Source organism: Candidatus Dormiibacter sp. (assembly GCF_050999135.1).
In the GTDB taxonomy this organism is placed as follows: domain Bacteria; phylum Chloroflexota; class Dormibacteria; order Dormibacterales; family Dormibacteraceae; genus Dormiibacter; species Dormiibacter spiritus.
In genome coordinates this window covers 1-46,023 of record NZ_JBPCPN010000049.1, presented here as the reverse complement: position 1 = coordinate 46,023, position 46,023 = coordinate 1, and the positions used below count along the sequence as shown (strand labels likewise).

The 46,023-nt window shown below is 66.8% G+C and carries 42 protein-coding genes and 1 other annotated feature; of the genes, 32 read left to right on the top strand and 10 right to left on the bottom strand.

Annotated features, from left to right (window positions below):
• The 3 genes from ACR2MZ_RS12165 to ACR2MZ_RS12155 all read left to right on the top strand — a co-directional run.
• Positions 1-242, top strand: a 242-nt coding sequence (locus ACR2MZ_RS12165) for a hypothetical protein (protein ID WP_434005301.1), incomplete at its 5' end; no start/stop codon positions are given.
• Between the two features lie 62 nt (positions 243-304).
• Positions 305-805 (top strand): methyltransferase family protein, encoded by a 501-nt coding sequence (locus ACR2MZ_RS12160; RefSeq protein WP_434005304.1) that lies wholly within the window; start codon positions 305-307, stop codon positions 803-805.
• Between the two features lie 364 nt (positions 806-1,169).
• On the top strand, positions 1,170-2,357 hold the full coding sequence (locus ACR2MZ_RS12155) for an MFS transporter (protein WP_434005300.1): 1,188 nt from the start codon (positions 1,170-1,172) through the stop codon (positions 2,355-2,357).
• A gap of 28 nt (positions 2,358-2,385) precedes the next feature.
• Here the strand turns inward: ACR2MZ_RS12155 and ACR2MZ_RS12150 are convergent, their stop codons facing one another.
• Positions 2,386-3,864 carry an amidase gene (locus ACR2MZ_RS12150; RefSeq protein ID WP_434005299.1) on the bottom strand — a complete coding sequence of 493 codons (1,479 nt, stop codon included), beginning with the start codon at positions 3,862-3,864 and terminating at the stop codon, positions 2,386-2,388.
• A gap of 174 nt (positions 3,865-4,038) precedes the next feature.
• Positions 4,039-4,818, bottom strand: coding sequence for an SDR family NAD(P)-dependent oxidoreductase (locus tag ACR2MZ_RS12145; RefSeq protein WP_434005298.1), 780 nt, complete (start codon positions 4,816-4,818; stop codon positions 4,039-4,041).
• Positions 4,819-4,853: 35 nt separating this feature from the next.
• Here ACR2MZ_RS12145 and ACR2MZ_RS12140 point away from each other — a divergent pair, with 35 nt between their 5' ends.
• The 4 genes from ACR2MZ_RS12140 to ACR2MZ_RS12125 all read left to right on the top strand — a co-directional run bounded on the left by ACR2MZ_RS12140 (position 4,854) and on the right by ACR2MZ_RS12125 (position 9,384).
• Positions 4,854-6,263, top strand: coding sequence for a class I adenylate-forming enzyme family protein (locus tag ACR2MZ_RS12140; protein WP_434005297.1), 1,410 nt, complete (start codon positions 4,854-4,856; stop codon positions 6,261-6,263).
• 56 nt (positions 6,264-6,319) lie between these two features.
• A complete protein-coding gene (locus ACR2MZ_RS12135; RefSeq protein ID WP_434005296.1) occupies positions 6,320-7,114 on the top strand; it encodes an alpha/beta fold hydrolase in 795 nt (264 codons plus the stop codon).
• Complete coding sequence (locus ACR2MZ_RS12130; protein WP_434005295.1) at positions 7,111-8,661, top strand: SDR family oxidoreductase; 1,551 nt, start codon at positions 7,111-7,113, stop codon at positions 8,659-8,661. The genes ACR2MZ_RS12135 and ACR2MZ_RS12130 overlap by 4 nt, the downstream gene beginning before the upstream one ends.
• Positions 8,662-8,961: 300 nt before the next feature.
• Complete coding sequence (locus ACR2MZ_RS12125; protein ID WP_434005294.1) at positions 8,962-9,384, top strand: response regulator; 423 nt, start codon at positions 8,962-8,964, stop codon at positions 9,382-9,384.
• Between the two features lie 66 nt (positions 9,385-9,450).
• On the opposite strand, the gene ACR2MZ_RS12120 is transcribed toward ACR2MZ_RS12125, so the two are convergent.
• Complete coding sequence (locus tag ACR2MZ_RS12120; protein WP_434005293.1) at positions 9,451-12,861, bottom strand: S8 family peptidase; 3,411 nt, start codon at positions 12,859-12,861, stop codon at positions 9,451-9,453.
• Between the two features lie 187 nt (positions 12,862-13,048).
• On the opposite strand from ACR2MZ_RS12120, the gene ACR2MZ_RS12115 reads away from it, so the two are divergent.
• The 8 genes from ACR2MZ_RS12115 (at position 13,049) to cysS (ending at position 21,453) form a co-directional block, all read left to right on the top strand.
• A complete protein-coding gene (locus tag ACR2MZ_RS12115) occupies positions 13,049-14,038 on the top strand; it encodes an LLM class flavin-dependent oxidoreductase (protein ID WP_434005292.1) in 990 nt (329 codons plus the stop codon).
• Positions 14,035-14,841, top strand: coding sequence for an FAD binding domain-containing protein (locus ACR2MZ_RS12110; protein WP_434005291.1), 807 nt, complete (start codon positions 14,035-14,037; stop codon positions 14,839-14,841). Before ACR2MZ_RS12115 ends, ACR2MZ_RS12110 begins: the two co-directional genes overlap by 4 nt.
• Positions 14,838-15,272 carry a (2Fe-2S)-binding protein gene (locus ACR2MZ_RS12105; protein ID WP_434005290.1) on the top strand — a complete coding sequence of 145 codons (435 nt, stop codon included), beginning with the start codon at positions 14,838-14,840 and terminating at the stop codon, positions 15,270-15,272. The genes ACR2MZ_RS12110 and ACR2MZ_RS12105 overlap by 4 nt, the downstream gene beginning before the upstream one ends.
• Positions 15,253-17,307 (top strand): xanthine dehydrogenase family protein molybdopterin-binding subunit, encoded by a 2,055-nt coding sequence (locus ACR2MZ_RS12100; protein WP_434005289.1) that lies wholly within the window; start codon positions 15,253-15,255, stop codon positions 17,305-17,307. The genes ACR2MZ_RS12105 and ACR2MZ_RS12100 overlap by 20 nt, the downstream gene beginning before the upstream one ends.
• A 141-nt stretch (positions 17,308-17,448) precedes the next feature.
• Positions 17,449-18,840, top strand: coding sequence for a DNA repair protein RadA (gene radA / locus ACR2MZ_RS12095; RefSeq protein ID WP_434005288.1), 1,392 nt, complete (start codon positions 17,449-17,451; stop codon positions 18,838-18,840).
• Complete coding sequence (ispD, locus tag ACR2MZ_RS12090) at positions 18,837-19,559, top strand: 2-C-methyl-D-erythritol 4-phosphate cytidylyltransferase (RefSeq protein ID WP_434005287.1); 723 nt, start codon at positions 18,837-18,839, stop codon at positions 19,557-19,559. Before radA ends, ispD begins: the two co-directional genes overlap by 4 nt.
• Positions 19,556-20,032: a 2-C-methyl-D-erythritol 2,4-cyclodiphosphate synthase gene (gene ispF / locus ACR2MZ_RS12085; RefSeq protein WP_434005286.1), complete on the top strand. Its 477-nt coding sequence runs from the start codon at positions 19,556-19,558 to the stop codon at positions 20,030-20,032. Before ispD ends, ispF begins: the two co-directional genes overlap by 4 nt.
• Entirely contained in the window at positions 20,029-21,453 is a 1,425-nt protein-coding gene (cysS, locus tag ACR2MZ_RS12080; protein ID WP_434005285.1) for a cysteine--tRNA ligase, read from the top strand. The genes ispF and cysS overlap by 4 nt, the downstream gene beginning before the upstream one ends.
• 81 nt (positions 21,454-21,534) lie before the next feature.
• Here the strand turns inward: cysS and ACR2MZ_RS12075 are convergent, their stop codons facing one another.
• Positions 21,535-22,794 (bottom strand): MFS transporter, encoded by a 1,260-nt coding sequence (locus tag ACR2MZ_RS12075; RefSeq protein ID WP_434005284.1) that lies wholly within the window; start codon positions 22,792-22,794, stop codon positions 21,535-21,537.
• Between the two features lie 110 nt (positions 22,795-22,904).
• On the opposite strand from ACR2MZ_RS12075, the gene rlmB reads away from it, so the two are divergent.
• From rlmB to ACR2MZ_RS12060, 3 genes are read left to right on the top strand one after another with little or no spacing between them, the layout of a single operon-like run.
• On the top strand, positions 22,905-24,140 hold the full coding sequence (gene rlmB, locus ACR2MZ_RS12070; protein ID WP_434005283.1) for a 23S rRNA (guanosine(2251)-2'-O)-methyltransferase RlmB: 1,236 nt from the start codon (positions 22,905-22,907) through the stop codon (positions 24,138-24,140).
• A 28-nt stretch (positions 24,141-24,168) separates the two neighbouring features.
• Complete coding sequence (gene pyk, locus ACR2MZ_RS12065; protein ID WP_434005282.1) at positions 24,169-25,575, top strand: pyruvate kinase; 1,407 nt, start codon at positions 24,169-24,171, stop codon at positions 25,573-25,575.
• A gap of 52 nt (positions 25,576-25,627) precedes the next feature.
• Positions 25,628-26,407 carry a PIG-L deacetylase family protein gene (locus ACR2MZ_RS12060; protein WP_434005281.1) on the top strand — a complete coding sequence of 260 codons (780 nt, stop codon included), beginning with the start codon at positions 25,628-25,630 and terminating at the stop codon, positions 26,405-26,407.
• A 15-nt stretch (positions 26,408-26,422) separates the two neighbouring features.
• Here ACR2MZ_RS12060 and ACR2MZ_RS12055 read toward each other — a convergent pair whose 3' ends face one another.
• From ACR2MZ_RS12055 to ACR2MZ_RS12040, 4 genes are all read right to left on the bottom strand, one after another.
• Entirely contained in the window at positions 26,423-27,190 is a 768-nt protein-coding gene (locus tag ACR2MZ_RS12055) for a DUF72 domain-containing protein (protein WP_434005303.1), read from the bottom strand.
• Positions 27,076-27,624 carry a glycosyl-4,4'-diaponeurosporenoate acyltransferase CrtO family protein gene (locus ACR2MZ_RS12050; RefSeq protein ID WP_434005280.1) on the bottom strand — a complete coding sequence of 183 codons (549 nt, stop codon included), beginning with the start codon at positions 27,622-27,624 and terminating at the stop codon, positions 27,076-27,078. The genes ACR2MZ_RS12055 and ACR2MZ_RS12050 overlap by 115 nt, the downstream gene beginning before the upstream one ends.
• A gap of 249 nt (positions 27,625-27,873) precedes the next feature.
• Positions 27,874-29,760, bottom strand: coding sequence for a hypothetical protein (locus ACR2MZ_RS12045; protein WP_434005279.1), 1,887 nt, complete (start codon positions 29,758-29,760; stop codon positions 27,874-27,876).
• Positions 29,761-29,831: 71 nt separating this feature from the next.
• Positions 29,832-30,923, bottom strand: a complete 1,092-nt coding sequence (locus tag ACR2MZ_RS12040; RefSeq protein WP_434005278.1) for an isocitrate/isopropylmalate family dehydrogenase — start codon at positions 30,921-30,923, stop codon at positions 29,832-29,834.
• 236 nt (positions 30,924-31,159) lie between these two features.
• On the opposite strand from ACR2MZ_RS12040, the gene rpmG reads away from it, so the two are divergent.
• The 7 genes from rpmG (at position 31,160) to rplL (ending at position 34,441) form a co-directional block, all read left to right on the top strand.
• Complete coding sequence (gene rpmG, locus ACR2MZ_RS12035) at positions 31,160-31,309, top strand: 50S ribosomal protein L33 (protein ID WP_434005277.1); 150 nt, start codon at positions 31,160-31,162, stop codon at positions 31,307-31,309.
• 2 nt (positions 31,310-31,311) lie between these two features.
• Positions 31,312-31,587: a preprotein translocase subunit SecE gene (gene secE, locus ACR2MZ_RS12030; RefSeq protein WP_434005276.1), complete on the top strand. Its 276-nt coding sequence runs from the start codon at positions 31,312-31,314 to the stop codon at positions 31,585-31,587.
• Between the two features lie 17 nt (positions 31,588-31,604).
• A complete protein-coding gene (gene nusG / locus ACR2MZ_RS12025; protein ID WP_434005275.1) occupies positions 31,605-32,156 on the top strand; it encodes a transcription termination/antitermination protein NusG in 552 nt (183 codons plus the stop codon).
• 8 nt (positions 32,157-32,164) lie between these two features.
• Complete coding sequence (rplK, locus tag ACR2MZ_RS12020; RefSeq protein WP_338182651.1) at positions 32,165-32,593, top strand: 50S ribosomal protein L11; 429 nt, start codon at positions 32,165-32,167, stop codon at positions 32,591-32,593.
• On the top strand, positions 32,586-33,311 hold the full coding sequence (rplA, locus tag ACR2MZ_RS12015) for a 50S ribosomal protein L1 (RefSeq protein ID WP_434005274.1): 726 nt from the start codon (positions 32,586-32,588) through the stop codon (positions 33,309-33,311). The genes rplK and rplA overlap by 8 nt, the downstream gene beginning before the upstream one ends.
• A gap of 21 nt (positions 33,312-33,332) precedes the next feature.
• Positions 33,333-33,468 (top strand) — a sequence feature (ribosomal protein L10 leader region).
• On the top strand, positions 33,461-34,009 hold the full coding sequence (rplJ, locus tag ACR2MZ_RS12010; protein ID WP_434005273.1) for a 50S ribosomal protein L10: 549 nt from the start codon (positions 33,461-33,463) through the stop codon (positions 34,007-34,009). Its footprint overlaps the feature before it by 8 nt.
• A gap of 33 nt (positions 34,010-34,042) precedes the next feature.
• Positions 34,043-34,441: a 50S ribosomal protein L7/L12 gene (gene rplL, locus ACR2MZ_RS12005; RefSeq protein ID WP_434005272.1), complete on the top strand. Its 399-nt coding sequence runs from the start codon at positions 34,043-34,045 to the stop codon at positions 34,439-34,441.
• A gap of 67 nt (positions 34,442-34,508) precedes the next feature.
• Here rplL and ACR2MZ_RS12000 read toward each other — a convergent pair whose 3' ends face one another.
• The gene (locus ACR2MZ_RS12000; RefSeq protein ID WP_434005271.1) at positions 34,509-35,321 is read right to left on the bottom strand and encodes a C39 family peptidase; all 813 of its coding nucleotides are present in this window, start codon (positions 35,319-35,321) and stop codon (positions 34,509-34,511) included.
• A gap of 26 nt (positions 35,322-35,347) precedes the next feature.
• Between ACR2MZ_RS12000 and ACR2MZ_RS11995 the strand changes: the two genes are divergently transcribed.
• The 7 genes from ACR2MZ_RS11995 to glgB all read left to right on the top strand — a co-directional run bounded on the left by ACR2MZ_RS11995 (position 35,348) and on the right by glgB (position 45,607).
• Positions 35,348-36,775 (top strand): flippase, encoded by a 1,428-nt coding sequence (locus tag ACR2MZ_RS11995; RefSeq protein ID WP_434005270.1) that lies wholly within the window; start codon positions 35,348-35,350, stop codon positions 36,773-36,775.
• 8 nt (positions 36,776-36,783) lie between these two features.
• Positions 36,784-37,257 (top strand): alpha/beta family hydrolase, encoded by a 474-nt coding sequence (locus ACR2MZ_RS11990; protein ID WP_434005269.1) that lies wholly within the window; start codon positions 36,784-36,786, stop codon positions 37,255-37,257.
• Positions 37,258-37,360: 103 nt separating this feature from the next.
• The gene (locus ACR2MZ_RS11985; RefSeq protein WP_434005268.1) at positions 37,361-37,771 is read left to right on the top strand and encodes a LiaF transmembrane domain-containing protein; all 411 of its coding nucleotides are present in this window, start codon (positions 37,361-37,363) and stop codon (positions 37,769-37,771) included.
• Positions 37,737-38,597, top strand: a complete 861-nt coding sequence (locus ACR2MZ_RS11980) for an inositol monophosphatase family protein (protein WP_434005267.1) — start codon at positions 37,737-37,739, stop codon at positions 38,595-38,597. The genes ACR2MZ_RS11985 and ACR2MZ_RS11980 overlap by 35 nt, the downstream gene beginning before the upstream one ends.
• Before the next feature lie 81 nt (positions 38,598-38,678).
• On the top strand, positions 38,679-40,631 hold the full coding sequence (locus ACR2MZ_RS11975) for an alpha-1,4-glucan--maltose-1-phosphate maltosyltransferase (RefSeq protein ID WP_434005302.1): 1,953 nt from the start codon (positions 38,679-38,681) through the stop codon (positions 40,629-40,631).
• 36 nt (positions 40,632-40,667) lie between these two features.
• The gene (treS, locus tag ACR2MZ_RS11970; RefSeq protein WP_434005266.1) at positions 40,668-43,715 is read left to right on the top strand and encodes a maltose alpha-D-glucosyltransferase; all 3,048 of its coding nucleotides are present in this window, start codon (positions 40,668-40,670) and stop codon (positions 43,713-43,715) included.
• Positions 43,712-45,607, top strand: a complete 1,896-nt coding sequence (gene glgB / locus ACR2MZ_RS11965; protein WP_434005265.1) for a 1,4-alpha-glucan branching protein GlgB — start codon at positions 43,712-43,714, stop codon at positions 45,605-45,607. Before treS ends, glgB begins: the two co-directional genes overlap by 4 nt.
• 311 nt (positions 45,608-45,918) lie before the next feature.
• On the opposite strand, the gene ACR2MZ_RS11960 is transcribed toward glgB, so the two are convergent.
• The coding region (locus ACR2MZ_RS11960) for an integrase core domain-containing protein (protein ID WP_434003199.1) at positions 45,919-46,023 on the bottom strand (105 nt) is incomplete at its 5' end.

The following is a 46,023-nucleotide window of genomic DNA, read 5'->3' as shown; positions in this document are numbered from 1 at the left end:
TGCAGATCACAGTCACGTCGGGGGCGAAGGACAAGCTGGCGACGGAGGGCTTCGACAAGATCTACGGGGCGCGTCCTTTGCGTCGTGTGATCACGAGCCGGATCGAGGATCAGCTTTCGGAGGAGCTGCTGGCGGGTCGCTTCCAGCGCGGCGACGCGGTGGAGGTGGACGTCGATCCGGAGGGTGGCTTCACCTTCAACGTCACCCCCGGCAAGCGGGAGCCCGCCGCCTCCCCGTCGTAGGGCAATGACGCCCTCCGGGTTGGCTGATCAGTCGTTTTCCTAGGATCTTGCCGGTGAACAGGATGAAGGCGGCGGTCGGAAGCCTGGTGTTCTTCGCCGTGGCCCCCTGCGTCGTCGGCGGCCTGGTGCCCTACTGGCTCACCGGCTGGCAGGTGCAGACGCCTCTGCCGTTCTGGGCGCCCGTGCGCATTCTGGGTGCGATCCTCGTGGCGATGGGGCTGATCGTCATAGTCAGCGCATTTGCCCGCTTTGTCACAGAGGAGATAGGCACTCCCGCGCCTGTGGCACCGCCCCGGCAGTTGGTGATTGGTGGGCTCTACCGCCATGTCCGCAACCCGATGTACGTGGCGCTTCTCATAGCCGTGATCGGGCAAGCGCTCCTTCTCGGGCAGCCGGCGCTGCTGGTCTATGCCGCGGTGGTTTTCGCAACCGTGTTCAGCTTTGTGCGCTTGTATGAGGAGCCGGTATTGGTGGGGCAGTTCGGTGCTGATTACGATACTTATCGCCAGGCTGTCCCCGGCTGGCTTCCTCGCCGGAGACCGTGGAAGAAGGGCAGCCGCTGATCCAGTACTGAGGTGGCCTTGCAGGTTCCCGGCCGCGGTCGATCGCGCAGTTAGAACGGGACGGCGACGAACCCGATCAACGCGACAACGCAACGGAGATAGAACGGCCCAGGAAAACTGGAGGCTCCATTCCTTGAGCGGATGACGCAATGCCAAGTCACACCAGGTACCCACGAGCGCCGTGAGCGGGCGGTGCGGTTGGTCCGGGAGCATCGGCGAGAGTCTGTCTCGGCCTGGGCGGCGATCACCTCGATCGCGACCAATAGCAAGGCTGGGACGGCATTGGCACAACGCAGGTAATGCACTGCGCTTGACTGCCGCGGCTTGCAGCGCCGATGCCTGCCAGCGCTTAGCCTGACGCTCCATGCGCCGCGAGCCAGTTGCAGGGAAGGCGGCGGCGGTCGACTCCGACACCACCTTGCCGGTGGCTCTCGGGGCGTTCTTTCTGTTTGGGCTGCCGGATGGTCTGCTGGGAGTGGCCTGGCCCTCGATGCGGGCGGACTTTCAGGTCGGACTGGCCGCCCTTGGCGTTCCGCTGCTGATCCTGAACGGCTGTTACATCCTGACCGCCTCTTTCAGCGGCGGCTTGACGAATCGGCTCGGCGCCGCCCGGGCGTTGGCGGGCGCCCTGACTCTGTATCTGCTGGGACTGACGGCAGTGGCGCTGGCTCCGACGTGGTTGGTCCTGATCCTGGCCATGGGCCTGCTCGGTCTCTGCCTGGGCATTCTCGACGCGGGGTTCAACGCCTATGCCGCGCTTCGCCACGGCAGCGGAGTCATGAACCTGCTGCACGGGCTCTACGGCGTCGGCACCTTCGTCGGCCCGCTGGCCGCGACCGTCATCCTTGTCTCTGGCCGGGGCTGGCGACCGGCCTATCTGGGCGTGGCGGTAGTGGCGCTGGTACTGGTGATCGGCATCATCGCCACCCGCCGCAGCTGGTCGGAGCGGGAGGGCCTTCCGGCGCTCCCGAGCCGCCCGGGAGGAAGGCTCTGGAATCGGGCGCTCCTGCTCAGCCTGCTGAGCTTTGTCTGCGTAGTGGGCTTGGAGGCAAGCGTGGGGAAGTGGGCCTTCAGCGTACTGATCGGCAGTCGCCACTTCTCGCCCAGCACGGCCGGGATCCTCGTCTCGCTCTACTGGGGCGGCTTCACGGCAGGGCGGTTGCTGGCCGCGGCCACCGCGCGGTTCAGCACGTCGGGCCAGCTGCTCACCGGCAGCTTGGCGACCAGCCTGATCGGAATACTTCTCTTTTGGTGGAATCCCGCGCCCGCCCTCGGTGCGGCCGCCCTGCCTTTGATTGGCTTCGGCTTCGCGGCCCTCTTTCCTCTACTCGTTGCACTCACACCGCAGCGGTTGGCCTCGACCCGGCATGCCGTCGGCTTTCAGATCGCCGCCGGCGGCGTGGGCGCGGGAGCGATCCCGGCGCTGCTCGGCGTCCTCATGGCCGGAGCGGGCCTGGAGGCTCTGGGACCGGCGCTGCTACTGGTCGCGCTGGTGCTGATCGGCAGCCAGTTCCTGGTGGCACGGGCCCCTCGGCCGGCCGCCTCGCGCTAGGCGATTCTTCGAGTTTCCAGCGAAGAGATCACAGCCTTGGTCGGGGCATGCAGTTCGTCGCCTGCTCGAAGGCGTAGGCCAGGCGCAGAAGGACCTGCTCGCTAAATGCGCGGCCCATGAATGTGATGTTCACAGGCAGCCCGGCGTGAACGCCCATTGGCAAGCTGAGCAGCGGATAGCCGGCGCGTCCGGCCGGGCTCGAGCTGGAACCCGACTTTGAATCGCCGTTGATGAGGTCGATGAGCCAGGCAGGTCCTGCGGTCGGCGCGACGAGAGCGTCCAGCCGGTGCTCATCGAGAACTGCATCTAAGCCCTCTTGGCGGGAGAGGCGCCGGCTGGTGCTGAGCGCCTGCTGATAGGTCGGATCGCTGAGCGGAGGACATGCCTCCGCCTGCTCCAACCGTTCCTGGCCGAAGTGCGCCAGCTCTTCAGTGGCGTGCTCAAGGTTGAAACTGATGACATCGGCCAGGCTCCTGACGGGAACTCCTGTGCGGGTGGCGAGGTAGGTGTTCAGCCCCGCCTTCAGCTCGTGCAGCAGGACTGTCATCTCCGACGGGTCGTCCTCCATCGCCCGCGCGGTCGGAATGTCGGCGGGGTCGATCACCTCGGCGCCGCCCTGGCGCAGCGCCTCCAGAGCCGCCTCGAAGAGCCGGTCGGCCGCGGCGCTGTAGCCGGTGTAGACCTCGCGGGCGACGCCGATCCGGGCTCCCCGGAGACCGCCGGGGTCAAGATTGCGAGCGTAGTCAAGCGACGATCGGCCGGCGCTCGCCCCGGTGCCGCGGTCCCGCTCGTCAGGTCCGGCGAGGGCCTGGAGCAGCAGGGCCGCGTCCCGCACCGAGCGAGTCAGAGGACCGGGGCTGTCCTGGCTGGCGGAGATGGGGATGACGCCCGCGCGGCTGACCAGCCCCACCGTGGGCTTCAGGCCGACCACGCCTGAGGCGCCGGCGGGAGAAACTATCGAGCCGTCGGTCTCGGTGCCAATGGCCGCGGCGCAGAAGCCGGCCGCCACGGCGACGCCGGAGCCGGAGCTGGAGCCGCCGGGCGAGCGGACGGGATCGAACGGGTTGCGGCACTGACCACCGCGGGCGCTCCAGCCGCTGGAAGATTGGGGAGAGCGGAGGTTCGCCCACTCCGACATGTTGGCCTTGCCCAACAGAACAGCTCCGGCTGCCCGAAGTTTGGCGGCCACAGTCGAATCCCGCGGAGCCGGTGCTCCGACCAGGGCCAGCGAGCCGGCGGTCGTCAACATCTGGTCCCCCGTGTCCAGGTTGTCCTTGAGCAGGATTGGCAAGCCGTGTAGTGGGCCGCGCGAGCGCCCTGCCTCCAACTCGCGATCCAGCTTGGCCGCGATCGACTCCGCTTCGGGGTTCAGCTCGAGCACCGCGGCCAGCCGGCCATCCAGGGCGGCGATGCTCTTGGCGTAGCCGCGGACCAGGTCCAGTGAGCTCAACTGCCTTTTCTGCAGGGCAGCCTGGAGTTCATTCAGCTCATAGAGCTCGACCTGCATTCATCCAACTCTGCCAGACGACTGCCAGCGGTCAGCACTGCGGTGATGGCGCAGGGTGCCCCTCGGCTGCCGGGAATGACGGGATGGAGCCGTACGACCGGCTGCGAGTACGTGTCGAGCAGCCTCTTCGGTCCGACATCGGTTACGCAGCCCCATACGCGCTGCTGGTCGCAGTCAGATCATCGTGTAGCCGCCGCTCACGGAAAGCGTCTGGCCGGTGATGTAAGAGGCCGGATCGGAAGCTAAGAAGAGCACTGCCGGCGCCATGTCCTCCGCCCGGCCGACTCTGCGCAGCGGGTAGCCGCGAGCCACCTTCTCGAGCAGTCCAGGAGTGAACTGGGCGCCCTGCTCACCTGCCCAGACCGACTCGCGGCCGGAGGTCTCCTGGCGTCCGGGGACAAAGCCGGGGCAGACAACATTCAGTGTGATGCCGTGCTTGCCCACCTCCTTGGCGATGGCCTTGGACATGGCGATCACGCCGGCCTTCGCACCTGAATAGACAGCTTCTCGCCATTCGCCGATGCGGCCGGCGTCGGAAGAGATGGACACGATCCGGCCAGTCTTGTGTTCGATCATATGGTCCAGCACCGCGCGCGTGCAGTTGATGAAACCCCACATGTCGATGGCTATCTCCCGTTCCCACTCGGCCCGTGGTTTGTCGATAAAGAGCCTGTCGATCGTCCAGCCCGCGCAATTCACCAACACGTCGATGCCGCCCAGCTGCTCGATGGCGTGAGCCGCCAGGGCTTGGGCGGATTCCCAGGAGGTGACGTCGGTGCGGAAGGCGGAGACGCCCGGGCCACCTTCGCCGGCCGTCTTCTGGGCCCGCTCCTCATCCACGTCGCCGATCAGCACCCGAGCCCCCTCAGCCGCGAAGCCCAGGACGATCGCGCGGCCGATGTTGGAGGCGCCGCCTGTCACTATGACCGCGCGATCTCTCAGTCCTAAGTCCATGGGCAGAGACTAACCGGCTAAGGTTCCTAAACAGCTTGGCGCCAACCCCATTTCTGCCCGTTACCTACTTGCGAGCGCGGGCGGACGCTGCCCCGGGGGCGCCCGCGGTAATCGACCCCGCCCGAACGCTGACCTTCGCCGAGCTGGAGCAGCGCGTGCACGCAGCTGCGGCTGCTCTGCGCAGCCAGGGGCTGAGGCCTGGCGATGTCGTGGCAGTCAGCCTGCCCAATGTCTGGGAGTACGTGGTGCTGGAGCTGGCCATCCCTCTCCTGGCGGCAATTGTCATGCCGATTCCGATCAACCTGGGCAGCAGGGAGAGGAACTGGGCGCTGGAGCGCTCGGGAGCCCGGGCTCAGATCGATTCAGCGCTGGCCGAAAAGCTGTGTGTGTCGCCATTCAGGGGCTGGCTGGAGCCACCCACCGCCGACCCCGATCGCGTGGTGGAGATCGCATTGACGAGCGGCACGACAGGGCTGCCGAAGCTGGCCTCTCTCCACGCCGGTTTGAAGCAGGCCACTGCCGACGCGTTCACGGGTCGCCTCGGCGTCGGGGGAGCGGACCGAGTGTTGATCATGAGCCCGTTGATGCAAGGCATCGGCGGCATGTGCCTCTACGGCCTGCGGCGCGGCGCGGCGCTGGTGATGCTGCGCGAACCGGGCTTCGACCCAGACAGAGCCTTGCGGGTGGCGGAGCAGACTCAGGCCACGCTGCTGGTGGGTGTGCCCACGAATGTGATCCGCCTGCTCGATGCTCCTCTCCTGCCCGAGATCAGCCTGCCAGCCGCGCGCTGCTCAGCGGTGGCCGGAGCCCCCATGTCGCCGGCGTTGGCCAGGGCGTGGGAGGAGCGGACTGGCTCCAAGCTGTGCAGCTTCTACGGCTCCATGGACGCGGGTCAACTGGCCGTCGGCGCGCCGCAGGACCCGGCGGTGAAGCGCTGGACGACTGTGGGCAGGATCCATGACTGCGCGGAAGCGATGATCACAACGGAAGGGGAGATCTGCATGCGTGGCCCGACTGTTCAGCGCCGCTACTGGGGAGAGGAGCGTGGTCCGCTGGGACCCGACGGTTGGGCGCACATGGGTGATCTCGGCTTCATCGACAGTGAGGGCTACCTGCATGTGTTAGGACGCTTGAAGGACATAGTGATCCGCGGTGGCAGCAACATCAATCCTTACGAGGTTGAGGACTTGGTCCGGTCACACCCGGCCATCAAGGACGTCTGCGTGGTGGGCCAGCCGGACCGGGAGCTGGGCGAGCGGTTGCGCGCGTTCGTGGTGGCTGGTCAAACACTAGATCTGCCGGAAGTGCAGCGGCATCTCAGCGGGCTCGGTGTGGCCAAGTACAAGTGGCCTGAGTTCATCGAACATCTCAATGAGCTGCCGCTCTCGGGGCCCGGCAAGGTGGATCGGCAAGCGCTCAAGGCCAGGGCGGCTCAAGCGAGCTGACTGCTCAGCGCAGCAGAGGTCGGGATCAGTCTCCCTCGAGCGGGCACAATGAGGCGATGCACCAGCAGTGCGGTGACCTCCAGGTTGCCTGGCGGGAGTGGGGGCGCGGAGACCCGCTGGTCCTGGTTCACGGTCTGGCTGATGATCACCGTGCCTGGCGGAAGACGCTTGCCTGGCTGACGCTGGAGCATCGGGTGATCGCCTATGACCTTCGCGGCCACGGAGAGACGAGCCTCGGCCAGGCTGAGGGCAGCCTGGCGCAGCTGGGCCACGATCTCATCTGCTTACTTGACGCGCTGGAGCTGCCGCGTGTGGCCCTGGCAGGCTTCTCCCTGGGTGGCACCGTGGTGCTGCGAGCTGCCATCGATCACCCCCAGCGCGTCTCAGCGCTGCTGCCGATCGCCACCTCCAGCCGTGTGGGTCGGGTGGCGGCCGACTGGTACACGGAGCGCGCTCAGCTGGCGGACCAGGGCTGGGAAACGCTGGCGCCGGCGCTGCGGGAGGACACGCGACAGCAATTTGCCGGCGCGCCGGCTGAGCTCGAGGCGCACTGGCGCCTGCGCCAGCAGGCAGTCTGCGATCCGGCCGGCTTTGCGAGCGCGTGCCGAGCGATGGCAGCCCTCAGGGCGCAGCCTCTGGACGGGGAGCTGAGCCGCATCCAGGCGCCTCTCCTGGTCATCGCGGCAGCCGAAGATCAGCTCTGTCCGCCCCGCGCCGCGGAAGCGATCCAGGCAGGGGTGCCATCGGCCCGGCTGGCGATCATTGCCGGCTCCGGCCACCAGGTCGAGGTCGAGCAGCCGGAGCAGCTGAGTGGGGCGATGCTGGGCTTCCTGGCCGAGTTGAGACCATGATTCTCGTCACCGGAGGAAGTGGCTTTGTCGGCCGGCATGTGGTCGGCCGGCTGGCGGCGGAGGGCAAACCGGTCAGGGCGCTCGTGCGCGATTCCAGGTCGGTCGCGTTAGCCCCGGCGGTAGAGGTCTTCGAGGGCGATCTGACGCGGCCCAAGACTTTCCGGGCAGCACTCACCGGAGTTGACGTGCTCATCCACGCCGCAGCGTTGACAGGTGACCGCAAGGAGCCGTATCGGGGCGCTTACGACCAGGTGAACTGCGTGGGCACCGAACGGCTGCTGGCGGCCGCCAAACGCGCCGGAGTGGGCAAGGTGGTCTTGATCTCGGGACTCGGCACCAAACCCGGGCGGCCGGGCTCCTACATGTCGACGCGGTGGGCGATGGAGGAGGCGGTCCGCCACTCAGGCATCCCGTACGTGATCCTGCAGCCGTCGGTGCTCATTGGCGAAGGCGCCGCTTTCGTCAAGGGACTGGCCAAGGTGGTCAGGGCGTCGCCGCTCGCGCCCGCCATCGGCTGGGAGCTCAAGTTCCAGCCGCTGTGGATCAACGACTTCAGCCGCTGCATCACGGCGGCTGCCGAGAGCCAAGGTCTGAACGGCCGGGAGCTTGCCCTGGGCGGCGCCGAGCAGATCTCCATGCGCGAGCTGATGACGTTCATTGCTCAGTCACTCGGCAGGAGAGCCTGGGTGGTGCCGGTCCCTGTGTTCGCCGCCAAGCTCCAGGCCCGAGCGATGAACCGAATCCTCTCGCAGCCACCTCTCACTCCGGCTGGGGCAGAGCTGTTCAGCTTCGACAATACGACCGCCCTCGACTCGGTGGAGGCAGCCTTCGGCTTCCAGCCGCGCGGCCTCCGCGAGCATGTATTGGCGCATGGCCTGGAGCTTGACGCCGCGGCTGCCGGAAGGTCCGCCGCGCCGGGCACGGCGGCGACCGCTGACGCCGGCTCCAGCCAGGCTGCCGAAGTGGCCGGGGCGGGAGAACCTCGGGCTGCTCAACCTGCGCCGGCAGTGGCGGGTGATGTAGACGGCTCTGCGCCTCGTGGCGCCTCGGGGTCGGCCCCCACGCCTTCGCAGGACGGCCTGCCCCCTGAGCCAGCGTCCAGCGGCGCCGGGGTGGCTGCCGGCGATGAAAAGGAAAGCGCGGAGACAGCGTCCTCGACCAGAGGCGAGGAACCGTCCGCGTCGCCGCGCCAGACGTCCGCCGAGACGATTGAGCTCATACAGTTGGCTGAGCCACGGGCTGCCGAGCCAAGCGTCGCCAGGCCTTCGAGCCCGACCGTCTCGAACAACCAGGGTGCCACCAGCACGACCACTGGGGGAGGAAATAAGCCGGGGGGCACCGATCGCGGCTGGGGCGCACCCGGCAGCAGGTCCATCGCCGGGAGCGGGTGTGGCGATTCCCGACCGCCCGCGTCGATGGCGCCGGAGGCGATCGACGAAGGCGCCGCGCCCGCTCCAGCGCCCGCCGGCGCTGACGACCGCCCCCCGACCGCTCGCAAGCGGCGCGATCGCGTGGCGTCACGAGGCCGGAAGCCAAAGCGGGACTGACTGCCGCGCGGGCGGGCCGTCTCCAGATTGGGCCGACGCACCAGCGGCGTCATTGGCAGCAGGTTTGTCGGCGTCTGGGTACCGCCGCTCGCACCCGTGACCTTCGACAGACGCTCCGAAGCACGCTCTTCGGATGTCTTGGGGCAGCCGGAGACTGAACAATTCCTGACCCTTGTCTGTCAGGATATGAGGAGCGGGGTGTCCATCGTGGCTGCGGGTGCGTAGTCACGTGGGTGGGAGGGCGACTGTTCCGAGCCAGCCTCTCGGTCTCCTCGCACCCGAACCTGCGCTAAGAGAAGGATGAGAGCCGATAACCACATGCTGACCACTCTGACCCCGCTCCCTGCCGCCCCGGAGCCCGCGCGCGGGGCGAAGGTGCTGATCGTCGACGATGAGCCTGTCTGGCGGATGATCCTAGCGACCGACTTGACCCATCTTGGCTACCAAGCCCTGGTTGCGGCCGATGCTGCCGACGCGCTGGGGCAAGTGGCCGTCAGCCCACCTGCGGCTGCCATCATCGACCTCATGCTGCCCGGGTCGATCGACGGCCGGGAGCTCGCCGCCCGGCTACAGGTACTGCCCCACGCGGTGCCGGTTCTCTTCTACAGCGCTGCCTACGACGCATCGCTTCCGCGGGAGTATCTCGCTGACGCCTTTGCGTTTGTCAGCAAGGCCGCCGAGCGCGCTGATCTCTACAGCCTCCTGGCCCGCGCGATCGCCTGAACTCGGCGCCTGACTGGCCGCAGAAGGCGGGGAAGCCCCGGAGGGCTCCCCGCTTGTCGGTAGGAGCTAGCCGACCCTGTACGTGTAGGGGATGCTGGTGACCTGGTCGCCGCTGAAAGTGATGCTGTTGAAGGTGTCAACGTCCAGGAAGCCGCGAACTACTGTCCCCACCGGCGCTGTCGGCGTGATGGTCAAAGTGATGGTGCCCGACGCCCCAGGCGCGAGCGTCAGCGGCGTGTAGGGCGCCGCCAGGTTCTGGGAGCTCAGCCAGTAGTCGCCGCTGGTCGAGGTGACGGCTGTGTCGAACTGGTTGGCCAGAACCACCGCGCCGGTGTTGGCGGTCGCGGTGGGGGCGCCATTGGCGCCGAACGGACCCTTCTCGGTCGGCGCCGCGAACCAGAGTCCCGGCGCCAGCTGCGGCGCGAGGATCAAGTCCAGAGCCTGGTTGCCGATGGAGAATGCCTGAACATCCGGCGCACCCGTGTTGTAAGAGACGTCCATGTCGATCGGCACCGTGGAGCTGGCACCGACCGCCAGGATGCTGGAATGGGTTGGCACGAGGAAGGCAGGGACGAAGCTGGCCGGACCTGTCGCAGGCGTCGGCATCTGAACCACCGTCGGGTTGAGGCTGGTTATCGGTAGGATGCCGAGGTCCTGCAGCCGGGGATCGACGAAGAAGTCCTTGGTGCTGTTACCGGAGTTGGTGATCCTGATGCTGGCGGTGGCCGGCTTTCCCTTGGGCATTACCTTGCCAGCAGAGTTCGGTACGCCGGTGGCGGTGACCGGAGGTCCGCTGAAGGTGATCTGGGCGGTGAATGGCTCACGCAAGTTACCCGCGATCGGTCCGTTGAGGAGGAGAATCGCCGTCCAGCAGCCGGGAGCGGGATTGTCCTGGAAGAACTGCATGGTGGAAGTGATGACTGTGTTGGGTCCAGTCGGGATGCCGGTGGTCTCAACGTTGATCGGCTGGCCCGAAGGAGTGACCAAGAGACCCTGCAGGTTGTAGCCGGCGTCTTGGAGCTTCACCGCCAGATTCAGGACTGAACGGCCACCAGGAACATCGAACTGGTAGGTGAAAACCTGGGAGCCGAAGATCGGTCGCCCGTTACCCCCTGTGAAGACTCCGGAGAACGAGCCGCCCTGGCCGTTGATGGGGACCAGCGCCCGGAGCGTGATCGGGACCGTGGAGGTGGTGCCGCCATGGTTCAGCACGACTGAGGCGGCCAGGTCTCCAGGCGAGGCCGGAACGGCGACGTGCACTGTGAACGCCGCGGTCTGTCCGGGCTGGACCAGCTGGCTGGCTGGCGTGACGGAGCCGCCGACCTCAAAACGCTGGGTCGAGAAGGAGAAGTTGACCTGGCCGCTGTAGGCATTGGCCGGGTTGACAGTCGAGATGATCGCCGTCCAGGTTCCAGGCACCGGATTGTGGACATCGACGTGGCCGAAACCGGCTGTCGAGCCTTGGGGCAGCGTGTAGGCGACGACCCGGCCGGCTGGATCAAAAACCGTCAAGCGGACGATTGAATTGGGTTTGGCCTGGTCGTTCCACGCGATATCGCCGTTCAGCCGCTGGACGTTGGCAGGCACCGAGAAGGTGTGCTGGACGTAGGAGACAGTCCGGCCTCGCTCATCGATGAAGGTAGGCGATGTTCCAACTGTCAGGTTCACCGAGCCGGTGTTCTGGGAGACGAGAGCCGGATTCAGCGTCCGCACTGCCGCCGAAACCGTCCGGACCTGGTTGCTCGTGTTGGTGACCTTCAGGTTGAAGTTACGGTCGGTACCCGCGTTGACAGTCGAGATCAGGCGGGTGGGCGTAAGGATCACACCATTGCCCTGGCCCGCTGGTGAACCGTTGCTGTCGCGAACGGAGAGTGCTGTCCGGACGGCCCGGTAGGCATTGGCCCGACCGGCGCCCTGCTCATTGGCAACGACGCCCAGGTCATCCGCCGAGCCGGTGATGATCTGCTTGATTAGCGCCGGAGTCGGGCTCGCGCCCCCGTGACTCTGGCGGTAAGCCTGAATCACAAGAGCCGCTTCACCCGAAACCAACGGTGCCGACTCGCTGGTGCCGCCAAAGGCCTGGACAGCTACCGGTTTTGTCGGCTGCCCGTAGCGGAAGTCACTGCAGCCCGTGTACTTCGAGAGATCAGCCGTGCAGACGGACCAACCCAGGTCGCCGGGAGCCACCAGGTCCACAGTCTGGGGACCGAACTGGGTGAAGCCGGAGGAGTTGATGGTAGAGATCTGATCGGAGACCCAACCACCGGCTGAGAGCGAGGTGGCATAGCTGCTGGTCTGCTTGTAGAGCCGGAATTGGGTGCTGGCGCCCACTCCGATCACGCCCGGCGCGTCGGAGGGGGTGCCGATGGTGTTGGTCAGTCCGGCGTCGCCGCTGGAAACCACCACAGTCACCCCCGCGGCGACGGCTGCTGTGTTCGCCAGCGAGATGGGATCGTTGGCCTTGTCGGGATAGAGGTTGGCGCCGAACGACTCGTTGATGACGTTGACGTGGTCGACCGACACCGCGTACTCAATGGCCTGCAGGAAGTACGAGTTGAACGCCTGGGTGTGCTCACCGAAGGTCTTGAGGCCCACGAGGTTTACACCCGGCGCGACACCCTTGATCTTGATGTTGCAGCCGGGGGGAAGGGGGTGTGCCGGGTTGACGATCTGGCTCAGGTCGTAGGTCTGATTGCCCTGGGCAGCTATCGAGCCGGCGTCACCGAACGCTTCGCGGGAATCGGTGGGGGCGTTGGTGCCCTCACCGCTGAAGTCCTGATAGTCGACGAAGATCGACCTGCCGTTTCTCTGGAATTCGGGATTGTTGATGTCCAGACCGTCGGCGATGAATGCGACTGTGACCCCCGCGCCGCTGGCCAGGTCATGGGCCGCAGGCTGGGTATCGCCAGGTTGGTTCTCAACGTGCATCAGTTGCAGCGCCTCCGGCTCCAGCAGCGGCACCGCCGGATTGGGCGGGCAGACAGTCTGAAGAGCGTTGGGCGTGGCCGCTGCGGATTGACCGGCCGCCTTCTCCACCGGCAGCCGCTGGGAGATCGGCAGGTCAGGAACGACTGCCTGAACCTCCGGCCGGGCAGCCAGGCGGGCGCCCTCGGCCTTGGTGATCTTGGCGGCCACAGCGTTGACTATGTGCAGGCTCTTGACGTTCTGGGCATGGACCTGGCCCAATTCCGCCTTCACACCCGCCTGGTCAGCCTCAGTGGTCTGGGCCCGGCGGCTGGCAGAAGCCGGGTGCGCTGACACCTCTGGATGCTGGTTCTTCAGGATGATGATGGAAGGCTGCTTCTCGCCAACCGCCAGCTTGGCGGCTTCCTGGGCCGAAAGCTGGCCCTGATAGCGGGGGGCGTTGGCGGCGCTGCCCGAGCCAGGGGTGGCCGCAAAGGCTTGGCCTTGGGCTCCCAGCAACAGCAGCGCTGTGCCGCCCGAGGCGAACAGCAAGCGGCGGATTGATCCCGGCATTAACCCTCTCCTCGCAACCAAATGCGTACCCCGCTGACTAGCAGGCGTAAGAGGATGGTAAGGACGAGGCCGGCGTTCCGTCAAGTCGCTTGGGCAGAGTAAAAGCAACGCCCGCGGGCGCCCGGCTTCCGTGGTTCAGCCCTCAGTAGGGGCCTGGGAGGGGACTTCGTCAGGCAGACTGACGAGAATGCGCCTCGCGATCAGCATAGGCATCAGCCCCCGCCAGTCCCTCAACAGTTGGGCCTCGCTGGCTCGCGAGCTGGAACGGGCCGGGGTGGGTCGCCTGTGGCTGATCGACTCGCAGCTGGCGATGAAGGACGTGTACGCTGGGCTGCTGCTGGCCGCGCAGAAGACGGAGCGGATGGAGCTGGGCACAGGAGTCACCAACCCGCTGACTCGCCACCCCACAGTGACCGCCTGCTCGATCGCCGCGGTGGCCGAGGTCTCCGGCGGGAGGGCTCTCCTCGGTATCGGCGCGGGCGACTCGGCCGTGTACGGTATAGGCCAGAGGCCGGCTCGAGTGGCCCAGGTCGAGGCGTCGCTGAGCTTCTTCCGCGGCGTGCTGGCCTCGGGCGCGGGAGATTGGGCGGGACATAGGTACACACTGCCCCACCTGAGCGCCCGAGTCCCAGTCTGGCTGGCCGCCAGCCAGCAACGGATGTGCGCTCTGGCTGGACGCCTCGCGGACGGCGTGATCCTCATGGGCCCAGCAGAGGTGAGCTACGTAACGAGGCAGGTGGGCTGGGTCTTGGAAGGGCTCCACCAGTCGGGCCGCCAGCGCAGCGATATCGAGATCTCGCTCATCACCACCGTGTCGTCGAAGCCTGACCGGCAGGCTGCTCTGGCGGATGTACGCTCCTGGGCAAGCGCCCAGGCGCGCCTCATCGCCGATTTCGCCGAGCTTCCCGCTGGACTCGAAGGCTTTCGCAACGAGATTCAGCAAGCCAAGAAGTCCTACGACTTCAGCCGGCACCTCTCCAGACACGCCGGTCACCAGAGCGCGGTGAGCGATGGGCTGACCGCGGCGCTGGCAGTGGCCGGCAATCCTGCCGAGTGCGCCTTTCGCCTGCGCGAGCTGGGCGCCACGGGCATCGACGGTTTCATCTTCCCGCTCCTGGGGGGCGGCCGGCTGGAGCGGCTCAAGAGTTTGAGCGAGGACGTGCTGGCGCGGCTGTGAAGTCCTCACCTTTCGACTATCACCGGCCGGAGAGCCTGGCGGAGGCACTTAGCCTGTTTGCCGAGTGGGGGGAGGAGGCCCGAGCCCTAGCGGGCGGGCAGAGCCTGGTTCCCATGCTGGCCATGCGGCTGGCCCGGCCCGCTGTGCTGGTCGATCTGGCGCGCATCCCCGAGCTCCGCGGCGTAACAAAAACCGCCGGCGGCTGGCGGATCGGAAGCATGACGCGGGAGGTGGAGCTTGAGCGGGCTGGCGGGCTGCCACCGATCATCGCGGCGGCGATCTCCCACATCGGTCACTTCCAGATTCGGACCCAGGGAACTGTGGGCGGATCCCTCGTGCACCTGGATCCGGCGGGCGAGTGGCCGGCGCTCTCGGTGCTGCTTGAGGCCACGCTGGAGCTCGTTTCCAGCCGCGGGTCCCGGCGCCTTTCCGCGCGCGAGTTCGCGCTGGCGCCGATGCTGGCGGCGCTGGAGCCGGACGAGCTTCTGGTGGCGGTCCAACTCCCCGACTGCGGCGGCCCCTTCGGCTTTGCGGAGGTCGAGCGGCGGCCGGGTGACTTCGCCCTCGTCGGCGCCGCCTGTCACGGCTCGCGCGTAGTCGCGTTCGGCACCGGCCGCGTCCCGCAGCGGCTGACCGGCTGTGAAGCGCATCTGGCGGCTGGCGGCGGCCCGGGGCTGGAGCTGCGCAAGCTGGCCGAGGACGAGATGGAAGCCCATGGCGACATCCACGCCAGTGCTGCCTACCGGCGTCAGGTGGGCGCTCGCCTGGTCGAGCGCGTGGTCGGCGCTGCAGCGGCCGCATGAACGTAAAGATCAGCCTCGTCGCCAATGGGCTCGAGTGGGCAGGCGAGGTGGAGCCGCGACTTACCCTGGCCGATCTGCTCCGCGACCACCTGGCGCTGACCGGGACCCATCTGGGTTGCGAGCATGGTGTCTGCGGCGCATGCACTGTACTCCTGGACGGGCAGGCGGCGCGGTCCTGCCTGACGCTCGCCGTGCAGGCCGACGGCCGCCAGGTCACAACCGTCGAAGGCCTCTCGGACGATCTCCTACCCCGGGAGCTGTTCCAATGCGGATTCTGCCGGTCGGGCTTCGTCTGCAGCGCCGAGGCGCTGCTGCGCCGAGAACCGCTACCGCGGGCGGTCGAGCTACCTGAGCTGCTGGCCGGCAACATCTGCAGGTGCACCGGCTATGAACCGATCCTGGAGGCGTTGAGTGCCCGGCTACCTGGCTGACCTCGCGGTGCCCGGTGCGCTCGAGCTCGCCTTTGTTCGCTCTCCATTTGCGCATGCGCTGATCGGCAAAGTCAGCGGCCCGGCGGTTACCGCGACTGAGCTGGGCGTCGGCGATCTCCGGCTCGGCGGCCATGGCGTGGCGCCCTGGCCCTGGCCGGCGCTGGCCAGGCGCGAGGCTCGCTTCGTAGGCGAGGCGGTGGCAGTCGTTTGGGCGGAAACCCGGGCACAGGCTGAGGATTTGGCGGAGAGCGTTGAGGTCGAGTTCGAGCCATTGGAGCCCGAGGCACCACTCAGGCTGTTCGAGCGCACGATCGACGCGGGTGCCGTCGAAGCGTGCTTCCAGCGGGCGGACCACGTGCTCGAGCGGACTTTCAGTTGCGCCCGTCAGACCCCACTGCCGCTCGAGACGCGAGGCGTGCTGGCGCATTTCGAGGCCGGCCGGCTGACGCTCTGGTCCTCGACCCAGATCCCGCACATTCTCCGCCGCGGCATAGCCCAGGCGCTGGAGCTGGAGGAGAGCGCCATCCGAGTGCTCGTGCCCGAAGTAGGCGGAGGTTTTGGCCTGAAGGCGCATGTGTTTCCGGAAGAGCTCGTCGCGGCGCAGCTGGCTAGGCGTCTCGGCCGTCCGGTCCGCTGGATCGAGGATCGGCGCGAAAACCTGCTGGCGAGCGTCCACGCCCACGACAACGAGGTGCTGATGCGGGCAGCGTTTGGTGCCGACGGCAGGGTGCTGGCCGTCGAAGCGGATCTGCGCTGCGATGTGGGTGCCTACTCCGTCTACCCGTTCTCCGCCTCGCTGGAACCTGCCACTGCGGCGTCGGCGATCTTCGCCGCGTACGACCTGCAGGGCTTGCGCGTGAGCGCCCGGGCAGTGACCAGCCACCGCTGCCCCGTGGGCGCTTATCGCGGCGTCGGCACCAACACCGCCGTCTACGTCACAGAGCGGATGCTGGATCTGATTGCGAGGCACGTCGGCCTGGATCCGCTGGAGGTCCGCCGCCGCAACGCTCTTCGTCACCTGCCCTGCACCACGCTCGGGGGGCGCGAGCTGGACTCGGGCGACTACCTAGAGCTGCTGAGACGCGTGGAAAGCGTCTCCGGCTACGAGGCGCTCCGCCGGGAGCAGGCGAAGGCGCGCCGCCACGGCAAGCTGTTCGGGATCGGCTTGGCGCTCTTCAATGAGCACAGCGGCACAGGGCAGAGTGAGTACCGCTCCCGCGGAATTGAAGAGGTTTCCGGACTCGATGCCTGCCGGGTCCGCGTGACTGCCGAAGGACGCATAGTGATCCACACCAGCTCGGTGGAGATTGGCCAGAACCACGCCCCCGCCTATCGCCGCCTGACCGAGCGGATGCTGGGCGTAGAGCCCGGCCGCGTGGACATCGAGGAGGGGGACACTGATGTCTGCCCACCCGGTACCGGGGCATTCGTCAGCCGCGGTGCTGTCGGTGTGCTTGACGCAATCGCCGGGGCGCTTCGCCTGGCCGGCGAGCAGGACCTGGCGCCCGGCACCGACGTCACTTGCAGCATCGACCCCAAGCAGGTCTTTCCCTCTGGCGCGCATCTGGCTGTGGTTGAGGTGGACGCCGTCACGTTCGTCCCTCGTCTCAGGCGCTATCTGGCCGTGGAGGACTGCGGCACTCTAATCGATCAGCGCACAGTGTCCGAGCAGATCCGCGGTGGTGTGGCGATGGGGGCGGGCAAGGTGCTTCTGGAGGAGAGCGCCTATGGCGAGGACGGCCAGCCGCTCGCGGCAACTCTGCTCGACTACCTGGTGCCGGTGGCGGCAGATATTCCGCGGATCGAGATTGAGCACCTGGTCTCGCCCAGCCCGATCAGCGCCCAGGGCAGCAAGGGAGTGGGTGAGGCGGGCACCATCGGGGCATTTGGCGCAGTCGCCAACGCGGTGGCGGACGCCGTAGCTCCTCTGGGCGCCGAGCTGCTGGAGCTGCCCTACGGGCCGCAACGCATCTTCGCCGCCATCCAATTGGCCACAACTTCAAAACAAAAGAAAGGGCGCCGTCCCGGGGGGTAGCACGAGGCGGCGCTCCTTCAGCGCGACCACGGTCGGGAACCGGCCAGGTCGCTACCACTAGAAACGGTTGGGGAGCACAAAAAGATACACGCGGTTGTGAAGATCTTTTCCTGAGCGGCGGAATCAGGGCACAGTAAGGGGGTGGCCAAGCCGGAGATCGTGTTTCTTTGCCGGGAGTGTGGCGGCGAGAGCCTCCGCTGGGCCGGCCGCTGCCCCCACTGCGGCGAGTGGAACACCCTGGAGGAGTACAAACCGGGGCCGCGCCGCGCGGGCCGGCGAAGCAGCCTGAAAGCCGGCACTGAACGGTCTCTCGCCGTGCCGGTGCCTGTGACCGAGGTCGACCTCGGCGCCTTCGAGCGCCGGCCGCTCGAGTGGGACGAAGTCAACCGCGTCCTCGGCGGCGGGGTCGTGCCGGGCAGCCTGCTGCTGCTGGGCGGCGAGCCGGGGATCGGCAAGTCGACCCTGCTCATGCACTTGGCGTCGCAGGTCGCAAAGACGGGAAGCACGGTCCTCTACAGCAGCGGTGAGGAGTCCGCGCAGCAGGTGAGCCTGCGCGCCCGACGGTTGGGCGTCGCCCTCCCCGACCTGCTGCTCCTGGCCGAAACAGACCTGGAGGCGATTGTTGACTCCATAGCCCACACGAAGCCCGCGCTCGCTGTGGTCGATTCGATTCAGACGGTCCAGGACCCCGGCATCGAGGGCGCGCCCGGCAGCGTGGTGCAGGTGCGTGAGGCCGCCGGCCGGCTCCTGCGGGTTGCGAAGGACACGGGCATCCCCATAGTTCTGGTCGGCCACGTGACCAAGGAGGGCGCCATAGCGGGCCCTCGGCTCCTGGAGCACATGGTGGACACCGTGCTCTACTTGGAGGGCGATCGCGGTAACGATTTCCGGATCCTGCGAGCGCAGAAGAACCGCTTCGGCTCCACTGATGAGATAGGCATCTTCGCCATGGGCGAGAGCGGCTTCCACGAGGTGCCTGACCCGAGCGCGCACCTGCTCAGTGACGTGGGCGCTGTGCCCGGCACGGCTGTGGTGGCAGCGATGGAGGGCAGCCGGCCGCTCTTGCTGGAGATCCAGAGCCTGGTCAGCTATACGCAGTTCCCCATGCCGCGAAGGGCGGCCACCGGCTTGGACGTAAACCGCGTTCATATGATCGTGGCAGTGCTGGAGAAGAGAGCTCGACTGGCACTGGCCAAGATGGACGTGCTGGTCAACGTGGCCGGCGGGGTTCGCGTTCAGGAGACGGCGGCGGATCTGGGCCTGGCTCTGGCCATCGCGGGCAGCCTGCGCGATCGCGCACTGCCGGCGGATACCGTCTGCTTGGGCGAGGTGGGGCTGGCCGGCGAGGTGAGGCGGGTGAGCCGCCTGGAACGCCGTCTGCAGGAGGCCGCCCGGCGGGGCTTCCGGCATGCCATCGTGCCGCCTGGCGGCGCCGTTCCGGCCTGGGCGGTCGGCATGAAGGGCAGCGAGGTGAAGGACCTCGCGCAGGCGGTGGAGGTGGCCTTCGGTCCAGGGCTGCAAGCGGCCGGATGACGGCTCCGGCGCCACAACCGGGCGAGGGTCGGGTGGGGGTCATAGTGGCGGCGGCCGGCTTCGGAGCCCGGCTGGGCCGCGGCAGCAAGGCTTTGGTCGAGCTGAACGGCAGGACCCTGCTGCGCCGTGCGCTGGAGCGCTGCTGCCAGCTGGCCGAGGTTGACGAAGTCGTCGTCGTGGTGCCGCCGGCGCAGCTTGAGCTCGCGCGCCGCGAGAGCGAACGTGTCGGCTGTGGCAAGCCGATGACAGTGGTGCCGGGGGGCCAGACCCGCCAGCAATCCGTGACGCTCGGGCTGGAAGCGCTGCGCGGCTGCGAGTGGGTGTTGGTCCACGATGCCGCCCGTCCGCTCGCGTCGGCCGAGCTCTTCCAACGTGTGCTGGCAGCGACCCGCGCCAGCGGTGCCGCGATGCCTGGCCTGACGCCCAGGGACGCCGTGAAGACACTCGTGGGAGATCATGCGGCGGAGACCCTCGACCGCTCGCAGCTGCTCCTCGTCCAGACGCCTCAGGGCTTCGCCCGCGCCACTCTGGAGCGAGCCCACTCGCAGGCCGCGACCTCCGGTCTCAGCGCCGACGACGACGCTCAGCTGGTGCGGGCGCTGGGCCAGGAGGTGGCAGTGGTTCTCGGTGAGGTGGCGAACTTGAAGCTGACCACCGAGGAGGATCTGGCGGTGCTCGAGGCGCTGTTGGCGGCTCGCGAGACGCCGGCGCCGGCGTGAGGATCGGCTACGGCAGCGACGTCCACGCGCTCGTCGCAGGCCGCCGGCTGGTCCTGGGCGGTGTAGAGGTCGCATTCGAGCTGGGGCTAGAGGGCCACTCCGACGCCGACGTCCTGACTCACGCCATCATCGACGCGCTGCTCGGCGCAGCCGCCTTGGGAACCATCGGGGAACACTTCTCCGACCAGGACCCGCGCTGGCAGGGGGTCTCCTCACTGGACCTGCTCGCGATAACCGCTCAGCAGCTGGCCGGGCAAGGCTGGCGGGTGGAGAACGTGGACTCGACCATTACCGCTCAGCGACCCAAGCTGGCCCCACATCTGGGCTCGATGGCGGTCAGCCTCGCAGCCCAGCTGCGCCTGGAGCCTTCACGAGTGAGTGTCAAGGCCTCTTCGCCGGAGGGATTGGGCGCGCTCGGCCGGGGCGAGGGCATGGCGGCTCAGGCTGTGGTGTTGCTAGAAAGGCAGCCATGACGCTGCGCCTGTACAACTCGCTCACCGGCCGCAAGGAGGAGTTCCAGCCGCTGGAAGCCGGCGTCGTGCGCATGTACACCTGCGGACCCACCGTCTGGGGACCGGCGCACATCGGCAATATGCGCTCGTTCCTGCTCTACGACCTGATCCGCCGCCAGATGCGGTTGTCTGGCTGCGAGATCCGCCAGGTGATGAACCTGACTGACGTCGACGACCGGATCATCGAGCAGTCCGACGCAGCGGGGATGGCCATCTCGGAGTTCACGCCGCGCTGGGAGGACTCGGTCCTGAGCGACCTGAGGCGCCTGCGGGCGGAGCCGGCGGAGTGGTATCCGCGAGCCACCCAGCACGTCGCGGAGATGATCGACTTGATCTCGCGCCTGCTGGAGTTGGGTCACGCCTATGAGATGGAAGGCGACGTCTACTTCCGAATCGACAGCTTCCCCGCCTACGGGGCCCTCTCCAAGCTCGACCGCCGGGGCAAGACGGCGACGGCGCGGGTGGCGACCGACAAGTATGAGAAGGAGTCGGCCAGCGACTTTGCGCTCTGGAAGGCCGCGACCGAGCGTGATCGCCGAGTGGGCGCTGCCTGGCAGGCGCCGTTCGGCCTGGGTCGCCCAGGCTGGCACATCGAGTGCTCAGCCATGGCGAGCAGATACTTGGGCGAGACGCTTGACATCCATGCGGGTGGCGTCGACCTGCTGTTCCCTCACCACGAGAACGAGATCGCGCAGTCCGAGGCCGCCAACCGCAAGCCCTTCAGCCGCTACTGGCTGCATGGCGAGCACCTGACCATCGCCACCGGCGACAAGATGTCCAAGTCGAGCGGCAACTTCCTGACCCTGAGTGATCTTCTTGCCGCCGGTCACGATCCCGTGGCAATCCGCTTCCAACTCCTGGCGGGAGCGCACTACAGGCAGAGGACGCATCTCTCGGACGATGCGATCAGCGCTGCGGCAGATCAGGTGCGTCGCCTGCGAGAGCTGGAACAGCGGCTCAGCCGGCTCCAGCCTCAGCCGGGTGCCGATGACGCGGCGATCTACGAGACGGCGCTCGATGGCCTGGCCGCCTACAGGGAAGCCCTCGACGACGACCTGAACCTGGCCCAGGGAGTTGGGCGGGTGTTCGAGGTCGTGCGGGAGGCGAACTCGGCGCTCGATGCGGGCCGCGTGGGCACCGCTGGGCGAGAGGCGCTGCTGCAGCTCCTGGCGGCTGCCGACGCCCACCTCGATGTGCTCCGGGGGGGCGAGGAGAGCCTGGATGAGGAGCTCGAGCGGCTGATCGAGGAGCGGGAGGAGGCGCGGCGTCGACGCGACTTCGCCACCTCTGACCGCATCCGCGACGAGTTGCGGGGCCGGGGACTGATCCTGGAGGACTCGCGCGAAGGGGTGCGCTGGAAGCGCGTCCCGGCCGGCGGCTGACGGCCAACCGCCGCGTCTGAGGCTTTTCGACGTTTGGCGCCGCCTGCACGCCGAAGGCGATAATTCCCGGGTGAACAGGCGCTACGACGGCGCTCGGCTCGCGGGCGCAGGCTGGTGGAGTCTTGACCACGTAAGCCCGGTGAGGAGCAATAAGCCTGTCGCGGCGAGGCCGCCCAGGAGACCGACCGCCGGGTAGTCGTAGACGCCCACCAGGACGCCGCCGCCCAGCGTCGTCGCGCCGGCGCAGAGCCACACCAGCACATCGGCGGTGCCCTCAAAACGGGTGCGGATGCCGGGTTCCAGGTTCTTTGCCAGCAGCGCCGAGCCGGTGACGAAGCAGAAGTTCCAGCCCAGGCCTATGAGGTAGAGAGCGAGCCCGATGCCAAGCGCCGACGTCTCCCAGGCGGAGAGGAGCGCACCGGCAAAGAGCAGGAAGCCACCAGCCGAGCCGATGGTGGCGGCGCCGAAGCGGTCGACCAGCCCTCCGGTCAGCCAGGCAAGCGCATACATGCCGGCTATGTGGACAGTGATGATGGCGGAGATGGTGCCCAACTGATGACCGTGGCGCAGAGCATGGATGGGGAAGAGGCTCATCAGCATCACCATCACTGCCTGGCCCACGACAAGGTAGAAAACGCCGAGGCGGACCGACGGCTCGCCGGCCGCCGCTACGAACTCGCTGAGCCGCAGCCGTCCGGCGGTCTCACTGCCGACGAAGCGGGGGTTGCGGAAGAGCAGGGCGATGCACAGCGCCCCGACTCCCAGGAGGAGCGCTGACTGGCCCCAGCCGAGCTCGATGGCGTCGAGCCCGCGCTGGGCGGCAATCTGCTGGAGAAGGGGAGTAAGCGCAGCAGCGACCGCCGCACCGAGCACCGCCCCGAAGAGGATCACGCCGACGGCGCGGCCTCGCCACTCGGCACTCACGAAGTCGGCTGCGGCGTAGCGACCCTGGAGCACCACTGCCTGAGCCATGCCGACGAGAGCGCTGCCGAGAAGGAAGCCCGGGAAGTTGTGCGTCAGGGCGAAGACGCAGCCGAGACCTGCGCCGACGGCGCCCACCACGTAACCGGTGAACATGCCTGCCTTGCGACCGAAGCGCGCCATGCCCAGGCCGGCAAGAAACGCGGCCAGGGAAGCGACCACCAGGTTGATGGTGGCCGGCAGGCCGGAGGCGGACGCGGAGCCGGTGATGTGCGTAGCGACGATGCTGGAGAGGGAAACGCTGGTCGTCAGGGCGCTGGTCGAGGCAGCTTGGGCCAGGAACAGCGCGGCGAGGCTGCGCCTGGTCGAGGGATCGCGCCCGGACTCGCGAGGAATGGCGACGTCCGGAGCGTCCTGCATGACAGTCGATCCTAGGGATTCACCGCTGTCCTTCGGCGCTGGCGGTGATGACTCAGATCCGGCGGGCCGGCCGCCGGAAACGTGACACCGGCGCACGTTAGGCTGGCCTCATGGCCAAGGGGAAGCGATCGGGACCAGAGAGAGGTCGCAGCGATCCCTTTCGTGGCGCGCGAGGCAAGCCGGCCCCGGCCAGATCCGAGCCGCCAACCGACTCGAGGTTGGGCAGCAAAGGCCGGGAGAGGCAGCGACCGGCACAGGCGACGGGACCAGCGGTTGGACGCGATTTCAGGGCCGGCCCTGGCTCCGAGAGGGACGGCGGCGCCGGCCAGCAGGCGGCCGGGCGCCGGCTGAGACGGGCTCGGGGGGTTCCAGCCGACAGCCGGCCGCCGAGGGAGAGCTCGGCTCCCGGTCGGGAGCGAAGCAGGGGCGCCCCGCCCTGGGCTGAACCCGACCCGCGCATTGCGTGGGGCGACTCTCGAGCGGACCTCTGGGTCGAGCCCCGAGATCGACGCTCCGGTGGCTGGTCGGAGCCAGGCCCAGCCGGCGGCGCTCGGAGGCAGGCTGACAACCCCCGCCGACCTGTCGGGTCGGGACCGGGTCCGAGGACATCCGGGCGTTCCAATCCAGCGCTGCGCGAGGACCTGGTCTACGGCCGCAATGCAGTGCTCGAAGCCGCCCGGGCGGGAAGGGTGGCGAGGGTCTACATCTCAGATCGCGCGGGCAGCGACCCGAGGCTGGAGGAGCTCCGCGGATTGGGACCCGTGCGAGAGGTGCCTGTCGAGCGGCTGGAGGCGATGAGCCAGGGCGCCCATCAGGGGGTGGTGGCGGAGCTGAAGCCGCGACGCTGGCTCAGCCTCGCCGAGCTGCTGGCGGGAAGGCCGCAGCTGCTGGTGGCGCTGGACGGCGTGGAGGACCCCCAGAACCTGGGCGCGATCCTGCGCAGCGCGGAGGCCGCCGGCTGCGAAGGCGTGATCCTGCCCGAGCATCGGGCGGCGCCTTTGAGCGGCGCTGCCGTGAAGGCGAGCTCGGGAGCGAGTGAACACCTGGCGCTCTGCCGCGTGCCTGGACTTCCCTCGGCCATAGCGGAGGTGAAGCGGGCCGGGCTCTGTTGCGTTGCTCTCGATCCTCGCGGCGACCAATCGCCCTGGGACTTCGATCTGCGTCAGCCGGTCTGTCTGGTGGTCGGCGGGGAGGGCGCAGGTGTGCACAGGCTGGTGCGAGAGCGCTGCGACGTGAGGTTGAAGCTGCCGATGCAGGGCCGCGTCGCGAGTCTCAACGCCAGCGCGGCGGCCGCGCAGCTGCTCTACGAGGTGGCGCGGCAGCGCCTCCAGCCAGCGGAGCCGTGAGCACAGCTCTGGGACCAGGCCTCGGCCGATGAGGCGGACTCGGATCGTCTGCACGCTGGGGCCGGCCAGCTCGAGCTCGGCAGTGGTGCGGCAGATGGTGGCGGCCGGGATGGACGTCGCCCGCTTCAACTTTTCCCACGGGGACGCGGACAGCCACCGGCGCGCGGCTGCGACGGTCCGCGAAGCGGCGCTCCCGCTCGGCCGCCATGTCGCCCTGCTGCAGGACCTTCAGGGGCCCAAGATCCGGACCGGACGCCTCTCGGAGCCGTTTGTCCGTCTGAGCCGCGGCAGGCGGCTGACGCTTACTGCTGAACCGGTGACCGGCAGCGTCCAACGCGTCTCGGTCAGTCACCCCGAGATACTGGCGGCGCTCCGGCCCCGCGATCGGGTGCTCCTGGCGGACGGCCAGATCGAGCTGCGCGTTGAAGCCACCGAAGGTAGCGAGACGCGCTGCGCCATCATCCGCGGTGGCTTGCTCGGCGAGCGCAAGGGCATCAGCGTTCCCGGCCGCGGGCTCGAGCTGCCAGCCCTGACTGAGAAGGACCACTCGGACCTCCGGGTCGGAGCTGAGATCGGCATGGACTACATAGCCCTTTCCTTCGTCCGCTCCCCTGCCGATGTCATTGCCTGCCGGCAGGCGCTCGACGCCCTGGGGCTCAAGACGCCCATCATCGCCAAGCTCGAGCGGGCCGAGGCGCTGCGTAACCTGACGGCGATTCTCGCCTGTGTGGAAGGGGTGATGGTGGCCCGCGGTGACCTGGGTGTCGAGCTGCCGCTCGGCGCGCTGCCGCCCGCCCAAAAGGACATCATCGAGCGCGCCAACCGTTCGGGGGCGCCTGTCATCACAGCCACCGAGATGCTGGAGTCGATGGTCACCAGCAACCGCCCGACCCGGGCTGAAGCGTCCGACGTGGCGAATGCGATCTGGGATGGCACTGATGCGGTGATGCTTTCCCAGGAGACCTCGATCGGCGCCCACCCGGTGGAGGCAGTGCGTGCGATGGCACGAATCTGTCTGGCTGCGGAGGGCCATCCCTCCTACCAGCGCACCCCGGCCGCCTGGCAGGTCACCTCGATCGGCGGCGCCATGTCCCAGGCCGCCGCCTCGATTGCAGTCGAGCTGAAGGCGCGGGCGATAGTTGCCTTCACGGAGTCTGGCACGACGGCTCGACGGGTGAGCAAGGCGCGTCCCAGCACCCCCATAATCGGCGCCAGCCCCCATCCGGAAGTCCTGCGCCGCACGGCCCTCTACGCCGGGGTGAGGCCCTTGCTCGTCCCCCAGGGCGAGGACACTGATGACATGATCGCCAAGGCGACCGACGCCGCCGTGGCGGCGGGGCTGGTGAAGCGGGGCGACCGCCTGGTCTTCGTCGCCGGCGTCCCCGTGGGCCAGGCGGGGGTGACCAACCTGGTCAAGGTGGAGGTGGTCGGCTGACATCGCCGAGAGCGCCAGGGCCGGCAGTCGTCATGCCTTAGGCTCAACCGTCGTGACTGAAGAACTGGAGAGAGCCGCCGCCGAACCTGAGGCGGAACCGCCTGCCGCCGAGCCCGAACGACGCCCGATCAAGCGGGCGCTGGTCGTCGCGGCGCATCCTGACGATCCGGAGTTCGGCTTCGGGGCGACAGTTGCCAAACTCACCGCCGAAGGCGTTGAGGTTGCTTACTGCGTCTGCACCGATGGCTCGCAGGGCGGCGAGGATGCCACAGTTCCCGACGAGAAGCTGAGCGAGCTGCGCTACTCGGAGCAGTGGGCAGCGGCCCGGGTGCTGGGGGTGCGGGAGATTCGCTTCCTCGGCTTCCGAGACGGCCACCTGGAGCCCAGCCTGGAGTTGCGCAAGGCGATTTCCCGGGAGATCCGCCGCTTCCGGCCGGACCTGGTGATGACCCACACGCCCAGCCGGGCCCTCACCGTGCCCATCGGCGCCTCCCATCCTGATCACCTAGCGGTGGGGGAAGCAGCGCTCTCCGCCGTCTACCCCGACGCTCGCAACCCGCGTGCGTACCCCGAGCTGCTGGCGCAGGGTTTCGAGCCGCACAAGGTGGCGGAAGTCTGGCTGCCGAGCTTCGACACGCCCAACCACGTGATTGACGCGACTGAGTTCGCCGAGAAGAAGATAGAGGCGATCCTCTGCCATGCCAGCCAGTTCCAGAAGCCAGGCATGGAGCCCGATGTGCCCGGCAAGTGGGTGCGGGAGCGGATGGGCAAAATCGGGGAAAAGCACGGCTTCAAATACGCGGAGGCGTTCACGAGGCTGGAGACGGCTTAGGACCCCTGGCGCTGGTCAGAGTTCGTTCACTGTGATCTCGTCCGAGCGGGGCACCCGGGTGGTCGCAAAGCCCGCCCTGTCTAGCAGCCGAGCGAAGGTGATCGCGTCTCGGATCGCGCAGCCCCGGGGATCGTTGTTGAAGTAACAGAAGACGTCCTCCTCCGTCCGCCAGAGTCGACTCAACCTGTCAGCCCAGGTGAGAAGGGCGCGCTCGCCATAGCAAGGCCGGGGAGTCGCTCGTCCTTCGTGGAAGCGGAGGAAGCCCCAGTCCGCCGTGCGCCATTCTGGCGTCCGCCGGCGCGGGGAGTCGGCCAGGCAGAGCGCGGCGCCGTGCCGCTCGAGGAGCGAGCGAACCTGAGGCTGGTACCAGGAGTCGTGCCGGAACTCGACAGCCACCCGCACCCCGGCCGGAAAGCAGTCAAGGGTTTCCGCCAAGCGGCCCGGTTCGGCGGTCAGCTGGGGAGGCATCTGGAGCAGGATGGGACCGAGCTTCTGCTCCAGACGGCCGGCTCGTTCCAAGAAGAGTCTCACCGGCTCGCCCGGGTCGCGCAGGCGCTTCAGGTGAGTGAGGTAGGAGCTCATCTTGGCAGCCACCACGAAGTCGGCCGGCGTCTCCTCCCGCCAGCGCTCGAACGAGTGTGCGGTTGGCAGATGATAGAACGAGTTGTTCAGCTCCACCGTCTGGAAGCGGGCGGCGTAGTGGTCGAGCCAGCGTCGCTGGGCGAGACCTGGGGGATAGAAAGCGTCCCGCCAGTGTCTGTACTGCCAGCCCGAGGTGCCGATGTAGACCACCAGGCAGTTGTACTCGACTGGTGGCATTGCCTTCTCGCCCGGGCCACTCCTTGGGCGCGGCGCAGGCGGATCCGGTTGTAGCGCTGAAGCATGATCGGGTGGACTGTGAAGCCGAGGATCGCCAGAAGAGCCAGGGCTAAGAGAGCCGCGGAGAGGCGTCCGGCGCCGTAGAGGTGAAAGGCGAGCGCCGTCAGCGCAGGGAGGGCAAGCCAGTGAATTGCCTCGAAGTACCTGGTTACGAACTCCAGCTGCGGGAGCAGTTGGTCGTTGTCTCGGAAGCCTATCCACTTGAGACCGGCCAGGCGCATAACGAGGCGGCCGCCGGTGGGTACGTAGCACTGGAAGCGGCGTACGCCGAGTCGCTCGTACATGCGCTCCGATTCGAAGCGCTTGGGCGCAAAAAGCAGCTCGGACAACGACGCCATCTCGTGTGTTACGCAGCGCTGCTCGGGACGGCTAACTTCACCAACACGAAGGGAGGGCTTACCTGGCGGTGTGTCTATGCAGGTCGACGCAGGGTCGGGTACTTTCTAGCCCATCTCCGTGCCCTTTCCCCGAGTGGCCGCGACTTACTTGGCCTTGGGCGACGGCGCTTTACCACAACGAGCATCTTTGTCGCATTTGGTCGTCTGCCACCAACTGAGGCTCAGGAAGGGGAAGCCTGCCTCCCCTTTTTAGCTCGGGAAGGTAGCTTCGACCGCCACGTCGTCAACGAGATGGTAGTTGTCTGCGGCGACATCGGTGAAGATGAGCTGGACGAAGCTCAGCGGCTGGCCGGGTCCGCGCTTGCCTACCTGTGCGACCAGCCAGCCGCTGGCTTCCTGGCCCGGCTGCAGCGTCTCCGGGAACTGCTGGGAGCGGGCGTAATCGATGTAGGAAAGGCGCTCATCGTCGCCCACGAGCACCTTGGCCCTGGGCCACCAATCCACCTCCGATTCGCCCCGGTTGTTGATCCTCACGTGAAGCCAGAGCTGGTCTGAGCCCGGCAACATCGCAACCTTGTCCAGCGTGATCACCACGCCGGCGTACACGGTGGAAGCGTGCACTGAGGTCATAGCGCGTTCAGGCGGCGCCTCAAATCCTGCCTGCACGGCGTTGGCAGGGCCGGTCACCACGAACCCAGCAAGAGCCGTCAGAAAGGAGATGCCTATCACTCCCGCGGTCGCCAGCCGGGGCATGGCGGCGGGCACCAGGGCGGTGAGGCCGATCGCCAGAAGGCAGCCGATGGCGACAGCGGCGGGATAGAGGTAACGGCCGGGGAGCAGGCCGCCGATGTGGGCGAAGCGAAGCGCGCTGAATGCGAAGAGCACCTGGCCGGCTGCGCCGACCGCCAGCACCGTGCTTGCGGCTTCGGGGAGCGTGTGGCGGATCGCTCTGACCAGCAGGCCTACGAGACCGTAGATGACAGCCACTCCGACCAGCACCTCCAGCAAGCCGGCCTGGCCAAGGGTATAGACGGGCTCGCCAGTCCAGTAGGTGAAGAAGGCGTGCTCAAGGTTGCTGCGCACCTCGAGAGGCGTCAGCGCGCCAGGCTGGAGCACGTAGCTCATCAACTGGGAGGGAGGCAGCAGGCGACGATAGAGCAAGACATTGGCCGCGAGCCAAGGCGCCATCATGGCGACGGAGCCACCAGCCACGCGTCCCAGGTGCGCCAGCTGCTCCCTCCAGGGAAAACCGCGCTGCAGGACAGGCGCCAAGAGGGCGGCACCCACCATGAACACTGCCCCACCAGCTGTCAGCTTGCTCGTCATGGCGGCACCCAGAAGTACACCGAGAAGCCAGGCCGACCGGCGGTTGAATCCCTCCTGGAAACCACGCACCGCCTGCACGCAGACGATCCCGCCCAGAACCGCGGCGGCCACGTCATTGGTCACCTGCGTGGTGTTCAGCACGATTCCAGGCGCCACAGTGGTGGCCGCCGCGATGGCTGCGACCGGGTTTCGGCCGGGCAGCAGCCGAAGCGCCAACACCCAGGCGAGTGGCGCGAGAAGCGCCATCAGCAGGGCATCCGCCGTGCGCACGGCGTAGACGGCACCCAGGGGACCGCCCAGGAGGTCGCCCGCCCACCAGAACGGAACCATTGCCAGGTAGTAGAGGGGCGGCTGCATGGACTCGTAGGAGAAGGACCACAGGTGCCGCCGGGTCCAGACCCCGCGCTGGTTCCAGTTGAGGCCTGCCGGCATCTGCTCGAAGTCGTTGGGGTTGGTCACAGCGGGAGCGGGATCAGTGCCCTTGGCGGACCAGCGGTAGACGCCCGTCTGGTGCATGATGCCCAGCGTTTCCGGCCGGATCCGAGTTTGATCGGAGAGCGCGTAGCTGCCGTGGGCGTATTGGGCGATCAGGTCGTAGTGCTGGGCCTCATCGACCCTCGACCAAACCGGCTGACCCAGGGCGACCGCCAGTGCGGGGACGAGGGCGCCCAGGTAGATGAGGATGAGCGGCCGCCGGCGGGAGAGCGAGACCAAGCCGGGGCTGAGCGTGCCCAGCAGTTGAATTGGCGCGCGCCGACGCCAGAGGTCACTGCTTGCCAGGCGCGCGGGCACGCCGAAGCCGTCTAGCATGCACCTCCAGTATCAGGGAAAGCCAGCCCGCCGGCCACCGATCCTCGTTCTCGAGCCCGGGCTTATCCGCGTCAGGCGGAGATGTCGGCGAGCGCTCGCCAGACGTCGACCTTGGTCCGCACCCGCCGTACCACCTCGTCAGTGAACTCGATGGTGCCCGAGTGCCCACCCAGGTCCGCGGTCTTGATGCCGTCCGAGACGGCTTCCAGGGTCGCTTCATAGATCGCCCGGGAAGCGGCGTGGGCCTGGCTGCCGGGCATGTAGTGCAGCACCGCGGCGGCGGCCAGGATCATCGCCATGGGGTTGGCGACGTCCTTGCCCTCCAGCGCGGGGGCCGTCCCATGCGGTGCCTCGCTCATGGCTGCCTTGATCTCACCCTGCTCGTCGAACGCCAGCAGGATGGATTCCGCGCCCGCGATGGAGCCGAACATCTGCATGACGAGGTCGCTCAGGTTGTCGCCGTCGCGGTTCAGGGCCGGCACCACCAACGCCTCGCCGGTGGTGGCGAGCAGCAGCGCATAGGTGGCGTCAATCAGGAGGGGCTTGTAGCGGACATCCGGGTTCTGCGCCGCAGCTCGATCCATCTCTTCTTTGAGCATTCCTTCGTAAACGGGGCTGACCGTCCACTTGGGGCCGCCGAAGACCTGAGCCCCGAGACGCCGAGCATGGCGGAAGGAGTATTCGGCGACGATCCGGCAGGTGCGCCGGCTGACCTTCTCGGTTCGGTAGGCCCACTCGTCCAGCTCTTCACCTTCGCGCCACTCCTTGGCCCCGTAAGCGTCGTCAACCGCCATGCGGATGACTGAGATGGGCGAGTAGACGCCAACTGAGGGCCTGACGCCGGGGATGCGACGTCCTGTGCGCACGATGACGCTGCCGCCCACCTCCTTGCGCAGGATGGCGTTGGGACTGCCCACGTCGCCGGTGCCTTCAGGAGTGATGCTCGCGGCCTTGAGCCCGAAGCCGGCTTCGCGCATCGCCCCGGCGGCCTCGTGCACCACCTCGTTGCCGGTCTTGCGCCGCACTCCGAGGGCGAGATCGTAGTGCCGCAGGTCAAGCTCCAGGCCGGTCACGCTCTCGTCAAGCACCCGGAGGGACTGAAGCAGCAGCTCCTCACCTGTCTGGTCGCCATGTAGCACCACCAGGGAGTTGTTCTGAGCCATACGGCGGCTCATGTTAGGCTCGCCCCGAGCGGTCCGTGTCAGAGCAAGCCTTAGCTCAGCCAACTCCGGGTGACACTCACCTCCATCCGCTGCTAGCCCCAGGGCCAGCACGCGGTTTGCCCCGCAGGGGATCTGGTACTATGAACACCGCCTAGGAGCCCCTAGGCTTTTTTCTTCACGCCCAGCCGGTGCAACGTCCCGTGCGGGCTGAAAAGCGGGACCAAAGCAGAGAAGAAGTGGAATCGATCATCACTCTCCAGTGCGGCGATTGCAAGCGCCGGAACTACACGACTGTCAAGAACAAGAAGAACGACCCTGACCGCCTGGAGCTTCAGAAGTACTGCCGGTGGTGTCGCAAGCACACCTCGCATAGGGAAACCAAATAGCCATGGCAGTCTCCGCCCGGCGCCGGCCCAGCGCTCAGCCTCGAGGTGGCTTTGTCGGCTTCCTGCGGGAAACGTATGACGAGTTGCGCAAGGTGGTCTGGCCCACGCCGCCCGAGCTGTACCGCTACACGGTCATCGTGGTGATCACCACAGCCGTCATCGCGCTGTTCATCACTGTGGTGGACGCCAGCCTCCAGGAGCTGACCAAGCGGTTCATCTACGGCGCCTTTTCGGGCCAAGGCGGGGGCATCTCACTGCCCAAGATCTTCGGCGGCTAATTTAGGAATCACGACACATGGCACAGCAAACTCAGACCGCCACTTCCGACCCCCGCTGGTACGTCGTCCACGCGTACTCGGGTCATGAGGAGAAGGTCAAGAAGAACCTCGAGAAGAGGATCGAGTCGATGGATATGCACGACCTGATCCACGAAGTCTTCGTGCCCATGGAGGACGAGATCGAGATCAAGGACGGCAAGCGCCGCCACGTCCAGCGCCGGATCTACCCCGGCTACATCCTGGTCAAGATGGTGATGACCGACGAGTCCTGGTACGTCGTGCGCAACACGCCAGGCGTGACCAACTTCGTCGGCTCGGCCAACCAGGCGGTACCGCTGGAGGAGTCCGAGCTGAAGTCGATTTTGAAGCAGGTCAAGACCGAGCCCCAGATCCGGGTGGAGTTCCAAGTTGGCGAGAGCGTGCGAGTCGCCGATGGCCCCTTCGCCGACTTCATGGGCAAGGTCGACGAGATCAACCCTGAGAAGGGCAAGCTCAAGGTGCTGGTGAGCATGTTCGGCCGGGAGACCCCAGTTGAGTTGGACCTGCTCCAGGTTGAGAAGGTTCACTGAGGAGTTAGATGGCCAAGAAGAAGATTCGGACGATCGTCAAGATCGAGCTGCCGGCCGGGAAGGCGACACCGGCACCCCCGGTGGGAACCGCCCTGGGCCCCCATGGCGTCAACATCATGGAGTTCACCAAGGCCTACAACGAGCGCACAGCCGCTCAGGCGGGCGAAGTGGTCCCGGCGGAGATCACCATCTTCGAGGACAGGAGCTTCGTCTTCGTGCTCAAGACCTCGCCGACCGTCCAGATGTTGAAGAAGGCCGCCCAGGTCGAGAAGGGGTCCGCTCGGCAGAAGAAGGAGAAGGTGGGTTCCGTCACCAGGGAGCAGCTGCGCACCATCGCCGAGGCGAAGGCCAAGGACCTGAACGCGCACGGCATCGATCAGGCGGTGAAGATCATCGAGGGCACTGCCCGATCAATGGGGTTGGAAGTAGTTGGCTAGCAAGCACGGAAAGAAGTACACAGAGGCCCGAAAGCGGGTTGAAGAAGCCCTTGCCGGCAGAGAGGAGGGCCTGGCCCCGGTCCAGGCGGTTCAGGTGGTCAGGGACACTTCCACCGCCCGCTTCGATGCGACTGTGGAAGCCCACATCCGGTTGGGGGTCGACCCCCGCCACGCCGAGCAGATGGTCAGGGGAGCGGTTTCCCTGCCCAACGGCACAGGCAAGACGGTGCGCGTGGCCTGTTTCGTAGGCGGCGACAAGGCGAAGGAGGCGCAGGACGCCGGCGCTGACATTGTCGGTGGGGATGACCTGATCGCGAGGGTGAAAGATGGCTGGACCGAGTTCGACGTCGCCATCGCAACGCCTGACATGATGAGCAAGGTGGGGCCCCTGGGCAAGATCCTGGGACCCCGCGGGCTCATGCCAAACCCCAAATCGGGCACAGTTACCTTCGACATCGCTCGAGCAGTGAAAGAGGTGAAGGGCGGTCGCGTCGAGTACCGCACCGACAAGTTCGGCATCGTCCACGTGGCGATTGGCAAGGTGTCCTTCAGCGAGCAGTCGCTGGGCGAGAATCTCTCGGCAGTGGTCGACGCCCTGGTGCGGGCCAAGCCCTCCGCCGCCAAGGGCCAGTACTTCCGCACCGCCTACCTGACCACCACCATGGGTCCCTCGGTGCCGATCGACGTGCGGGAAGCCGCCAAACTCACGACCGCCTAGCCCCCGAGCCGGTCTGGCCGGCTGTACAATCAACGTTCGCCACAGACAGCAGGGGGCTTTCACAGCCTTAATCAAACCTGCCGAGGCAACGAACCAGGGGCTGTCGTCGCCGAGCCTTCGTGCCTGTCTGTGAGCACGGAGGATTTTTTATGGCACCCAAGGCAAAGAAGATCGAGCAGGTCCAGGAGCTGACCGAAAAGCTTCAGACGGCGAAGGCCGCCGTCATCACCCACTATCGCGGCCTGACCGTAGCCCAGCTGCACGACCTGCGCAACCGTCTCAGAGCCCAGAACGTCGAGTACAGGGTGGTGAAGAACACGCTGGCCCGGCGCGCGGCCCAGGACTCGGGCCACGGCTCGGCGGAGTTGGAGCAGATGCTGATCGGCCCCGTCGCCATCGCCTTTGGATTCGGCGAGCTGAGCGCGCCCGCCAAGCTCTTGGCGGAGTACACGCGACAGACCAGACTGCCGCTCGAAGTGATCGGCGGCCTCGTGGAAGGCCGGCTGATGGCCGCCGAGCAGGTCAGGCAGACGGCCGACCTGCCATCGCGGGAAGTGTTGCTGGCGCAGCTGCTGAGCACCCTGCAGAGCCCTATCGCGCAGTTGGTGGCCACTATGCAGGCGCCCGTGCAGACGCTGCTGGGGCTGCTCGAAGCGTATCGGACGAAGTTGGACGGCGAAGCCGCAACCGCGGCTTAGCGAAGATTCTGGAGATCTCTTAAAGGAGGATCTATGGCAACCAAGGTAACCCCCAAGGACTTCATCGAAGCGCTCAAGGAATGGAGCGTGCTCGACGTGGTGGAGGCCGTGAAGGCCATCGAGGACGAGTTCGGCATCAAGGCGGCAGCAGCTGTGGCAGCCCCGGCGGCCGGCGCGGCAGCTCCCGCCGCCGGACCGGCTGAGCCCGCCGCTGAGGAGCAGACCGAGTTCACAGTTCTGCTGAGCGGCATCGGCGAGAGCAAGATCAACGTGATCAAGGCTGTCCGCGAGCTGAGCCAGCTGGGTCTGAAGGAGGCGAAGGACCTGGTCGACGCGGCGCCCAAGAACGTCCTCGAAGGTGTCAGCAAGGAGGACGCTGACAAGGCGGCCACCCGACTGCGGGAGGCAGGAGCCACCGTCGAGGTAAAGTAGCCGGTAGAGCCGACATCAAGGGCGCTTCGCTGTGGACGGCGAGGCGCCCTTTCTTTTGTGCCGGGCGCTATGTCGGCTGGAAGACGAGCATGACGCGGCCCTGGCGGACGGTGGTCGCGGGGCTGGAGGTCTGGGCGTCTATTGCCGAGGAGAGCACTTCCCACTTGTAGGCCAGGCCCTGCCCCTCCTTCAAGCCGGGATCGTTGGTGTAGAGCAGGTCCTTGGCGGAGTCGTAGCCGATCACCACTATCACGTGGTAGACGCTCTTGCCGCCGTAGGTGGGATAGATCTTGGTGCCGCCCGGGCCGCCCCAGGTCATGACAGGGATGATCACGGGCCGGCCGGCCGCGAGGTGCTGCTTCAGCACATCCAGGTCCACCGGCACCACGCTGCCCTGCACCTTGTAGAACTGCGCTCCCACCTGGGCGACCTGGTCCAGGCGGAGGTCGAGGCTGCGATAGCTGCTCCGTTCCCAGGCGACGAACTTGGCCATCGTGGAGTCGGCCTCGGCAGGCGGGATGAGGCTGCGGTGGTCGCCCTCGTAGTACTGGCCGACCATCAGCACGTTGGCGGCCTCGCAGTACTCCTCGTGCGCCGCGTCCCATTTCTGGAAGGGGGCTTGGATGGTGAAGGGCACTCCCTGGATCTGGAGTGAGACGGGCAGCGGCGTGGGCGTCGGTACCGGCGTCGGAGCCGCGCTGGGCGCCTCAACGGCGGTCGGCGTGGGTGCCGCGGTGGCCGGGGCCTTCACCACCGCCTGCGTCTGGGGCGGCGGCGGGGTCTTATCGGCCTGCAGCCGCTGGTGCTGGTGGTAACCGACACCGGCGGCGCCCGCCCAGCAGACAAGGGAAGCCAGGGCGAGAATCGCCCAACGCGGCACGGGCATCCGCATACGATACTGGCGAATTGAGCGAGCAAGCTGGCCGGCTGGGCTCCCGTACAGTCCTCGACGCGAGTCTGATCCTGGCCGTCCGGGTTGTCTCCCGGCTGGTGGCGCTCGTGGTGGTGCTGAAGCTGGCCTCGCACTTGGGAGCCGAACGCTACGGCCAGTACGCCACGCTCATCGCCTACAGCGCGCTGGTCAGTGTGGTGGCCGACTTCGGACTCAGCTCCCTCTACACGCGGGAGGCTGCGCGCGCGCCTGCGCGCCTGCCGATATACCTGGCCACTCTGCTGCTGGGCAAGCTGCCCTTGGCAGCAGCTGCCGCCGCTCTGCTCGGGGGGGCACTCCTCTCCGCGAGGCTGGGTGGCCTGTTCCTGCCTGGAGCGCTGCTCCTGGCGCTGACCACCTACGCCACCCTGATCCGCAACACCTTCTACGCCCAAGGCCGGTTGGAGTTCGAAGCCATCGCCATCCTGGCCGAAACCGTGATCCAGGCAGGCGGCATCTTTCTCGGCGCTCGCTTCGGCCAGGGCATTGCTTACTTCGTCTGGGTCTACGCGGCCAGCTATGGCTTCACCTGTGTGTACAGCCTGCTGGTCATCCGCGTGGCCGGGCTCGCCCAGGGCTCGACCGGAGTGGATGGGCAACTTCTCCGCACGTGGCTGAAGCTGGCTTTTCCCTTCGCTCTGGGCTCGTTTCTGACCAACCTTTACTTCCGAGCCGACGTGCCGATCCTGCAGCACTTCCGCGCCTACCAGGAGGTGGGCTGGTACCAGCTGGCCTACAAGCCGTTCGAGGCACTCCAATTCGTGCCGCTGGCAGTCCAGGCGGTCGTCTACCCGCTGCTGGGCGTCTACCACCAGGAGCCGGGCCCGCGGCTGGCCGTGGCCTATGGGCGATTCTTCAAAATCCTGATTCTCCTGGGTTGGCCGCTGTCAGTGGGCACACTGCTCCTGGCGCATCCCATCGGCCGTCTCTTCCGGCTCTTTCCCGAGTCGGAGCCCTCGCTTCGGATACTGTCCCTGGCCATAGTCTTCCTCTTCGCCAACTCCTGCTTCACAGCGATGCTCTACGCCATTGACAGGCAGGATCTGTTCGCCTGGGCTACAGGCCTGGCGGTGGTGGTGAACGTCGGGTTGAACCTCATCCTGATTCCCCTCTACGGCTATCTCGCGGCCAGCGCCACAACAGTGGTGACCGAAGCCGCCTTCTCGGTTGCCGGCTGGTACTTCGTCGGTCGGCGGTTCAAGCTGCCGCTCGTCAGGCTCTCCTGGCGCATTCTCCTGGCAGGGCTCATCATGGGCGTTGTCTTGGTTCCGCTGGCCGGGCGCTCGATCTTCTTGAGCGCGCCCTCGGGGGCTCTCGTCTACGGCCTCGGGCTGGTGCTGCTGCGGGCGATCGAGAGGGAGGAGTTGGACCTCTTCCTGAGAGGGCTCAGGCTGCGCCGCTGAAGGTTTATGTGGCACCGGGCTGGCGCGGCGGAGCAGCGCAGGTTGAGCCGTACGTGGCAGGCCTGCGCCGCCTTGGATTCGCCGCCGATGCGCTCGAGCTTCCGATTGGACCGGCGGAGCGCGCTGTGCCTGCCTTTCTGTCCCTCGCGGGTCCCCGGGTGGTCGCGGCGGGGGTCTCCTTCGGAGGTCGGGTCGCAACCCTCGCGGCCGCCGAGCAGGCCTTTGCAGGAGTGATCGCGTTCAGCTTCCCACTCCGCGGTCAGGCGGAGCGCCGGACGGCCCACTGGCCCAGGATCGGCTGTCCCGCCCTCATCGTCAACGGCCGCGACGACGATTGGGCGCCTGGGCCGGAATTGGTCCGCGTTATGCCCCGTCTCAGGGCCGGCCGGCTGGTCCAGCTGGCCGGCGCCGGGCACGATCTCCGCCCAATGCTGGAGCAAGCCCTGAGCGCCGCCGCGGCTTTTCTGGCGGAGCTCAGCTAACAACGGCAGGCCAACCAGTTGCCTGTACCTGCCAAATGTTCGGTCCAGGGAGCCTCCGGCCCGCGAAACATCCGACCGTTACAGGCTGACTAGACTGGCTGCGATGGCAACGCTCGGCAGGCTTCGCAACCGTCCGCAGTCGCATGTTTATGGCTCGGGGCGGCGCGGGATCTCCGGTCTCGGCCTGCTCCTGGTTCTCGCCGGCCTGCTGGTGGCGGCGCTCGCACTCTCCGGTCGGGGCGTCTGGGTGCTCCGCTTCTGGCCGGCGATCTTTGTGCTGGTCGGTGGATTCGGACTGATCCGCCGCCCAGGTTGGGTTCATGAGCTGGACTGGCGGACCGGCGGCCATAGCCAGCGCCTGTTGGACCGCTCTCGCGAGCTCTTCAGCCTGGCCCTGCTTCTGTTTGGCATCTTTTGCCTGCCCTTCACGCTGCACCTGCTGGACGCCCGTCTGATCGGTCCTGCTCTGCTGATCGCGCTTGGCCTACTCCTGGTCTGGCGCCGGAACCGCTGAGCTGCTGGACGAGCAGGGCTGGTTGGAGATTTTCTCCGGCCTGGGCACGCTGATCGCCGAGGCAGTGGTGCCTCTACTGGGCACGGCCGCGGGTCGTGAAGAGCACGGCAGGGGGGAGGGTGGAGACCGCACGCTGGAACTGGACAGGCGGGCGGAGCAGGTGGTGCTGGCTGAGCTGCAAAAGCTCTGCCGCGCCGGGGAGCGCTTTTCGGTCCTCTCCGAGGAAGCCGGGCTGATCGAGTTCGGGGCACCCTTTCCCCGCGTGCTTCTGGACCCGGTGGACGGCAGCCTGAATGCCCAGCGCGGCCTGCCGGTGGTGGGCACCATGCTCTGCCTGGTCGCCGGTCCCACCCTGGGCGAGGCGCAGGTGGGCTACGTCCAAAACCTGCTCAGCGGTGAGCGCTGGCACACCATCCGCGGTGGTGGCGTACATCGGAACGGTCAGCGCCTGCGGCCCTTTCCTGCCGGAAACCGGGACCGGATCGAGGTGCTGGGCCTGGAGAGCGGTCCCCGCAATTTGCTCGCAGCACAGGCGCTGATCGAGCGGGCGGGGAAGGTGCGACTCCTGGGCTCGATGGCGCTGTCGCTCGCTCATACAGCGGCCGGCGGCATCGACGTGCACTGCTCGCCGATCACTGCCCGCTGCCTGGATCTCGCCGCCAGTGCACTGATGATGGCCGAGGTGGGCGGCCTGGTGACCGATCTGGACGGTGAGCCATTGGCGCGGCTCCCAGCCGATCTGACCGGCCGCTCGACCATCCTCGCTTCGGCCAGCCCAGAGCTCCACCAGTTGGCCCGGGACCTGCTGCGCGGTGGAAGGGACTGATACGTGAAGCGGCTACAGCGCCGGCGGAAAGCCGACCTGCAGCCGCCGCAGCCGAACGCCGGTGCAACATCGTCCCGGGCGATGGTTGAGAGACTGGGCCGGGCCGTGATCGAGAGGGTGACCCCGGAGATCGATGCCGGTCGATTTCCCATCAAGCGGGCGCTGGGTGAGTCGGTAAGGGTGGAGGCTGATGTGTTCGCCGACGGTCATGATGTGGTTGCGGCGCGCGTGTTGCACAGGCCGGCTGGCGACAAGGACTGGCGCCAGGTGCCGATGCGGCCGCTGGGCAACGACCGCTGGTGGGCCGAGTTTCAGGTCGACCAGCTGGGCAGTCACCACTACACGGTGCAGGCCTGGGTGGACTATTTCCAGACCTGGCTGCGCGACCTACGCAGTCGCTTGGAAGCAGGCCAGGACTTGAGCGTCGACCTTCGGATCGGCGCCGAGCTGGTCGGTGAGGCTGGGGATCGGGCCCGGGGCGACAAAGCCGCACAGTTGAAGCAGTCCGCCCGTCAGCTGGCGACAGGCGACGGCGTCGAGCACGCTCTGGAACCGCGCCTGGCCGAGCTCATGCAGCAGCCTCCAGACCAGCGTTTCGCCACCGCTTACGAACGGGAGCTGGTAATCAGCGTCGACCCGGAGCTGGCTCGCTTCTCAGCCTGGTACGAGATGTTCCCTCGCTCGGCCGCGGCCGAGCCCGGAGACCATGGCACGCTGCGTGACGTGGAGCGCCAGCTGCCTTATGTCGCCGGGATGGGCTTCGACATCCTCTATCTGCCGCCCATCCATCCCATCGGGAGCCAGTACCGCAAGGGACCGAACAACAATGTTGCGGCCGTGGACCTGGACGTCGGTAGTCCGTGGGCCATCGGGGGCCCGGAGGGCGGCCACAAGGCGGTCCACCCCAAGCTGGGCACACTGGCGGACTTCCAACACCTCGTCGCTGAAGCGGAGCGACACGGCTTGAAGGTGGCGCTGGACGTCGCCTTCCAGGCCTCGCCTGATCATCCCTACGTGAAGGACCGTCCCGAGTGGTTCCGGCACCGCCCGGACGGCACCATCCAATACGCGGAGAACCCGCCCAAGAGGTATCAGGACATCTACCCGTTCGATTTCAGCTGCGCCGATTGGCGGGAGCTCTGGCGGGAGCTCTGCAGCATCTTCGAGTTCTGGATCGAGCAGGGGGTGAGCGTCTTTCGGGTGGACAACCCGCACACCAAGCCCTTCCAGTTCTGGGAGTGGACGATCGGCTGCCTCAAGGCCCAGCACCCGGAGCTGATCTTCCTGGCCGAGGCGTTCACGCGGCCGAAGGTGATGTATCGCCTGGCCAAGCTGGGCTTCAACCAGTCTTACACGTACTTCGCCTGGCGCGATACTGCCAGCGAGCTGCGAGAGTACATGACCGAACTCACGCGGACGGAGGTCTCCCAATTCTTCCGGCCCAACTTCTGGCCCAACACCCCTGACATCCTGACCGAGGCCCTGCAGGTGGGGGGACGCAACGCCAACGCGCTGCGCTTGGTGCTGGCGGCCACGCTCACAGCCAGTTACGGCATCTTCGGTCCCGCCTTCGAGCTGGCTGACAATCGGCCGCTCGGCGTCGGTCGGGAGGACTATCTGGACTCCGAGAAGTACCAGGTGAGGCACTGGGATCGCCAAGCTCCGCGCAGCCTGCGACACTTGATCGCGCGGGTGAACCGGATCCGGCACGAGCACCCTGCGCTGCAGCAGGACCGGACCCTCCGATTTCTGGCTACCGACAACGAGCGCCTGCTGGCCTACGCCAAGACCGCTGGCGACGGCTCCGACGCGATGGTCATCGTTGTGAATCTGGATCCGCGCTGGCGCCAGTCGGGCTGGATCGAGCTGCCGGCACTCACACCCCCCGGTCGGCCTGAGGTACTTGTTCATGATGTGTTGAACGGCGACCTCTACGTCTGGAACAGTGTTCGTTGGAACTACGTCGAGTTGGATCCGGCCGAGTCCCCCGCTCACATCCTGAGCGTCGACGCCCGCCTTCGGCCGGAGATCTAGCTTGCCCTATGTATCAGGGAACCTGAACTAGTTCCAATGCCGCTGGACGACACACCCGACTGGTACAAGGACGCAGTCATCTATGAATTGCACGTGCGTTCGTTCCGCGACTCCGACGGGGACGGCGTGGGTGACTTCACCGGCCTGATCCAGAAGCTGGACCACATCGCCGGCCTGGGCGCGACAGCGCTCTGGATCCTGCCCTTCTATCCCTCACCGCTTCGGGACGACGGCTACGATATCGCTGACTACTGCCAGGTCAATCCCGGCTACGGTCGCGTCGCGGACGTCCGCAAGTTGGTCCGAGAAGCACACAAGCGCGGGCTGCGTGTCATCACGGAGCTGGTCTGCAACCACACCTCCGACCAACATCCCTGGTTCCAGCGAGCGCGTCGCGCCCGGCCTGGGAGCGTGTATCGCGACTACTACGTGTGGAGCGACACCGATCAACGCTACCTCGACGCCCGCATCATCTTCAAGGACTTCGAAAGTTCGAACTGGACCTGGGACCCGGTCGCGCAGGCCTACTACTGGCACCGGTTCTACTCGCATCAGCCGGACCTCAACTACGACAGCCCGCGGGTCCAGGCGGAGATCAAGAAGGTGGTCGACTACTGGCTGGCGATGGGCATCGACGGCCTCCGCCTGGACGCCATCCCCTACCTGTATGAGCGGGACGGAACCAACTGCGAAAACCTGCCCGAAGGTCACCGCTTCCTGAAGGACTTGCGCGCCCACATCGACGCCCGCTTCCCTCACCGGATGCTGTTGGCGGAAGCCAACCAGTGGCCGGAGGACGCGGTCACCTATCTCGGCGAAGGGGAAGGCGACGAGTGCCACATGGCCTTTCACTTTCCTGTCATGCCGCGCCTGTTCATGGCACTGCGGATGGAGGACCGCTACCCGATCGTCGACATCATGGCCCAGACGCCGATCCTGCCGAAGAACGCGCAGTGGGCGATCTTCCTCCGCAACCACGACGAGCTGACACTCGAGATGGTCACCGACGAGGAACGCGACTACATGTACAGGGCCTACACGCAGGATCCCGACGCGCGGATCAACCTCGGCATCCGGCGGCGGCTCAGCCCGCTGCTGCACAACAATCGCCGTCGGATCGAGCTCATGAACGGCCTTCTGTTCTCCCTGCCCGGCACTCCTGTCGTCTACTACGGCGATGAGATAGGCATGGGCGACAACATCCACCTGGGCGACCGGCACGGCGTGCGCACGCCAATGCAGTGGACTGCCGACCGCAACGCCGGCTTCTCCTCCGCCAACCGTCAGAGGCTGTATCTACCTGTCATCACAGACCCCGAGTATCACTACGAGGCGATTAACGTCGAAGCCCAGGAGTCGAATCCCCAGTCACAGTTGAACTGGATGCGGCGGTTGATAGCGCTGCGCAGGCGGCACCCTGCCTTCGGCCGCGGCTCGTTCGAGTTCGTCTATCCGGAAAACCGCAGGGTCCTTGCGTTCATCCGCCAGCTCGGCGAAGCACGGATCCTGGTTGTCGCCAATCTATCCCGCTTCGCCCAGTTCGCCAACCTGGATCTCTCAGCCTTTCGCGGCCTTAACCCGGTCGAGATTTTCGGCCGCACCGAGTTCCCCCAGGTCGGCGATGGCCCCTATCCGCTGACGCTCGGTCCGCACTCGTTCTACTGGTTCTCGCTGGAGCCGGCCCGCGTGGAGCTGAACGAGGAAGGCCCGCTGCCGGCGCTCTCCCTGGTGGACTCGGAGCTCGTGGGGGCGCTGCCCAAGTACCTGCGCCGGCAGCGTTGGTTCGGGGCCAAGAGCCGGCGTGTGAAGGAGGTGCAGGTGGTCGACACAGTGCCGCTCGCCAACGCCCAGCTGAAGCTCCTCGAAGTGCGCTTTGCCGACCACGACGCCGACATCTATGCGCTGCCGCTGGTGCCAGGGCCGGACGGCCAGGCGTTTGACGCGCTCCTGGAGCGCGACTTCAATGGGGCTTTGCTCGATGCGATCGGCCGGCGTCGGCGCTTTCGCGGCCGCCACGGCGACGTCGTGGCGCTGCCGACCGCGCACATGCCCCACATGAACGCCGCCGACGGCGAACTGCTGCCGCGGCTCTCTCTGGCGGAGCAGAGCAACAACTCAGTCATCTTCGGCGAGCGCCTGATCCTGAAGCTCTATCGGAAGTTGGAGCCGGGCATCAACCCTGACCTGGAGATGTCGCGCTTTCTGACCGAGGCGGGGTTTCGCAACGTGGCCCAGGTGTATGGAGCGCTGCTCTACCGCTCTGGCAGAGACCAGACCGCCACTCTGGCCATGCTGCAGGCCTACGTCCCCAACCGGGGCGACGCCTGGAGTCAGGTTCTGGACGAGCTGGGAAGCGGCGAGTCTGGCGCTATCGAGCGCTACCAGCCGTACGCTGAACTGCTCGGCCGGCGGACAGCCGAGATGCACCTCGTGCTGGCCTCAGATCCGGATGACCCGGCCTTCGCGCCTGAGCCCAGCACGATGCTGTCGATACGCTCGAGCTACCAGTCGGTTCGAACCCTGGCCGCCCAGGTGCTGCAGGCGCTGCGCAGACAGTTACCTCAGATGGAGGGCGAGTCCCAGGAGTTGGCTCGGCGCGTGACGAGTGGCGAGGACCAGATCCAGCGACGGCTGCGTGCTCTGCTCCAGGAGCGCGTCGAGGCGGCCCGCATCCGCTGCCACGGCGACTATCACCTGGGGCAGGCTCTCTTCACCGGCGGGGACTTCGTCATAGTGGATTTCGAAGGTGAGCCGGCTCGACCCCTGCCCGAGCGGCGGCTCAAGCGCTGGGCGCTGAAGGACGTGGCGGGAATGCTCCGCTCCTTCGCCTATGCCGCCGCCGCGTCGGAGGTCGACTTCGGCCAGGAGTGGGCAGCCGCGGCCAGCCACGCGTTCCTGCGCGGCTACTGGACGGCCGCCGGCGACGCGCCCTTCGTGCCTCGTACTGCTGCCGAAAGGGAGCTGCTCCTGGAAGTCATGCTGATCGAGAAGGCCCTCTACGAGCTGCGCTATGAACTTGACAACCGGCCGCAATGGGTGTCGATCTCGCTGCGCGGCCTGGCAGCTCTGGTTGAGAGGTCATGAGATCTCTCATTACCGACACTGACCTCTATCTCTTCAACGAGGGCAGTCACTTTCACCTGGCCGCCAAGCTGGGAGCCCATCCGCTCGAGGGAGGAACCCAGATGGCAGTGTGGGCGCCCAACGCGGAATATGTGTCAGTAATCGGCGACCACAACGGCTGGGACAAGGGCGCTCAGCCGCTCCAGCGCCGCGGTGATTCCGGCATCTGGGAGGCCTTCCTGCCGGGCCTAGGCCCGGGTGCTGTCTACAAGTTCCACATCGTGGGCCCGCACGGTTTTCACCGCGTGGACAAGGCCGACCCGCTCGCCCGCTTCGCTGAAGTCGCGCCCCGCCAGGGCTCGGTGGTGTGGGACCTGGCCTATGAGTGGGGTGATGCAGAGTGGCGCAAGTTGCGGGGCCAGAGCTCGGCAGCCCGGGAGGCGTGGTCGATCTACGAGGTACACCTGGGCTCCTGGCGGCGGGTGCCGGACGAAGGGAACCGCTCGCTCAGCTATCGCGAGCTGGCGCCTCAGCTGGCCGACTATGTCGAGTGGCTCGGCTTCACTCACGTCGAATTCCTACCTGTCATGGAGCACCCCTTCTTTGGTTCCTGGGGCTACCAGGTGACAGGTTTCTTCGCCCCCTCCAGCCGCTACGGCACGCCGCAGGACTTCAAATACCTGGTCGATCACCTTCACCAGCGCGGCATCGGCGTGATCCTGGACTGGGTGCCGTCACATTTCCCCACCGATGCGCATGGCCTCGGTTACTTCGATGGGACTCACCTTTACGAGCACTCGGACCCTCGCCAGGGGTTCCATCCGGAGTGGAACAGCAACATCTTCAACTATTCCCGGCACGAGGTGCGGAGCTTCCTCATCTCCAGCGCTCTCTGGTGGCTGGAGGAGTACCACGCCGACGGGCTCAGGGTGGACGGTGTGGCCTCGATGCTCTACCTCGACTACGCCCGCAAGCGAGGCGAATGGCTGCCCAACGAACGCGGCGGCCGGGAGAATCTGGGCGCCGTCGAGCTCCTGCGCAGCATGAACAGCGCCATCTACGCAGCCCTCCCGGACGCTGAGACGATTGCTGAGGAGTCCACTTCCTGGCCGGGCGTCTCCCGGCCGACCTACCTGGGCGGCCTGGGCTTCGGCATGAAGTGGGATCTGGGCTGGATGCACGACACGCTGGAATACCTGGAGCTGGAGGGCATCCATCGCAAGTTCCACCACAGCAAGCTGACCTTCCGCCGCCTGTACGCCTTCAGCGAGAACTTCGTGCTGCCTCTCTCGCACGACGAGGTGGTTTACGGCAAGGGCTCGCTGCTGGCGAAAATGCCCGGCGACGACTGGCAGAAGTTTGCCAATCTCAGGCTGCTGCTGGGCTGGATGTGGGCCTCCCCGGGCAAGAAGCTGCTCTTCATGGGCGGCGAGTTCGGCCAGCGCGCCGAGTGGAACCACGACTCATCGCTGGATTGGCACTTGACCGGTGATGACAGGCACGCCGGAATCCAGCGCTGGCTCCGGGACCTGAACGAGCTCTACCGCCGCGAGCCTGCGCTTCATCGTCTCGACTTCGAGGCCGGCGGCTTCGAGTGGGTGGATGCCAACGACTCCGAGCAGTCAGTCATCTCGTTGCTGCGAACGGATGGCGAGCGAAGTGTGCTGGCGGCGTTCAACTTCACGCAAGTGCCACGACCTGGCTACCGGCTTGGCGTGCCGGACGAAGGCTACTGGCGCGAGCTCCTCAACAGCGATGCCGCCGAATACTGCGGCTCCGGCTGGGGCAACCAGGGCGGGGTTTCGACAGCACCGATTTCCTGGCACGACCGCGCACACTCTCTGCAGCTGACCCTGCCACCGTTAGCTGCCGTCTTCTTCGGATTGGGCGAGGCCCAACAAAGCCAGCACTGAATTTCCGGCAGACATGGTGATTAACCGGCCAGCATAAGAAAGGGGCCGGTCATTTCCGGCCCCCAAGATAATCTATCAGCGCCGACCGCCAGAAGTCCTGTAGCAGTTTTCCGGGCTAAAGCTGCCCAAGCTGTTCGGGTTCAATCGACCTCGAAACCAGTTGAAACTATTCAGGTCTCCCGACTGGGTCGACGCGAAAGTTCTCCGGTGGTTCAACCATAGGCACCTCCGTGAAACTGATGTTCAGCGTAGTTGGAGTGTGCTCCTTTGCAAGCCTTTTGTCAAGCGGCTGTACTCGTCCGTCACCTCCGTTACACCGTCTCCGTTGAGTTGCGGGCGAGCCAGTCTTGGAGGAACTGCTCGGGGGTCAGGTAGCCGAGAGCCTGGTGAGGGCGGACCCGGTTGTAGGTGTCCTC

Coding starts and splice junctions, on each gene's coding strand:
- ACR2MZ_RS11975 (WP_434005302.1), top strand. CDS start 38,679: ATGGTTGAGAGACTGGGCCGGGCCGTGATCGAGAGGGTGACCCCGGAG.
- ACR2MZ_RS12050 (WP_434005280.1), bottom strand. CDS start 27,624: ATGGCGTCGTTGTCCGAGCTGCTTTTTGCGCCCAAGCGCTTCGAATCG.
- cysS (WP_434005285.1), top strand. CDS start 20,029: ATGACGCTGCGCCTGTACAACTCGCTCACCGGCCGCAAGGAGGAGTTC.
- ACR2MZ_RS12150 (WP_434005299.1), bottom strand. CDS start 3,864: ATGCAGGTCGAGCTCTATGAGCTGAATGAACTCCAGGCTGCCCTGCAG.
- ACR2MZ_RS12115 (WP_434005292.1), top strand. CDS start 13,049: ATGCGCCTCGCGATCAGCATAGGCATCAGCCCCCGCCAGTCCCTCAAC.
- ACR2MZ_RS12135 (WP_434005296.1), top strand. CDS start 6,320: ATGCACCAGCAGTGCGGTGACCTCCAGGTTGCCTGGCGGGAGTGGGGG.
- ACR2MZ_RS12155 (WP_434005300.1), top strand. CDS start 1,170: ATGCGCCGCGAGCCAGTTGCAGGGAAGGCGGCGGCGGTCGACTCCGAC.
- ACR2MZ_RS12040 (WP_434005278.1), bottom strand. CDS start 30,923: ATGGCTCAGAACAACTCCCTGGTGGTGCTACATGGCGACCAGACAGGT.
- ACR2MZ_RS12075 (WP_434005284.1), bottom strand. CDS start 22,794: ATGCAGGACGCTCCGGACGTCGCCATTCCTCGCGAGTCCGGGCGCGAT.
- ACR2MZ_RS12125 (WP_434005294.1), top strand. CDS start 8,962: ATGAGAGCCGATAACCACATGCTGACCACTCTGACCCCGCTCCCTGCC.
- glgB (WP_434005265.1), top strand. CDS start 43,712: ATGAGATCTCTCATTACCGACACTGACCTCTATCTCTTCAACGAGGGC.
- ACR2MZ_RS12130 (WP_434005295.1), top strand. CDS start 7,111: ATGATTCTCGTCACCGGAGGAAGTGGCTTTGTCGGCCGGCATGTGGTC.
- ispD (WP_434005287.1), top strand. CDS start 18,837: ATGACGGCTCCGGCGCCACAACCGGGCGAGGGTCGGGTGGGGGTCATA.
- ACR2MZ_RS11985 (WP_434005268.1), top strand. CDS start 37,361: ATGGCAACGCTCGGCAGGCTTCGCAACCGTCCGCAGTCGCATGTTTAT.
- rplL (WP_434005272.1), top strand. CDS start 34,043: ATGGCAACCAAGGTAACCCCCAAGGACTTCATCGAAGCGCTCAAGGAA.
- ACR2MZ_RS12160 (WP_434005304.1), top strand. CDS start 305: ATGAAGGCGGCGGTCGGAAGCCTGGTGTTCTTCGCCGTGGCCCCCTGC.
- nusG (WP_434005275.1), top strand. CDS start 31,605: ATGGCACAGCAAACTCAGACCGCCACTTCCGACCCCCGCTGGTACGTC.
- ACR2MZ_RS12045 (WP_434005279.1), bottom strand. CDS start 29,760: ATGCTAGACGGCTTCGGCGTGCCCGCGCGCCTGGCAAGCAGTGACCTC.
- secE (WP_434005276.1), top strand. CDS start 31,312: ATGGCAGTCTCCGCCCGGCGCCGGCCCAGCGCTCAGCCTCGAGGTGGC.
- ACR2MZ_RS12120 (WP_434005293.1), bottom strand. CDS start 12,861: ATGCCGGGATCAATCCGCCGCTTGCTGTTCGCCTCGGGCGGCACAGCG.
- rplK (WP_338182651.1), top strand. CDS start 32,165: ATGGCCAAGAAGAAGATTCGGACGATCGTCAAGATCGAGCTGCCGGCC.
- ACR2MZ_RS12145 (WP_434005298.1), bottom strand. CDS start 4,818: ATGGACTTAGGACTGAGAGATCGCGCGGTCATAGTGACAGGCGGCGCC.
- rplJ (WP_434005273.1), top strand. CDS start 33,461: ATGGCACCCAAGGCAAAGAAGATCGAGCAGGTCCAGGAGCTGACCGAA.
- rlmB (WP_434005283.1), top strand. CDS start 22,905: ATGGCCAAGGGGAAGCGATCGGGACCAGAGAGAGGTCGCAGCGATCCC.
- ACR2MZ_RS12105 (WP_434005290.1), top strand. CDS start 14,838: ATGAACGTAAAGATCAGCCTCGTCGCCAATGGGCTCGAGTGGGCAGGC.
- pyk (WP_434005282.1), top strand. CDS start 24,169: ATGAGGCGGACTCGGATCGTCTGCACGCTGGGGCCGGCCAGCTCGAGC.
- treS (WP_434005266.1), top strand. CDS start 40,668: ATGCCGCTGGACGACACACCCGACTGGTACAAGGACGCAGTCATCTAT.